Source organism: Paenibacillus sp. M-152, from assembly GCF_003856555.1.
Taxonomy (GTDB): domain Bacteria; phylum Bacillota; class Bacilli; order Paenibacillales; family Paenibacillaceae; genus Paenibacillus; species Paenibacillus polymyxa_C.
In genome coordinates, this window is sequence record NZ_CP034141.1 from 215,001 (window position 1) to 272,671 (window position 57,671).

Sequence of the window (57,671 nt, forward strand, 5' to 3'; positions counted from 1 at the left end):
CTACTCACTGAATTCATAGGTGAGTGAGAGGCAGACCAGGGGAACTGAAACATCTAAGTACCCTGAGGAAGAGAAAACAATAGTGATTCCGTCAGTAGCGGCGAGCGAACGCGGATTAGCCCAAACCAAGGAGCTTGCTCCTTGGGGTTGTGGGACGTCTCACATGGAGTTACAAAGGAACCGGTTAGATGAAGAGGTCTGGAAAGGCCCGCCAGAGAAGGTAAAAGCCCTGTAGTTCAAAACTTGTTCCCTCCGAGACGGATCCCGAGTAGTGCGGGGCACGTGAAACCCCGTATGAATCCGGCAGGACCATCTGCCAAGGCTAAATACTCCCTGGCGACCGATAGTGAAGCAGTACCGTGAGGGAAAGGTGAAAAGCACCCCGGAAGGGGAGTGAAATAGATCCTGAAACCGTGTGCTTACAAGAAGTCAGAGCCCGATCTATGGGTGATGGCGTGCCTTTTGTAGAATGAACCGGCGAGTTACGTTCCCGTGCAAGGTTAAGGTGAAGAGCTGAAGCCGCAGCGAAAGCGAGTCTGAATAGGGCGACTTGAGTACGTGGACGTAGACCCGAAACCGGGTGATCTACCCCTGTCCAGGGTGAAGGTGCGGTAACACGCACTGGAGGCCCGAACCCACGCATGTTGAAAAATGCGGGGATGAGGTGGGGGTAGCGGAGAAATTCCAATCGAACCCGGAGATAGCTGGTTCTCCCCGAAATAGCTTTAGGGCTAGCCTCGGAAAGAAGAATCGTGGAGGTAGAGCACTGATTGGGTGCGGGGCCCGCAAGGGTTACCAAGCTCAGTCAAACTCCGAATGCCATAGATTTAGTTCCGGGAGTCAGACAGTGAGTGCTAAGATCCATTGTCGAAAGGGAAACAGCCCAGACCATCAGCTAAGGTCCCCAAGTGTGTGTTAAGTGGGAAAGGATGTGGAGTTGCACAGACAACCAGGATGTTGGCTTAGAAGCAGCCACCATTGAAAGAGTGCGTAATAGCTCACTGGTCGAGTGACTCTGCGCCGAAAATGTAACGGGGCTAAACACACCACCGAAGCTATGGCTTGATGCTTGCATCAGGGGTAGGGGAGCGTTGAATGCGGGTTGAAGGTGTACCGGAAGGAGCGCTGGACTGCATTCAAGTGAGAATGCCGGTATGAGTAACGAAAAGATCTGTGAGAATCAGATCCGCCGAAAGCCTAAGGGTTCCTGAGGAAGGTTCGTCCGCTCAGGGTAAGTCGGGACCTAAGGCGAGGCCGATAGGCGTAGTCGAAGGACAACAGGTAGAAATTCCTGTACCACCGTAATCCGTGATGAGCGATGGGGTGACGCAGTAGGGTAGTGACGCGGACTGATGGATGTCCGTCTAAGCAGTGAGGCTGATGTGTAGGCAAATCCGCACATCGTAAGGCTGGGCTGTGATGGGGAGCGAAAATTATAGTAGCGAAGGTCATGATCTCAGACTGCCAAGAAAAGCCTCTAGCCAGGAGAAGGTGCCCGTACCGCAAACCGACACAGGTAGGCGAGAAGAGAATTCTAAGGCGCGCGGAAGAACTCTCGTTAAGGAACTCGGCAAAATGACCCCGTAACTTCGGGAGAAGGGGTGCCTCGGTAGGGTGAATAGCCCGAGGGGGCCGCAGTGAAAAGGCCCAAGCGACTGTTTAGCAAAAACACAGGTCTGTGCGAAGCCGCAAGGCGAAGTATACGGGCTGACGCCTGCCCGGTGCTGGAAGGTTAAGGGGAGTGGTAAGCTCTTCGGAGCGAAGCTATGAACCGAAGCCCCAGTAAACGGCGGCCGTAACTATAACGGTCCTAAGGTAGCGAAATTCCTTGTCAGGTAAATTCTGACCCGCACGAATGGCGTAACGACTTGGGCGCTGTCTCAACGAGAGATCCGGTGAAATTTTAATACCTGTGAAGATGCAGGTTACCCGCGACAAGACGGAAAGACCCCATGGAGCTTTACTGCAGCTTGATATTGAATTTGGGTACGATCTGTACAGGATAGGTGGGAGCCGTAGAATCTTGAGCGCCAGCTTGAGAGGAGGCATCCTTGGGATACCACCCTGATCGTATCTAGGTTCTAACTTGGTACCGTGATCCGGTGCGAGGACAGTGTCAGGTGGGCAGTTTGACTGGGGCGGTCGCCTCCTAAAGAGTAACGGAGGCGCCCCAAGGTTCCCTCAGAATGGTTGGAAATCATTCGAAGAGTGCAAAGGCAGAAGGGAGCTTGACTGCGAGACCTACAAGTCGAGCAGGGACGAAAGTCGGGCTTAGTGATCCGGTGGTACCGCATGGAAGGGCCATCGCTCAACGGATAAAAGCTACCCTGGGGATAACAGGCTTATCTCCCCCAAGAGTCCACATCGACGGGGAGGTTTGGCACCTCGATGTCGGCTCATCGCATCCTGGGGCTGAAGTAGGTCCCAAGGGTTGGGCTGTTCGCCCATTAAAGCGGTACGCGAGCTGGGTTCAGAACGTCGTGAGACAGTTCGGTCCCTATCTGTCGTGGGCGTAGGAAATTTGAGAGGAGCTGTCCTTAGTACGAGAGGACCGGGATGGACGTACCGCTGGTGTACCAGTTGTTCCGCCAGGAGCACCGCTGGGTAGCTATGTACGGAAGGGATAAGCGCTGAAAGCATCTAAGCGTGAAGCCCCCCTCAAGATGAGATTTCCCAGTATGTAAGACCCCTTGAAGACGACGAGGTAGATAGGTTGGGGGTGGAAGTGCAGTAATGCATGGAGCTGACCAATACTAATCGGTCGAGGGCTTATCCTAAAGATAAAGCGCAATGAAGTTTCGGATCCAGTTTTCAGGGTGTAACCTTGAAGTTAGAATTTGCGAGGCAAATTCATGTTTGGTGGCGATAGCGGAGGGGTTCCACACGTACCCATCCCGAACACGACTGTTAAGCCCTCCAGCGCCGATGGTACTTGGACCGCAGGGTCCTGGGAGAGTAGGACGTTGCCAAGCAACAAGTAAAAAGGACCATGATCTTATTGAGATCATGGTCCTTTTTTGCATGTAGTTGAAATTACTTATATTCTTACTTCTCTGTTGCTTACTCAAAGTAAAATATACTTTTGTAAGTAGATAGCTATCCTTAAAACCGTTTGTTTATAATGGTTGTCCTTCGTAGGAGTACAGTTGTTTGTACAGGGGAATACTACGGGTTAGGGCTGTTGATGAAGGCTTGACACCCCTATACCGCTTTGCTAAGATTGCAATAATATATTTTCAGAGAGCCTTGATTTGTCCATGTCGGACAGACAACAAGACCAATACAGACTAAACATTTTGAAGGAGGATCATCTTGGTGTGGGAAGATAAATTCGGTAAGGAAGGCCTTACCTTTGACGATGTTTTGTTGGTACCTCGTAAGTCGGTGGTACTGCCCAAAGAAGTAAGCGTAGCGACTCGTTTGAGTGATAACGTGAAGCTGAACATTCCTTTGATGAGTGCTGGTATGGATACTGTTACTGAGGCAGTGTTGGCAATTGCAATGGCTCGTGAGGGCGGTATCGGTGTTATTCATAAAAATATGTCGATTGAGCAGCAAGCGGTAGAGGTAGATCGGGTTAAACGCTCAGAGAGCGGTGTTATCACCAACCCGTTCTCATTAACTCCGGATCATTTGGTGTCCGATGCTGAGGCTGTTATGGGTAAATACCGTATTTCCGGTGTGCCTGTTGTAAACGAAGAAAACAAACTGGTGGGTATTATTACTAACCGTGATCTTCGCTTTATTCACAATTTTGATCTTAAAATTAGTGAAGTCATGACAAAGGAAGAATTGGTAACTGCACCAGTAGGCACGACTTTACAGGAAGCGGAAGTCATTTTGCAAAAGCATAAAATTGAAAAGCTTCCTCTGGTCGATGAAGGGAACTACCTCAAAGGTCTGATCACCATCAAAGATATTGAGAAAGCTATTCAGTTTCCGAACGCAGCGAAGGATGCACAAGGGCGTCTTCTGGTCGGTGCGGCTGTCGGCATTTCCAAGGATACGTTTGAACGGACTGAAGCACTTGTAAAAGCTGGTGTGGATTTGATTGTTGTGGATTCCGCTCATGGCCATCATATTAACATTATTGAAGCAGTCCGCGAGTTGCGTAAAACTTATCCTGATCTGACGATTGTAGCAGGTAATGTAGCTACGGGTGATGGAACGCGCGAATTGATTGAAGCAGGAGCATCGGTCGTTAAGGTTGGTATTGGCCCAGGCTCTATCTGTACAACACGCGTAATTGCAGGGATTGGAGTTCCGCAAATAACAGCTATTTATGATTGTGCAACAGTAGCACGTGAATATAATATTCCGATTATTGCAGATGGAGGTATTAAATACTCCGGTGAAATTACAAAGGCCATTGCGGCAGGGGCTTCTGCAGTAATGCTGGGAAGTCTTTTTGCAGGTACGGAAGAGAGCCCAGGCGAATCGGAAATTTATCAAGGACGTCGCTTCAAAGTATATCGTGGTATGGGCTCTATGGCTGCGATGAAGCAAGGTAGTAAAGATCGTTATTTCCAAGATGACGACAAGAAATTGGTACCGGAAGGCATTGAGGGACGCGTTGCTTATAAAGGACCACTATCCGACACTGTTCACCAGCTGTTGGGCGGTCTTCGCTCCGGTATGGGATATTGTGGTACTGCTAATATTGAAGAGCTTCGTAACGATACAAGCTTTATCCGTATTACAGGTGCAGGTCTGCGCGAAAGCCATCCGCATGATGTGCAGATTACGAAAGAAGCGCCAAACTACTCTCTATAAAATTCAGCTGTATTTGACTTGACGACAGGCAGAGCGCATTTCGCTCTGCCTGTCTTTTTTTAGAGATACCCCTGTGATAGAATAGACAAGTGTCCGCCTTCTCATGAGGTTATTGATGAATTAGGACGCATAGGTATTTTGGATGATTCCTACCAGTTAAGAAGATTCGAGCACAGAATGCTCATGACAAGCTATATCTTAGGAAACGAAATGACATTAAATTGTATAACACTAAAACATTAATTCTTTGGCCGAGTAAAGGCTGTAACCACCGTCTCGTTATATATAGCGGATCGGGTTAAGGTACGAGAGGAGTTTGTATTCATTTGAAAGCGAACAATTTTAAAAAGAATAATAAACGCAGCATGATTAAAAAGAGTGTGACTGCAGTCATGGTGCTTAATATGATGTATATGTCGTCCTTGCCTGTTGTAGGCAATTTCGATTCAAGCGTGGCTACTTTTGCTGCTGGAGCGGCAACAGAGGCAACGAATATCACGGGAACAGGTTCCATTACCCCCCCTAGTCTGGCACTTCGTTCGGCCATTTTGATTGAGCCTTCCACTGGGCAGGTTTTGCTCTCTATGAATCCAGATGAGCCGCTCCCGCCAGCCAGTATGACTAAAATGATGACAGAATACATTGTGGCTGAGCAGGTTAAGCAAGGCAAACTTAAGTGGACGGATAAGGTTACGGTTAACGAGAATGCTTCTAAGAGTATTGGATCACGTATTTTTTTGGCTCAAGGGGATCAACATACGGTAGAAGAGCTTTATATTGCCATGGCAGTAGGTTCTGCCAATGATGCCACAGTAGCTCTTGCTGAACGCGTATCTGGAACCGAGCAGGATTTTGTAAAACTAATGAATGAAACAGCTCAGAGAATGGGTATGAAAAATACGTATTTTATCAACTCGACTGGCTTGGACCGTAAGGATATGCCTACAGGATTTCAACCGGACACTGACCGGGAAACTGTGATGACTGCGAGAGATGCAGCTACTCTGGCAGGTTACATCATTAAGGACCATCCGGATTATACACGGTTTACCACAATTCAATCGTACAAATTCCGTCCAACCGACAAAGCACCGATTATTAACTATAACTGGATGCTAGAAGCGAACAAAAATATTACTAACTTTAGAAAGTTTGCTTATCCAGGTTTAGACGGAATGAAAACAGGTCATACGGCTAATGCTGGAAACTGTTTTACAGGTACGGCTGAACGTAATGGAATGCGTCTCATCAGTGTAGTTATGGGCGCTGACTCTGATGCACACCGTTTTACAGAGACGGCTAAAGTGCTGAACTATGGCTTTGATAACTTTGAAGTGAAGCAGGTTGTTGCTCCAAAGACGGTGGTTAAGGGCGTTGAGAATGTGCCTGTAACCAAAGGTACGGAAACAGAAGTGCCGATTGTCACAAAAGATGCAGTAAGTTTTATCGTACCTAAGGGTGCAAGCAATCCTAAGGTAACCTTTACAACGAACATAACACCAGCAAGCTCTCTCGTGGCACCTTTGAAACAAGGGGCTAAAGTCGGTACGATTACGTACACATACAAAACGGATGGCGTGGATAAAGGCCAGACGAAAACTGTTGATTTGGTTACAACCACGGCAGTAGAAGAAGGCGGCTGGTTCCGAATGCTTTTCCGGGCAATTGGTGATTTCTTCGGCGATTTGTTCCAGGGAATTAAGAATCTCTTCTAAAGATGAAATGCTAATCGACCTAACGTGTCCTGCATTACTTATTTTGTAACTTGAAATGATTGTGTATTTGGCGTTCGTACGGTAAAATCTTAAGTTAGAATCTAAACGTAACCCATACAGGAGGCAACGACATGGAAACGGGAACTTCGCGTGTAAAAAGAGGTATGGCAGAGATGCAAAAAGGCGGCGTAATCATGGATGTCATGAACGCTGAACAGGCTAAAATTGCAGAGGCAGCAGGCGCTACAGCCGTAATGGCTCTTGAACGAGTGCCTTCGGATATCCGTGCAGCTGGTGGGGTTGCTCGTATGGCTGACCCTACGATTGTGGAAGAGGTTATGAAGGTTGTTTCTATTCCTGTTATGGCTAAGGCTCGTATTGGTCACTTTGTTGAGGCAAAGGTACTCGAATCTCTCGGTGTTGACTATCTCGATGAGAGTGAAGTATTGACACCTGCAGATGAGGTGTTCCATATCGATAAGCGGGAGTTCACCGTTCCATTTGTTTGTGGAGCCAAAGATCTAGGGGAAGCATTGCGTCGTATCGGTGAAGGCGCATCTATGATCCGTACAAAGGGTGAACCGGGAACTGGAAATATTGTTGAGGCTGTTCGTCACATGCGGTTTATTAATGGTCAAATTCGCAAGGTGCAAAACCTGTCGAAGGACGAGCTGTATGCAGAAGCGAAAAACCTCGGAGTTGCTTATGAACTGCTGTTGGAAGTGCATGAGCTTGGTAAGCTACCAGTGGTCAACTTTGCAGCAGGCGGTGTAGCAACACCTGCGGATGCTGCGTTGATGATGCATTTAGGCGCTGATGGTGTTTTTGTAGGCTCTGGTATCTTCAAGTCGGACAGCCCTGAGAAATTTGCACGGGCAATTGTGGAAGCGACCACTCATTACACGGATTACAAGCTGATTGCAGAAGTGTCCAAGAATTTGGGAACTCCTATGAAAGGCATTGAAATTTCCAAACTGGCATCGCATGAGCGCATGCAGGATCGTGGTTGGTAAGAAAGAAGGGGCCGGCATGAAAATAGGAGTATTGTCGCTGCAAGGCGCTGTGGCTGAGCATATACGAAGCGTTGAACGTGCAGGTGCTGAAGGTATAGCAGTGAAGAAGATCGAACAGCTCGATGAGCTGTCCGGTCTTATCATTCCCGGTGGTGAGAGCACAACTATCGGCAAGCTAATGCGCAAGTATGATTTTATAGAGGCTATACGTCAATTTTCCAATCAAGGCAAGCCTGTATTTGGCACTTGCGCGGGATTGATTGTACTGGCCAAAACGATTCAAGGACAGGAAGAAGCACATTTGGGACTAATGGATATTACAGTATCGCGTAATGCTTTTGGTCGCCAACGAGAAAGCTTTGAAACAGACTTGAACATTAAAGGGATTGAGGAGCCGGTTCGTGCGGTGTTTATACGCGCGCCTTTAATACAATCTGTCGGAATGGGAGTAGATGTGCTGTCTGAGTATAACGGCGAGATTGTGGCAGCCCGTCAGGGTCATTTGCTGGCTTCATCCTTCCATCCGGAATTAACAGACGATTTCCGGTTACATCAGTATTTTGTGGATATGGTCCGCGGATAGCGGAAAGTCAGGTTTGTAGTGTAGGAGGGATCACCTGTGTTAGATATAAAGATTTTGCGTAATGAGCTTGGTCGGGTTGAGAAAGCTTTACAGAACAGAGGTAAATCTCTGGATCTGATTAATGGTTTTACAGATCTGGATGTAAGCCGTCGTGAGTTGCTTCAGGAAAGTGAAGGACTCAAAAATCGTCGGAATGTCGTATCTGGTGAAGTAGCCAAGTTGAAGAAGAATAAGGAAAATGCGGATGATCTTATTGCTGAAATGCGCCAGGTCTCCGATCGTATTAAAGAATTGGATGAGCAAGTGCGTGAACTGGAAGTTCAGATCGACGAACTGGTCATGTCGATTCCTAATATCCCCAATGAGACTGTGCCTGTAGGCGCTTCGGAAGAGGACAATGTGGAAATTCGTCGCTGGTCAGAGCCACGCGAGTTTTCTTTTACACCCAAAGCACATTGGGAGTTGGCTCAGGATCTAGATATTCTTGATTTTGAGGCTGCAGCTAAGGTGACGGGTTCTCGTTTTACGTTCTATAAGGGACTGGGAGCGCGTTTGGAACGTGCGCTAATTAACTTTATGATGGATCTGCACAGTAGTGAGCATGGTTATGAAGAAATGCTACCTCCATACATTGTAAATCGGGACAGTCTGTACGGAACGGGTCAGCTTCCAAAGTTTGAAGAAGATTTGTTTAAATTGCGTGATACTGAGTATTATCTCATTCCTACGGCCGAAGTTCCGGTAACGAACTACCACCGTGAAGAGATTATGAATGCAGATCAGCTTCCTAAATATTATGTGGCATACAGCTCTTGCTTTCGCTCAGAGGCAGGATCTGCAGGACGTGATACACGTGGCTTGATTCGTCAGCATCAGTTCAATAAGGTGGAAATGCTCAAGCTGGTCCACCCGGATACCTCTTATGAAGAATTAGAGAAAATGACGAATAACGCTGAGCGTGTTTTGCAGCTGCTCGGACTTCCATATCGGGTGCTGGCACTTTGCACAGGGGATATGGGGTTTACGTCTGCCAAAACGTACGATCTGGAAGTATGGTTGCCTGAGAGCGGCATGTACCGTGAGATTTCTTCCTGTTCCAACACAGAAGACTTCCAAGCACGTCGTGCAAACATCCGGTTTCGTCCAGATGCGAAGGCAAAGCCTGAATTTGTACATACGCTGAACGGTTCAGGATTGGCTGTAGGGCGGACTGTAGCTGCTATTTTGGAGAACTATCAGCAAGAGGACGGAAGCATTGTGATTCCCGAAGTGCTGCGTTCATATATGCGAGGCATTGAGGTTATAACTCCTAAATAGTAAGCCTTGCATTCTTAAAAATTCTGTGGTAAAATAATTTTGTTGCGCCTGAGTTGTTTGATAGAGGGAAGCAGCTTTATCCATTTACCACCTGGAGAGGTACCGAAGCGGTCATAACGGGGCGGTCTTGAAAACCGTTAGAGTGCAAGCTCACATGGGTTCGAATCCCATCCTCTCCGCCATATTCTAAATAAAACCAAGCCATTCAAATACGATAGCTGGTACATTAGGTTCTATATGCTAATGATCAGGAATCGTGAAGAATGGCTTTTTTGTTGTATAAAAAGCCTGTTTTTTTCACACGTTATCAGATGTGGAGGTGCTGGCATGAATCGAGAAATGACAGTAGATCAGCAAAAGCTGGTAGAGGCCTGGCAGGAACAACTGCCGATTCTTTTGAATTCAGGGGATAAAACACAGGTACAGGCAGATGAAGCCGATAACCGGGCTATACGAATCCATATCGAGGTAGAAGGCCGACAAATGTACTCCTTTGATTTTGCGTGTACGTATGTAGATTCCCGGGAAGTACAGGTTAGCTTAGTCGATGTAGAGCGTGACGGGCGGTCTGTGGATGAACGAACAGATATCATTCAACAGCTGGTGTCCGATTATACTCGGCACATTCACCAATGTGCCCAAACATTACAGTCATTAACGCACTCGTAGTCATGAAGGAATGAGGAGGAAGGCGACATGACAAAGGCCAAAAATGGAATGGATAAAAACCTGTCCAACATTGTCGATGATTTGGAGCAACGTCCAGTAAATAGTCATCAGGCACAGCAAGTGCAGCAGGATCGTAATGATCGTCGTCATCAGGATTCACTGAATCACGATAAAACGGAAGATCTGACCCATCTATAGTCCTATTTTAAATGGTAATAAACGGATTTGTTGATGTACCAATAATTTAGACTTAGAATGGAGGATGCGTAAATGGGCAAGCCTAGAGCTGTTCCTGTTCCCGAGGCCCAGGATTCTGGCGGAAGTAATGAAAAGCGTGAGCGTACTCATCAACAAGAGCCCCTATCCGGTTCCAAGAAGGTGAAACAGCGGAATCACGTCGATCACCACAACAGACAAGGTTCATAAGCAGTCAGACTTTTCTCCTAAAAATATTACAAAGTATAGTACACCCTGGTTAGAGAGCCAGGGTGTCTTTGTGCTTATTGTAAGAAAATTTTCCAATAAGTGTTTCGCCGTTTGTGAATATGAGTTAAAATAGAAGGTGTGTATTTTTTTATAGCATAAAAAAAGGGGTTAATTTGAGAGGAGAGAATCTACACAATGAGTAAAAAATTATCCGTCTTGGTCCTCACTATGGTGTTGCTTATGACGGTAGCGCTGGTAGGTTGTAGCAAGAAGTTAGAACCGAAGGAAGCTGTTACGACCGGTACAGCAAATGCTATGAAGCTGAATTCCTATGAATCCAAAAGTCAATTTACCGTTAAGGAACTGACAATTACCTCTGCCTCTGTTCCAGCTGAGCAAAGTGCAATGGTAACTAGCATGCTGAAAAATGCTGATATTACAATGGATGGTGTATACCAAAAAGAGCCTTTCCAATCTGAAATGACGCTGGGCATTCATTTGAAAGGTGATCTTTCTACCAGCTTTACGATTCCAATGGTAATGACTAAAGATAAATTGTACGTTAAAATTCCTAATATTCCATTTTACCCGCTTCCACAGGATGTTGTAGGTAAATTCCTACTCATTGATCCACAAGAACTGGCTAAACAATCAGGACAAGAGTTTAACCCTGCAACTATGGATCAGGAAAAATCGCAGAAATTTGCGAACGAAGTGATTGCTGCGATTATGAATGAGTATGATCAAGCTACGTATTTCTTTGATATTGATCCTAAAGATGCTAAATTGCCGCAAGGCGTTGAAGCTAAACAAGTGGTTCAATTTAAAATCACGAACGACAATGTGAAGCAAGCGACTAATACATTTATTACTAAGGCGCTTCCTAAGGTCCTAGATATTATGTCTAAAGACGAATATGCTAGCATGCTTCAAGTGAAGAAGGAAGAACTGGCTGAAGCGAAGAAAGAACTGCAATCCAACACCAGCGAAGTCAGCAAAAAGCTGGATGAGTTGAAGAACTATTTGACAGTGAAACAGTTTGACATTAACACTGCTCTGAACAAGGATAACGTTCCTGTGTATCAAGATCTGAATGCGAACGTGGAAGTGAATGATCCTTCTACGAAAGACAATGTGAAATTGTCTGTAACAGGCTACTCGCAATACAGCAAAATCAATGAAAAAGCAGCATTTAAAGTGGGTATTCCAACAGCTGATCAAGTCCTGACTATTGAACAGCTACAACAAAAAATGCAAACTGTATCTCCTTAATTAGGAGGTAACATGATTACAAACATCATTCCTTCGAATGTGATGTAAGAAAACCGCTCGGCGTAGGCCGGGCGGTTTTTTTTGTTTATGAATAAGTTATCCTCCGTGCGGTTATTGAGATTCGTCACACGTGATCCTCAGCTAGAATTCCGAACATCTGATGATCCTGCCATTCGCCCTGAATCTGTACCAGCTTGCGAGCAATACCTTCTGGCTGAAAGCCACACTTCTGTAATACGCGTTGTGAGCGATCATTATGGAGAAGGGTGCCTGCTTGGAGGCGATGTAGAGATAAGGCACGGAAGGCATACTGTATGATCAATTTTAAGGCAGCCGTCATATGCCCTTTTCCCTGCTCATGTTGATCCATCATATAGCCGACATCGGCGAATTGTCCAACTCCACGCACCAGATTGGAAATAGAGATATAACCTATCAGCCGTTCTTGTTTTAGGAGAAAGATACCAAACAAGTATCCTCGATCTTCTTCCGCTTGGCGCAATCTCTCACGGATGTAATCCTGCTGTTTCTCTAAAGTGAAAAATGAATCCTCATACAGCGGTTCATAGGGCGCATGAGAGTCCCTATTTCGAAGCCTAAGGGCGAGAAGAGCTTCTCCATCCTCCAAGCTTAGGGGACGTAAAAAGATACCTTGAGGCGTATTATACAAGCTCATAGGCATGGGATGATCTCCTTTCATGAGGAATTAGCAGTGAGATGAAGAACTTTAGACTTTTCCTCCTCAGGATGGAGATGAAGGAGGAGACAATTTGGCAGCCGCTCTTTTTTGCCGGAGCTGCCGAAAAAAGTTTGTTAGCATGGAGGCACATTCCTCCTGAAGTACACCACTGGTTACTTCTGTACAATGATTGAACCGAGGCTCCTGCAATAAATTCATTAGCGTGCCTGCGCAGCCCGCCTTGGGATCTGTGGTGCCGTATATGAGATGGGGGACACGTGATTGCACAATGGCTCCAGCGCACATCGGACACGGCTCCAAAGTGACATACAGCCTGCAATCCAGCAGGCGCCAAGCTCCCAAATGCTCACTGGCCTGCCGGATGGCAACCATCTCTGCGTGTGCAGTTGGGTCGGTGTCGGTCTCGCGCAAATTGTAGCCGCGACCGATGATTTCATTATCTTTTACAATGACAGCTCCGATGGGGACTTCACCCAACGCTTCTGCCTTGTACGCTTCCTGAATGGCTTCTCTCATCCAATAGGCGTGATCCATAATGGTCACTGGGAAAATGCTCCTTTCAAACGCGGAATTATCCAACGAACAAGTATTCCGTTGTTAACATGATGTGAATAAAATTGTGGATAACACCATACTTGTCCACAGGTTTATCCACAGTTTATAATAACATCTGTGTATTTGTGGACTATATGTGGATGATTATCTTAATACATTGTAGGTAAATGCTCGCCTATTGACAACATTGTTCACAGGATGTGTATTTATGTATATCCGGTAAATGTAAATGCTGGTATCCCAGGCACTATTACGGTATCATTGAGTTAGCAATTGCCAGTAATCGCCAGCATACGGCAAGAGGTGAGAAATCAGTGTGTCGATAAAAATCAGAATAACGATCATTTTGTCGGGGTCGGTCCTGTTTATCCTATTGTTAAACATCGCACTCAATTACTACACGACCCACGAAAATCTAAGAAGTGACAGTGAAACCAAAATGGTTCTGACGGCTAAAATCATCGGAGGAGCTATTGAACAAACCCGACATAGTTGGGAGGCTGTTGACAAGCAGCTCGGATATAATCTGTGGCTCTCTGCTACGTTGGCTGCCAATCAGCTTGATCCCGACATCCGAAATATCCAGCAGGAACAGCTACAACAGATAGCTACACTCCACAGGGATATTAATATCTCTTTGATGATCCGAGATGGACAGGGGTATAAGGTTGTCAAATCTTCGAATCCTAAAGAGCTAACGTCATCCGATCCATTAATGGGGTATTGGAAAAATGCAGTTGACCAATTATATGAGCATGGACAGGTGGCCATGGCGCATGGTCAGAATCTGGATCATTTTTGGACCAGTTCTTTTGATTACACAGATTCAGCCTCCTCACATATTAATAAATGGGGATTTTATTATGACCAAAAACGCAATTACTTAATTCGAGTATCCTTCCAGGATACTTCAGTCCAGGATTTTATACCTATCTTGAGTCCAGCTGAGATTGTGAAGCAGACTCAGCAAGTGGATTATCGCATTTTGGAGATAACAGGAATCAACCCTGCAACCTTTGGTGGCGCTACGATGGACAAGAACGGTAACGACCGAAAACACTATTACATGTACAACGAACCGATTCAATTCGGCACGTATCAACTAGCGAGAGTGCCTGAGGATCGTTTGGCCGTGTCAAGGGCGATCCTTTCGGGAGAGAGTATCGTACAAGATTGCTATATTAAAGGCGAACGAGTGCTTGTCAGTTACATACCTTTTTATCCGACAAACCGTGATGCCTATGTCATTCGTATTGTCATGAATTATGATACAATCGCTTCTGTTATATCTAAGCAATTGATTAGTTTAGTTGCTATTTCCATTGTTCTATTGGAGGTTGTGATCATTGGAAGCTATGTGCTCGCCAGCCTATTTGTCCGTCCGATTCAGTCGATTTTGGGAAAAGTGAACGAGATGGCTGACGGCCATTTTGATACACGGCTAGAAATTAAGGGCGGCCATGAGCTTGCACGGCTGGGTGAGCGCATCAATGCGATGGCCTACAATCTGGGGATGTATACGAGAAGACTTGAACAGATGTATGAAGAAAACCGTTCTGTAAAGGAGCATCTAGAATCGGTTATTAATCAGACGGCAGATGCGATTCATGTAACCGATCAGGAGGATCGTGTTATTCGGGTTAACCATGCCTTCGAAGCTTTGTACGGATGGACTAAGAAGGAATTGGTTGGCCGTAAGCTGGAGTTTGTACCTCCGCAGCAACAAGAGGAGTATGAATTTCAGAAGGAGAGCCTGCTTCAGGGAGAAAGCATCGTATCAAGTGAGACCCTACGAATGCGTAAGGATGGAAGTACAGTAGAGATTAGTATGAGTACGTCCCCTATTCTGGATGAACAAGGCGAAATCTTAGGCTTTATCTGTGTTTCGCGTGATATTACGGGGCGCAACCGGATGGAAGAACTGCTGCGTAGATCAGAGAAGCTGACAACCGTAGGGCAACTGGCGGCAGGCGTAGCGCATGAGATTCGTAACCCATTAACCACGCTACGTGGCTTCCTACAACTACAGCAGCAAAATCAAGTGTTGAATATGAAACACAACGATATTATGATGTCTGAGCTGGATCGCATCAATTTGATCGTTAGCGAGTTTTTAATACTGGCGAAGCCACAGGCAGTGCATTTTCAGAAAAAAGATGTTCGTTATATTGTGAGTGATGTTATTTCTTTACTGGATAGCCAGGCGCATCTGTTGGGTATTGTATTCAACCTTCAGGTCACGGACGAGCCTGCCTTGGTATATGCTGAAGAAAATCAGTTAAAACAGGTATTCATTAATTTACTTAAAAATAGCATGGAGGCTATGAGTAAAGGTGGCATCATCACAATTCATTTGTTCTTAGAGGGAGAAAGCGTTAAAATCTTCATACGGGACCAGGGAACGGGTATTCCCGCAGAAATGCTATCCAAGCTGGGAGAACCTTTTGTCACAAACAAAGAAACAGGTACAGGACTAGGGCTTATGGTCAGCCAGCGTATTATACAGAGCCATAAAGGCACACTGGATATTGAAAGCACAGAGGGAGAGGGAACAACCGCCCTCGTGCAGCTTCCGATCGCCAAGCCTGAGTAATGAGCTGGGGGCAGAAGGAAGTGTGTTCGTAGAAATGGAGGGTACACAGGTTGCGCATTAACAAATTTATCAGCGAAACTGGCTTTTGCTCGCGCCGGGAGGCGGACAAGCTGGTAGAGAGCGGCCGCGTGACGATTAACGGCGAAGTGGCCGTGCTGGGCAGTCAAGCGGAGGAAGGCGATGACGTCCGTGTGAACGGCAAGCCACTGCGCGATAAGTCCGATCACGTCTATATTGCATTGAACAAGCCAGTGGGCATTACAAGCACGACAGAGAGCCACATTAGAGGCAATATTGTCGATTTTGTGGGGCACCCGCAGCGGATATTTCCAATTGGACGCTTGGATAAGGATTCGGAAGGTCTCATTTTATTAACCAATGATGGGGACATTGTGAATAAGATCTTACGGGCAGAAGGCAAGCATGAAAAAGAGTATATCGTAACAGTGGATCGTCCAGTCACACCATCCTTTGTGCAGGGGATGTCCAGCGGTGTAAAGATACTCGGTCATCGAACGCTGTCCTGTGAAGTAACACGTGTATCTGAGTATGTATTCCGTATTATCCTGACAGAAGGGAAAAATCGTCAGATCCGACGTATGTGTGCTGCCTTCGGTTATGAAGTTAAGAAACTGCAGCGCCTACGAATTATGAATATTCGTTTAGGATCCCTTCAGAAAGGCGCCTGGCGTGATTTAACAGAGGCTGAAAAGCTGGAACTGGGCCAGATGCTTGATTATACACTTAGCTAATGCCAGAGGCCTTCTTATAGCCTACAGCGCTTGTCCCTCGTATATGACAGGGCTAGAGAACAGAAATCCCTAAAGTAAAAGGCACCAGCTGCATAAAAAATGCGGCGGTGCCTTTGTTCATATAACATATTCATGATGATCAACCTTCATTCGAGCTTGAGGTAGGACTAATAACTTGTGTACCGTTCTGATATTTGCGAAGAACGGAAATTTCGACACGACGGTTTTTGGCACGTCCTGCTCCAGTTTGATTGCCTGCCAATGGTCGATACTCGCCATATCCGATGGATACAAACTTGGTAGGATCAAGCTGAGGATTGAGCAACAAAATACGCAAGAAATTGAGCGAACGCTTGGCACTCAAATCAAAGTTGGACGGAAACTGACTATTGGAAATAGGTACATTGTCCGTATGACCTGATACGATAACGTCATAACCAGGAAACTGTTGGAGCATGCTGGAAATGGATTTGGCCAGCTTTCTCGCTTCTGGCTTTACTTCGGCCTGCCCGGATGAAAACAGGGCATTATCACTAATGGTGATCATCAGCTGGGATTGGTTCAGCTTGGTGTTCAGTAGGGTGGACAGGCCGTTATTTTGAATATACTGATCCATTTGCTTTTTAAGCTTCTTTAAATCTTCTTCTTCCCGCTGGGCGAGTTGCTTTTGCAGATCAGAGGTGGAAGTGGCTTTCGATTTTAAGGGTTGTGATACCTCTTCTTTATTTTTGCCCATATCCATGGATTGTGACGACGGATTCGCGGCTGAGTGATCCAGCACGCCAGTACCGCCACTAAAAGCTGAACTCAGGGATTGAGCCATAGTTTCAAATTTTTTGGCATCGAGCGAGCTCATACCGAATAAGACAATGAAAAGAGCCAACAGAAGGGTCATTAAGTCGGAATATGGCAACAGCCAGCTTTCGTCAGCATGCTCTTCATGCGGTTCATGTCTCTTTTTACTCACTGGAATCGCCATCCTTCTGGGTCATCGAAGCCCGTTCGGTTGGAGTTAGGAAGATTGCTAGCTTCTGGCTGATGGCAATCGTCGAGATACCAGATTGAATGGAAAGCAGACCTTCGACCATCATTAACTTAAGTTCCACTTCTTTCTTGGATAGCCGTTTCAGCTTGTTGGACATTGGATGCCATAGGACATAGCCTGTAAAAATACCGAGCAACGTTGCAATAAAAGCGGCTGCAATGGCATGGGACAGTTTTTCCATGTCACTAAGGTCGGCCAGAGCGGCGATCAGACCTACAACCGCACCAAGTACCCCGAGTGTTGGAGCGTACATACCGGCTTGGGAGAAAATCAGTGCGCCAGCGCGGTGTCTATCTTCGGTAGCGTTAATGTCTTCCATCAGAACATCGCGTACGAACTCCTGATCATTACCATCGATAATCATTCGCATACCGCCGCGCATAAAGGGATCGTCGATCTCTTCGACCTTGGATTCCAGCGCGAGCAGACCTTCACGACGGGTAATGGATGCCCATTCGGTAAATGTACCGATAAGCTCCTTGCGATCCAGCAATTTCTGCTGGGTGAAAATAATTTTAAACAGCTTTGGCACCCGTTTCATGTCATCCATCGGAAACGCCATGAATATACTTGCTGCTGTTCCGACGAAAATAATCATGTAAGCAGCGGGATTATTGACCAGATTGACGACTGGCGCGCCCTTCAGGATCATCCCGACGACCAGTGACAAAAGCCCGAGCACAAGTCCAATAATGGTTGTAATTTGCATGATACACCTCATCCATGAGAATAGATTTTGAATCCTTTCATGCCGCATGGGTCGTCCTTGCCCCAAGCGCGTCATTATGAGACGGATTATAGTATTTATCGACAAAACTCTCTTTTTTGTTAAGGGCCAATTTCCGGTATAATAAAGTGATTATGTATTGAATCGCTGAACCATTGGAGGAAATAGCATGGGAGTAAAGCATGGGCGCGAGTATGAACAAATTTTGAACGATTTGACAGAGGCTGTGGGACGCATCCCAGATAGCTATGAATTTTTTGAAATGGAAGCAGAAGATTGGGACAGGCTGAACCCGATGGGGCGTCAGGAAGTCAATGAAGCTTTGGCAGAAGACCTATTTTATGCACTGGGTACGGAGCCAATAATCACTGTAGGCAGCGGCGTTGTGATTTATGAGCCGGAGCAGCACCGGATCTATGTACTCATCGGAGATGAGGAGCTGACGTCGGTCCCTTTGATTTGAAGGCCGTCTTATGGATTTATCAACGGGGCCGTGGTAATATGTACACCAATATATCGTAGTTTTGGCCGCATGTAAGCGGCTAAAAGGCTTCCGTATAAACGGGGAGGAGTTCGTAACATGCCTTTTACACAAGAAGAGATTGAAGCACATCTGGAGAAACTGGAGGGCTGGGAACTGGAGGAAGGACGTTGGATCGTTCGGAAATATAATTTTTCCAGTTTTATGAAGGGAATTGCATTCGTGGATGAAGTTGCCGCTATATCTGAGGCATTCAATCACCATCCATTTATTACGATTGATTACAAGACCGTGACTCTGCGTTTGACCTCTTGGGACGATGGCGGTATTATGGCCGTAGATATTAAGGAAGCCCAACAATATAATGAAGCTTTTGAAAAAATGCGCAGCAGTCATTGATTTTATAATGATCTGTTGTATATATTAAGAGCGCCTTCGCTATACAACATCGCGGTTGTATAGCGAAGGCGCTCTTATTTATAGAACCCGGTTCTGTTGTTCAGGACGATATACCATACAATAGAACGGTTTTCTGCCATCTGGAGTCTGACGTTCATAGGTATCCGTCAGCTCAAATCCAGCTGCCTTGTAGGCTCGTATAGCCCGCTGATTCCAGGTGAGAACCTCTAGGTCAATTTCATTCTGTGGATGACGTCGTCTGGCTTCCTCGGCAATGGCCCGGACAAAGTCGGAGCCTGTGCCATGTCCGCATCTTTCGGGATGCATTCCAAGACCCAGCCGGGTCACACCGACCATAGGAAAATATTGAGCAAATCCCGTCAGCTCATTCTCTTCGTCCAGTACGGCAACATATTGCTCTTGGCGAAGCGTGGGACTTCCAAATTCGACTTCAAGTGCCTTCATTTGTTCCCAGGGAAGCCAGCCGTATATGTTGTAGGGAGGATCATAGCGCCACTCACAGATTTCAGCCGCTTGATGCTCGTCCATCGGTACGATCCGGTAGTTGGATATTGAGGCCGGCACTTTTTCATTCCTCCTTATGTAGGTACTTCAATCATTAACCACAGATTGTAGACAAGTTGTAGGAGAATGGCAAGCGTGTTTATTTCGTACCTAAGTCGGGTATACATTCAATAAGAAGGATTTACTGCTCATATGCTCCCCCAGCGGTGGCGGTAAAAACGACGATGTTCGCTAAAACTGAAACCTTTTGAGGTGTCAGTTCGTCAGTAATGATAATAATTACTGATGTAGTGGACATAAAAAACCGCAATTCGATTCCGGCCAGAATCAAATTGCGGCTAGGGTTAGCTTGCTGTGCGGTAGTTATTCTACGTTGTCGTCATCAGGAATATCTGAAGCTACAGAATGGTAAGCGTCTGTGCTCATAATTCTTTTTGCACCGACATAACGGTTAGCGTAATAATTTTCGTTCAGTGAGCTAACTACTACACCACGTGAAGTCGAGGAGTGGGCGAATTTCCCTTCACCTACGAAGATACCTACATGGGAAACGCCTCTTCCTGTGGTGTTGAAGAACACCAGGTCGCCTGGTCTCATTTCATCGCGGGATACAGAAGCTCCCATTTTGAATTGTGATCCAGATTGATGCGGCAGTTTAATTCCCAGTTTGTTGAATACATACATTGTGAAGCCGGAGCAATCGAATCCCTCGAGTGTAGTACCTCCGCTTCTATAGTTCGTTCCTTTGGCATCTTGGATGACCTGGTCCATCTTAGAGTCTGCAAATGCACTGCTGCCACCGAATGTAAAAGATGTAAAGGCAATGGCGAGACCCATGGCTGCGATCGTTAGCTTCTTCTTCAAAAAAAATATACCCCTTCCAATGCCTGCGAGGTTAGCTTAAGGATTCGGTAGAAGGTTCCCCTATGACCACTCTGTTGCGAGATCAATTCACCCAAACTGGTTCCCCCGCTTCCTAGGTGCCAGGAATTAGGCTTAACTTAAGATGTGCACCTTGGAGAGCAGTATTCACGACAACGATGTTTTTAAGATAAAGGTTACAATAAAGATTACAAAGTTGTTACTATCAGTTCACTGCGATTATTGTAACAAAGACAGCAGGCTTTGGCAAATGTTTCATCGCAAAAAGTTACAAAAAAAATCTGTTCCTAACGCCCTAGGAACAGATTCTGTTAACAGTATTCAGTTATGTGCCGTTTGCACGGGAAAGAAAAAAGTTTTTTCGACAGCTAAAAATGCAGGAGAAAGCATAAAGAGAGGGATTAGCCTCTGCTGGAGATATCGATGTGCCATAGACGATACTGCGAACTGATATGCCACAGCCTGACCAGACTGGTAACAAAATGATACGATTGCTGGAGAATTAGCGCCAACATACCAGTCCAAATCATCGCTACGGTGCCAAATAGACCGAAGACCAGCAGCACACAAGCACCAAGCAAGAGAGATACGCTTACAGCCGGAAGAAGCTGGCGAAAGAAGGCGAGCAGGGACGATAGTATGGCGTGACCACTGACCGTGCCCAGTTGCATATACAGGATGCACTGCCGAATGAACCAACCGTAAGCCACCCACCCAATGGCATAGGGCAACAAATGCAACAGGTAAGAGGAAGATTGCAGCGTTCCTGCTACAATAGGATAGAGTCTCGGTACCACCCAGAAGGCGGGAAGCAGCAGCAAACCCAACTCGATGATGTAATACAACAGAGATGACATACCGTGACGTTTCATCCCCTTGAAGAAGGACAGGCTTTGCGGTTCAGACGCATCGGTATACAGGCTTTGATATATGCCAGCTCTAATGAAGGGAGTGATTAGGACGCGCAATACGGTCGCCCCTAGTAGTATCCATAAATATACGTGTACTTCCCGGCTGTCCATCAAAGCGATCTGGCCCTCCATCCAAAACAAGGTCTTTCCCAGCTCGTTTTGGCTCTGATCAGGATAACGCAGCAGCAGCGGGACAACGGCCGACTGTACCAGCCGATAGAGAAATACTCCCCACAGCAGACGATACAAAAATAAAATGATAACGATATAAAAGCGTATGCGCACTAGCGCCCAGCCTTCTTTTAAAACAGTCCGCATCTATAGACACCTCACCATGACAGACTTCCAAGCAGTGTCTCCAACAGCTTGGTTACACTCACACTCCAACGGGTTTGTTGCTTTTCGTCCAATTCAGCCTTCAGGCTATTATTAATATGCTTGTTCTCCAGTGCAATAGTGTATAGAGGATCAACGGTCACATAGGACACGGGAGAGGTGCTTTTGAGTCGGAAAGATGTACTTTTGCCCGTACCGTCCCATGCCTTAAATATTGTGGTGCCATCCTTGAAGGTAAATTGAACAGGGATCTTGGGATAATCTGCTCCTTTTTTGCTGAGCGTCACGACTGCTTCATATCCATTCTCCAACTTGCGGTTCGTGATGCGATCGACAGAAAAGTCCGCCATCTGGCCGTCATATACATATTGTTCAAAATAGTGGCTCCATGAGCGTCCAGTCACCCTCTCCACGACACGCTGAAAATCCTGTGAGGTCGGATGCTTGAATCGGTAGGTCTGGACATAGGTTCGCATAACCCGGTCCATTTTTTTCGTACCCACCTGACGTTCAATACCTCGTAGTACCAGCTTGCCTCGTGAGTAGGCATTTTGTGCATACTCAGCCGACGATCCGTACTTCCAGGATTCGCGGTTTAGGGGCTGTGGAGAAGCTACCTGTCCGGATTGTAATGGCAAGTTGGGGATAAGCCCATATTCTTGCTCCATGAGCCGTTCTTCTGCATAGGAGGTGAAGCCTTCATCCAGCCAGGGCTCCTCAAATTCATTATTGGCTACCATTCCGTAGAAATATTGATGCCCAATCTCATGAACCAGCGTCCGTTCCAGATTATAGCCGGGATTCAGTTGGTCCGCAGCTGCGGCCGTGATGAGTGTCGGATATTCCATGCCGCCGGCTCCACTGCCTGTTTTGGGTGGAACAACGATAGATAGAGTGGAATATGGATAAGGCCCGTACCATTTGCTGTAGTACGAAAGGGCGGCCTTGGCTGCGCTCATATAACGTCCTTTGAGTTCCTTATGGGACGGGTCCAGATAGAGCTTGATTTTGACACCAGGAACTTCAGTAGAAGAAAAGGGTTCTTCTACGGCTACAAAGTTGGGTGAAGCGGACCAGGCAAAATCGTGTACATCATCGGCATAAAATTGATATATTTTCTGGCCGTTCTGTCGTACTGCACCACGGGTGGGAAATCCGGTCGCTGCTACGATGTGTGTTTCAGGCACCCGAATTCGTATGCTGTAAATTCCAAAATCGGCATAGAACTCGGAGTTGCCATGATACTGATGGAGGTTCCAGCCCTCGTCGGCGCGTCCACGTTGTCCTGCAGTCTCATAGACGCTGAGCTTTGGAAACCACTGTCCAGCCATTACAAAATCATCTGTCACACCCATACGAGCAAAAATGCCAGGCAGTTTGACTTCAAACTTCATATATAGTGTGATTTCTTCGCCACCTCGTACTGGCTTGGGCAGACGTACCTTCATGAGCGAACGGTCACTTGCGTTACCGTCATCTGGTTGTACATATTGAGTACGGTGCATGAGAGATAAACCATCTTCTGTCTTTAGTTCGGTCAGCGTCATGGAGCCAAAGCCGTCCTTGGGCATGGTGTCTCCGCGCAGCTTTCCCCCGGATTCTTTCATAAAGGTGGTTTCCATGGAAGAGAAGGCATTCGGGTATAGATGAAGATACAGATCATTCACAGTTTTCTTGCCCGGATGTCTCCAGGTCAGTGTCTCAGTGCCTCGCAAAACCCGTCCTTTTTCCAGAGATACATCAATGTGATACTCCACCACCCGTTTGCTGAGAATTTCCGAAGCGGGCTGTGGAGGGTTCTTGGGCAGGTCGGGCATGATGTTGGCCCCTAGAGGCTTGCCCATATCTGGCGCAAGCGCAGACTCAGACTCGGAGCCGTATAGTAGTTTGCCTGCAGACTGAGGGGCGGATTGCGATTGGGGTTGCCAGGCAAACCATAACGTCCCTGCGAGGAGTCCGAGGGCTAGTGTAGACAATAAAACGATTTTGGAGCGTGCTGGGGTCATACAATGGATACCTCCCGTTGACAAGCATCTACAGCATGTATATGTTTGCTTTCGGGAGATTATTAGTTAAAATATTTATAGTGTAGAATGAGTGTGAAGACGGAAATTGGAGGCCTAGTGACGCATGAGTGAAAATCAGCCGGACGGCAAAAAGCAGATTGCACTGAATATTGTCAGTGGCAAGAGTAAACATAAGGGCTTCGGCGCAGGCTCAATCGACCTGAACAGCATGTCCCCGGTCATCATTGACCGAGGAGAGGCGAAAATTGATATCGGTGCCATGCATGCCAAAAGTAAAGTGGAACGTGGAATCAAGTTCTCTACGAATAAAGAAGACGTACCGAACGGACGCCAGGTATGGCTGGTATGGGTAGCTGTGGACCGTACGCCTGAAGGACGTATGTACGGTGGCGCGACAGCCTGCGAGATGCTGATTGACGACGAAGCAAAACGCGGCTGGAAAATTCTTGCCGATCATGTTAACCGTATGGATTATGCACTCAAGCGCCGTTTCATGCTGGATGATCTGGGCAGCGAAGATAAAGCAGCGCTCAAAAGCCTGCTGATTTCGCATAATCAGGAATGGTGGGACGCTTCGCCAGAGGAATTGAAGCAGGCGCTAGAAGGGTAAGTAGAAAAAAGGACGATTAAACTTAAGGCAACTTCTTGGTTTGGTGAGTGGTTGCCTTTCGTGCGATAAGCATTCAAATTAAAGGTTACATAACTTTAGAAAATGTAAGGAGGGAATCTAAATGTCTGATCAGATTGAACTCATGGGTGAGTGGTGGCTACCGGATAATCCTGATAGCAAATTATATGGAACATTAAAATATGATCAAAAGAAGATAGAATTAATTATTATGGGTCAACTTAAAAAGACGGAAGGGTTTTCTTCAAAGGTAGATAACAGCGTCGAAGTGATTCAAGGGTTCACTACAAATGGGAAGAGAGTGAGCTTAATAGATTGTATACGTGTGGGGCATAAATTTAACATACCTGGGACATTTACTGAAAAATATTCCCCAGAGCTTTTATTTATAGGTACTCACTTCAATACAAAAGAAAATATTGCATTCACAAGTGTAAAGATTTCCTATCAAAACCTTGAGCAATGGTTATCTCCTTCTTCATACGCTGTGTCTTATAATGATGACGAAAAAAGTATGATAATAGAGTATTCTCTACCGAAATCTATAAAAGCTAATTTCAAAGATGTAGAAATATCTTTTGAATATAATGCAGAGTCGCGGGGAAATAGTTATAATAATTTTTCTATTCAACAAACTGCTTGGATTAAGTTTAGTAGAATAGGGCAAGGAATCAGTTATTTATACATGCACGAGTTAATTGATAATTTCTCGAACCTACTATCTATTTGTGCCACTAGATACATTAGTCCAGCAAAAATAATAGTATCTACAGAAGAAGATAAAAAGATAGAACTTATCTATATAAGTGAGAATAATGAAGTTCTTAATGAAGATTTAAAAAGTCATGATTTCATATTTAGATATGTAGATATTGAAAGTGACCTTCAAAGTTTCCTCGATACATGGACTAATAAATATGAATTGTTAGAACCTGTTATAGACTATTTTGTAGAATCTCATAAGAAAGAGGTATTTACTCCAATTTCCTTTTTAAAGCTAGTGCAATCATTAGAGACGTTTTCAAGGAGGATTAGGCCGAATTGGGTAGAAGATCAGACTAACTATAATACAAAAATTGAACAAATTTTGGAGGATATTTGTGAGGTTGAAAATAAGGACTGGCTTAGAGAGAAACTAAGATATAGCAATGAACCTACTTTAGCTACAAGGTTAAAACTCTTATTTAAAGAAATTAATTTCCTTTTGGGGCTAAATTCAAAAAAAATTTCTAGCTTCTCATTTAAAATAACGGAGACAAGGAACTACTATACACACTTTGATGTAAGTAAAAAAGATAAGAGCTTAGATATTCATGAAATGTTTTATTTCGGGAGATTATTCATTTTGATGTTAAGGGCTTTAATTCTTAAAGAATTAGGCTTCAACCAAGTATTTATTGAAGAACATGTGGATCAGAAACATGGTTTAGATATTATAAAACAGGAGCTTAAGTTCTAATCGAAAACAAACGTAAGAATACTTTTTGAAAACCCCTGTGAAACTAGCAGCCAATATTTAATATCGCTTAAATATTGGCTGACATATACCTAATTGAATTCAGAAATTACTCTTTGTAATATTTGAGGATAGATCGTTATCTCGGCGAGGACGGTCTATTTTTTTCTGTGAATTTCCTGAGAGTGAAAAGTAAAACAGAAACTTCGAGAAGGTTTTTAATCCAGATTATTTTTTACCTCATCAAAAAGGTGAAGAGCATCTTTAAAACCTTGTAAGTATATGCTATTCTCAAGAATGGCTTGTAGTGAAATCTGTGTATCTTCATAAAGAAATATAACATGCTGAAGATTGTCTGGAACGGAATCACGAATTTGTTTGAAATATTGATCACATGAAGTAGATAAGTCTATGTAGTCTGATTTTGTTTTTAGAAGATTGGAGTATAATACTTCTAATCGTGTGCGAATAAGGGGTTCAATTATAACATCTAAGGAATACATCATAATGTACATAACTCCTTTTCATTAACTTTATAGAGTTATTATAAGACCTTACAGAGTTAATGTAAAGTTGTTTTTTAACCTTAAAAAGTTAATGAGTATACTTATGGAGCATAAATTAAACATATCAGATATAGGAGGGAAAATAATTTGCTGAAGTGTAACATTCGGGCGCTTATGGCTGAACACCGAATAGATGATATCACGGAGCTGATGAGTTTATCGGGACTTAGCAGAAATTCAATCAATAAATTATATCGCGAGACAAATATAGAAACAACCAAATTGGAAACATTATTTAAGCTTTGTGATACCTTCAATTGTAAGCTTTCAGACCTCATAGAATATGTACCGGACAAATAAAATGACAGAGCAATCAGTAAAATATTTGAAGATAAAAGCTGTATTTACGTTATAAAATGAGCTATACTGAGGTAAGAATAGTAAAGGAGTCGTGCGTCAACACGACCCCAGCATACAACAACTGCATAAAGAGCAGTCGGCCGGGTAAGATAAGGTCGAATATAGACCGTATTCCTTAGTCAGAGCGGTCTATTTCTTTTTCACGTAGGTAAGCAATGCCAGAATGAACATGCCAAACATGATCATCAAGGAAATCGCGTCTTTAACCTCCATGGGCATCACCTCCCTTCGGGGAGACTAGCCGACCGCCCTTTTAGCCGTATGTTGTACTAGCAAAGTATACCATAAAACAATCGCTTTTAAGAGTGAAAATACTTAAATGCGTAATTACGATAATAAATGACCCGACTAAGATGAACATCATCGCCTTGACATCATGGAAAGGCATTCACTATAATTCAAATAGAAATCGGTTTCACTCCGGTTTTATTTAATGAATTCGTGGAACCGGTTCCTAAAAGGATATAGTTTTTTTCCTATCGCTGTTTATGAATGTAATCTCTAAATAAGGTGGCATCGTTATGTTTAAATGGTTGAAAAAGAAGGCGGCTCCCCGTATTGAAGAATTCGACATGGTAGCGCCAATTAAAGGAAAAGTGGTTTCTCTAGAAGAGGTTCCAGATCCTGCGTTCTCTACAAAAGCTATGGGGGATGGCATCGCTATTCATCCATCTGAGGGTAGGGTCACCGCTCCTTTCGCGGGAAAAGTTGCCCATGTCATGGAGAAAAGCAAACACGCTCTGATTATTGAACATGAATCTGGCGTACAAGTTTTGATACATGTCGGGATTAATACCGTCTCTCTCAAAGGGCAGGGGTTTAACCCTCATGTCAAAGTAGGAGATAGCATTAAAGCTGGACAATTATTGATGGAGTTTGATCTGGATGCGATTCAACAGGGTGGATTACCTGTAATTACTCCAGTAATCGTTCCAGACGGGCAAGATATGATCAGTCATGTGGAGATATTAGAAAGCTCATCTGCTACTTCAGATGTACCTGTATTAAGGGTTCATTTAAAAGCCTAGCTTTCATTCAGAAAAGACTAACCAGGAATTCCTGGTTAGTCTTTTCTTTAGATGATTCACTGACTGGTCAAGGGACTGGTATGAACATGTGAACAAAAGCTAGGATTCACATATTTCAGATATCCGCTGATTACAATTGCCTTCGTATAGCCCTCCATGAAAACAAATCACTTTTTTAATATCATATGGCAGCAGGTTTTTAAGAGATTCTTTGGCGATATTGAAATCACAGCAGTATTGCGGGTCTGGAGCCAGTAATTTGCCGCTTACTACACGTAGAGCATCTCCTGCAATCAGGGTTTGACTGGATTTATGATAGAAACTTAGGTGTCCTGGTGTATGTCCAGCAGTATCTATAACTAAGACCCCCCCACAGAAGGGCAATTCCTCTCCAGCAACGATGGTGGAGTTTACAATAGCCTTTGGGGGATTTTCAAGTGTACGCCGGAATGCATGTCTCCACTCTACCGGAACGGATTCAGGCATGGAGCTTACAGCTTGATCTATTGCTTCTGGGGTTAGCTTTATAAGCTGTTTTTCTCCCTGTATATAAGGCTTTTCGATAGAACTGGCTAATACTTGAACTAGGGAGGAAGAAGCCTGGATTATATCTGCTAAACTGCCAATATGGTCAAGATCCTGGTGTGTTATTAATATGGAGGTAAGTTTATGGATTGCTAATCCGGTACCTAGAATAGCTTCATTTAAAAGGGAGAGTTGCCCGGGGTAAGCTGTATCAACTAAAATCATATTGTCTTCGTCCCACATTAAGGTGGGGTGAATGCTCTCTATACTTCCCATGATATTAGCAGAAACCTGGAGCATGTGTATTCCTTTGTCTAATTGCATCGAATCCCTCCCATAAGAGTTGATGTAATACAAAGGAATCTTATCATGAAATCCAAGTATGTAAACATAAATTATAACATAAAAATAATTATTTGCAAATATGTATAATGCTACATTTGTGTGACGGTTAGGAGCGATGACGTGAAGAAAATTTATTTTGTTAGACATGCCCAAGCAACTGGACAGGAACCAGATGCCCAACTCACCGATGAAGGTAACCTACAAGCTGAGCAGTTGGCTGATTTTATGGAGAATGTAGGTGTGGAATATATTGTGTCCAGTCCATGGAAACGGGCCGTGCGAACCATTCAGCCCTTGGCTGAGCGTAGACATTTGCAGGTATATACTAATCTACGTCATTCACAGAGTGTGGAATATGGGTGGAAATAAGTAAGGCGCGTTCACTATAAGTGCAGAATGGTTTCGAAAGGGGAGACGCATATTGAATGCAAACCGTTATTTAAAATTAGAAAAGGCATTGTTTCAGGCTTGGTCTTTGGAGTCTAGCTCTAAATGGACAGCTAATAATCCTGCAGCCGGACAATGTGGAGTCACAGCGCTTGTCGTTCAGGACAGGCTTGGTGGTGATATTTTGAAGACCTGGCTGGATAGCGGCTGGCATTATTACAACCGAATCGGTGAGGACATTATAGATTTTACAAAGTCGCAATTTTTAAGCCTTCCACAGTATCAGCATGTACACTCCAACCGAGAAGAAGCATTCTCAGACACCAATGCAGAGCAGTATGCAGCCTTAAGCCGGAGACTAGGGGAATCTCTTAACGAAAAGGTATAAGGGTATTTAAAATGTATCCATAGCCAAATAGTTTTTAGGGAGTAAGGAGGGAGTGCAATTAATAAATATTTAGCAGTTGCGGTGATCCTTCTTGCGATTGTGTGTGGCTTGCTACTGAATCCTTCTAAACAAAACCCAATACCATTGGATCAACAGGAATCAACCCCACAAAGTAAAAAGTATTCAGGCGAGAAGTATGTATCGAAATATAGTTATAAAAAAGTTAATGATCCAAAGACTGTATTGATGACATCCAATATTCTTCATGCTACATCGCTGGAGGAGGAGAGCAGTGCTCAGTTTAGAGGAGCGCTAATTACTTTATTCGGACAGCCTCAAAGGACATCGAAAGATTTGGAAGAAGCTTATGGGTACATAATTAAAGCAACAAATTCGACTGGACAGAGTTGGATATTGACTGCATACGAAGGACCAGGCGGTCCTGCTATAGGGGGAGATACTGAGAAAGACTCTATAACAGAAGTTGCGCAGGATCTGTTGAATCTGATTGCAGCTACAAAGCCCGCAGATTTCGAAGATGTGGGTTATTATGAGGATACTGGATCTACTATTCATTATGGATGTAAGGAACAAGTCTGTTTTTATCAGGAAAGCACTACAGAGCAGCATGCGACGGATGAGTAGAATGACGGAGTAAACAGTAAAATTTAGAAGTAGATCGGTACCTTGTCGAGGGCGGTCTACTTCTTTTTTCATATAGGTAAGCAATGTTGCTTTAGGGTAAAATCTAATTTAGCCAATGGCTGGGAAAGCTTAGAGAAGGGGGCAGTTTGGTTTTGCTATTGCCTTTAGCCGAATTTAACTGCGCTTGTGTAAGAAAGATACTTCCTTCCAGATTAGCCCCACTTAAGTCAGCATCTCTAAAATCTGCACCGATAAGGTCAGTCATGCTCAAATCAGCCTCACGTAGGTCAGCAGCAATCAGTAGAACGCCTCTCAGGTTGGCACCTCTCAGATTAACGCCTCTTAAATTGGCCCCGATAAGGTCTCTATTCTTGATTTTTTTACTGAGTTTATGGTTCTCCATGTTTTTCTTGAATTTTTCTCGCACTAACTCACTTGTTTGTACAAGTAAATCATTAACTAACGCCCTATGGGTGGGTACATGAAGATCTATAAGGGATTTTGGAGCTTGATCCGTAAGCTGCTCGGTTTTTTCCATCGCTTTATGTAACTCGGTATAAATGGAGTGAGTTTCTTTTAAGCTAAGGGCTTCGTTTAGGTAATACAGCATTTCATGAAGCTGTTGCATGATGGGAAATAGATTGAACATTTCATCAGCTATTGCCGGGTTGTCTCGCCAGCTTTTTCCGTTGTATACAACTTGGGATATTTTTTGACCTGCCCCAAAGCAATCATATACTGTACAGCCTCGCAAGCCGTTATTTCTTAGGTTCTTATGAATGTCGCAGCGATAATCCGCATTTAGGTGTTGACAGGGAGTTCCTCCATCCTTGTTAAAGGCAAAATCAGCAGATTTGGCATAAGGCAAGGCGACACAGCATAAACCAAAACATTTTTCACAATCGGCGGTATACAATAAACACACATCCTTTTATTAGCACCTACTACATGTAATAGTACCAAAAAAAGATGAAGGAGTGTATTGCTAAGTAAAATAGTCGGTTACTCTTTTGCCAAATTTAATTGCCATGAAACACCGTACTTGTCTTCGACCCAGCCAAATTGTTGGCTTACGGGCGAGGCTTCAAGGGGCATTAAAACTCGGCCTTCCTGAGATAGCTGACCAAACACACGATGGATTTCTTCTTCCGAATCACAAGTGACGAATAGCGATAGGGCTGGGGTAAAAGGGTGTTTGTCCTGATGGTTATAGTCTATGGCCATAAAGGTTTGCCCTTTGAGGTTGAATACGGCATGTAACACGGTCCCATCTTCCTGATGAAAAATACTCATGATACCAGACGGCTTAAATACAGAGGTATAATATTGCATGGCTTCCTCTGCTTGACCGGGAAACATGAAGAAAGTTGTGATTTTTGAACTAGAATCCTGCATCAGATCAGCTCCCTTGAGTGGATTATAGATGATAACATTTTTTCTCTTTTATAATAGAAATATTCACGATTAGAGAAGTACTTCATAAAGAAAGATAGGCATAACTGAGAAAGGGGAAAACTGGATGATAGGCGCGACAGCAAGGATTATTGATATGTTGGGCTCAGGCAATAAAGTGGATGCCAGCATCATTTCTGCCTATACGGATGTAGTTGCCCAATATGGAACCGTGAAGGATGCCTGGGAGTTATATAGGCTTTTTGTAGAAGATCCTCATCATTATATTAGGGGGCTGCTTCTTCAGCCGATCATGAGATGCGGAGATGTTGCTTTGGCGCAGGATATGTACGAGCGTTATGTTCGAAATCAGACATCCTCGGAACATATACCTGATGGTGTGCTGCATGTGTTAGGTTATTTGGGTTATGTGGAAGCTGCGGCTGATCTCGTCGCATGGGTGAACGGGCCATATGGGGCAGCATCTGTGGATGCTTGTTTGGGGCTCGTACATCTTCCATGCGAATCGTTCCGTGAACGACTGGCGACTGAATTGGAACAAGCAGTGGATCAGCATCTGTTTGATGAATTCTTACCCCTACTAAGCTTTAAATGTACTACTGAAGATATGATTCCACGATTGGTGCATTGGGGAGAGCGACATGCTTCCGTAGACTGTAATGCAGGAATTATTGCTGGAATTGCTTTGTTTGGAGAAGAGCAGAAGGATACAATTCGGTCTATTTTGTGGAATCCGCTTTGGGAGGCTCATGGAACAGCTACGGGAAGTTGTGTGTGGTCTTATATTGCTATGCAGCATGTAGGGTTGACCTTTAGAGAGCTTATTCAGGATATAAAAAGCTACGATGCATCCAAAGCAGGTGTACAGGACTTGGAGTACCGTTTGGAAGTGTTGTATGAAATGTTGGAACTGAAGCTCAGCTATAGAGTTCAACCGATCCGGTTCGCTCGCCGTAACGAGGAATCATTTGCTCAAATCTATAGCGATTTGTTTAGCTGGTCCACGGAGCATAAGGATGACTCTATTATAGGCTGGATGAACGACAATTTAGGGTATAAGCACCGGCTGCTGAAACAGTATGATGAGCTCAGGAAACGAGTCGAGATTAGAATGGTGCATGAAATTGAGCTGGAGCATGTCCAGACGGGGAGTTAATCCGGTCAAGATATAAGAATTTTTGATATAAAAGGACGAAATGACGGAGTTTGGCGGCGATATGGGGATTCGCCCAGTCCACGGGCTGATGTCCCGCATAGGATACATCAGCCTAGAACACAAGGAGTGAAACACATGTCTTTACTGCCACAAGTTCCTTTCGGAACGCAACCGGGTACTCCGGGTCCATTCACACCGTCAGGTCCTTCAATTCCACAATTTCCTGATATGCAGGATTCGTTCCCGTCTCCGGTAGGTCCGCCACCAGGCCCAGGCCCCTTTTCGCCACAGCCGTTCTCCCCGCCACCGCAAGGGCCGTTCGGTCCGCAAGGTGGGCAGCAAGCTCAAGCACCAACTTCCCCACCACCGCAATTTACGCCACCGAAACCGCTAGTTTCGGCCTATGCGGTTGACCCAGGAGCCATTTTCGGTTGTTTGTACCGCAACACGTTTGTATGGCTGACGAACGGAGAGCGCTTCTGGATGTACCCTGTCTTTGTAGGCAGAACATCCGTAGCAGGTTTTCGGTGGAGTGGCCGCTTTTGGTTTTACTATGGTGTAGACACCAACCGTATTGAGTCATTTAGCTGTTTTTGGTAATAGCGCAGCTTTAGGAAAGAACGGGGCTTAACTGTGTAATGGCTGATGGCACTGGCAAGAGAGCTAAAATGGGCGAATAAGATAATTGAAGTAAAGATAAAAAAGACTGGGAGAGCGCATCATGGCGTTTTCCAGTCTTTTTTTGCTATTACTCCATCCACCATCGCTTAAAATTGCCCCACCAGGATTTTTTTTCGGCCTGTCGTTCCGCTTGGTCAGTAGGTGTCGATGCCTGTGGGTTATTCTGCCCCGATAGGGTCTCTTTCGGCTCGGTACCGCTAACGAATACCTCCAGCCGCTTGTCGGGACTGTCCGGCGCAGCCAGCTTGCCGCTAGCCGGATCAATATAGGCGCTGACTACGCCGTCAGGGATCGGGAATATTTTGGGCGGCACATTCTCCAGCGCTTTTTCCGTATATTGTGCGAAAATTGGTGCCGCCCGCCGGGCATCCTGCGTGCTGATGGCCTTGCCCTTGTCATATCCGACCCAAACAGCGGTGGATAGCTCCGGGGTGAAGCCGACCATCCACGCGTCCGTATTGGTCGTGCCGCTTTTGCCGGCAACCGGGCGCTTGATCAACTTCGCGACCCGATTGCCGGTGCCGCCTTCTTCGAACACGCCTTCCATGAGGCGTGTGAGGACATAGGCAGAGGCGGGCTTTACCACCTGAACGGGTGCGGCTTGCGGCGCTTCGTACAGCGATCGACCAGCCGCATCGGTGATGCGCAGCACCGCCACCGGAGCTACCTTTTGCCCGCCACTGCTGATGACTGAGAAGGCCGAGGCCATCTCAAACGGGCTGACGGGTGACACGCCCAACGCCAGCGAAGGCACGGGCTTGAGCTCGCTCGTAATGCCCATTTTGCTGGCGAGGTCCATGACCTTATCCGCTCCTACCTGCAGAATGGTGCTGACGGCATAAATATTATCAGATGCCGCAATGGCGCGCCGCAGATCTATTTCACCCAAATATTTATCTCCAAAATTTTTGGGCTTATAAGTTTTGCGGTTGTTGTCGTAGTGGAACAACGTCGGTCGGCTTTCGAATTTGGACGTACTCGTCAATTGGCCGGAATCCAGCGCGCTGAGATACATAATCGGCTTGAAAGACGAGCCTGGCTGCCGGGTTGTGGCCAGTGCATGGTTGTATTGATTCCCGACATAGTTCGTTCCGCCGACCATGGCCTTGACATGTCCATTGCGCGGGTCCATGGAGATTAGTGCAGTTTCCAGTCCGTTGCTGTTCTTCATGCCCTCATTGACAGCCGCCTCGGCTGCCTGCTGCATGTGCATGTCCAGCGTCGTATAAATGCTCAGCCCGCCATGCTCAAGCACCGCTTCGCTAATCCCAAATTGATGAGTTGCTAGCTGGCGAACATAATCGCGAAACCAGGGAGCAGCTTCCACTGTCCGACGCTGGCTCTCGGGCCGCAGGGCCAGTATTTCCTCATAGGCCTTGCTGGCTTCAGCCGGTGTAATTTTACCGATGAGTGCCATGGAGTCCAGTACAATTTTCTGCCGATCCTTTGCGTTTTTCATATGATTATATGGTGAATAGTAGGTCGGACCTTTCGGAATACCTGCCAATAGGGCGCTTTCGGCCAAATCCAGATCCTTTGCGGATTTACCGAAATACATTTGCGAGGCCGCCTCAATGCCATAGGCGCCATGACCATAGTAAATTTCATTTAAATACATTTGCAGCAGCTCATCCTTGGAATACTTCATTTCAAGCTGTGCAGTATAGATGGCTTCCTTGGCCTTGCGCGTCCACGTTTTCTCGTGAGATAAGTACAGATTGCGCGCAAGCTGCTGAGTCAGCGTGCTGGCCCCCTGTGACATATCCCAGCGGGTCAAATTAACGATTACTGCCCGGCCCAGACCTTTGAAATCAAAGCCAAAATGATCGTAAAACTTCCGGTCTTCCACAGCCAGTGTAGCTGCTATTAAATCGGGCGAAATGTGATCAAGCTGGACAGGAATAGATTCCTTTCCTCCGGCAGAGAAGGTAGCAATGACTTGCCCCTGACTATCGAGCAGACGGGAATTCCGGTCTGTATCGGCGAGCGGAAGGCTGGTTGTGTACAAATAGGCGAGCAGAATGCAGGCGGCGATGACCGTCAGAATCGTGAGAGACATCAGCCCTTGAAAGCATCGAAGCCAAAGCGGTTTACGCTTGGAGGATCGCCCGGTAGTATCGGTCATCATGCCACCTCCTTCCATAGTTCATGTTCTCAGTATAGTCAATCCGAAAGCGTCTATTCATCAGATGCATATACGTATCTATTTTAAACAAGATTAAGCCCTAAAAATGCTTTTACAGTCCATTCGGGTATCGCTTATAATGCAAAAAGTGTGAAATTCAAGTGTGTTTGGTACAATAAATATAGCAAACTCGGGGTTTGCGTGTTGCAGTTATAAGGAAAGTCCATGTTTATGCTACCGGATTGCCGGACACATACTTTGATCAGAAAGAAGGTTGGAATGATGGATTTGTGGTTTACGGAGAAGCAGACTCCCTCTTTCGGCATTACAGCAAAAATCAAACAAACCTACGTCTCTGAGAAAACAGATTTTCAGGATCTGGCAATGATCGAGACGGAGGAATTCGGCAATATGCTTGTTCTGGACGGCATGGTGATGACAACGGTTAAGGATGAATTTGTATATCACGAAATGGTAGCACATCCGGCTTTGAATACACATCCGAATCCGAAAAAGGTTTTGGTTGTGGGCGGCGGGGATGGCGGCGTTATCCGTGAGGTCATCAAGCATCCTGAAGTGGAAAAGGCTGTATTGGTGGAGATTGACGGTAAAGTCATTGAATATTCTAAAAAATATTTACCTGAAATTGCTGGGAAGTTGGACGAGTCCAATGTGGAAGTACTGGTCAATGACGGCTACATGCATATTATCGAACACAAAAATGAATACGATGTGATTATGGTCGATTCGACGGAGCCGGTTGGTCCGGCAGCGCCGCTGTTCGAACGTGGGTTTTACCAAGGTATTTTTGAGGCGCTGAAGGAAGACGGCATTTTCGTGGCGCAGACGGATAATCCTTGGTTCAAGGCTGACCTGATTCAGAAGGTCAACAAAGATGTAAAAGAGATTTTCCCGATTGTGCGTGTGTACGGTGCAAACATTCCAACCTATCCGAGCGGTCTTTGGACATTCACATTGGGCAGCAAGAAATATGACCCGCTCGAAGTGGACGAGAACCAAATTCCAGAGATGGATACCCGATATTACAGTCCACGTCTGCACAAAGCGGCATTTGTACTACCTAAATTTGTGGAAGATTTAACAAAGTAAACATTTTAAGAAGCGTCTTAGTGATCTTTATCGCCAGTATAGAGCGAAAAGAGCGCTATAGACGCTTTTTTTTGTGTTAAATCAGATTGTAGTAGGCATGAAAATATAGTGGACACTGAATTTCCTTTTAAGATAAAAGAAGGAAATTTAAGGGTATATGTAGAACATACAAAAAACCGGACATTTAACAGATTTGTAATCGACAGGGGAGGTTTGGTTATGGAAATACATAAATTGGCGATATACCAAAGAGGGGGGAACTTTTTTGATCAGACGCTCTTTTTATTACCTGTGGGGGTCTCAGACGATTTCCAACGCAGCAGATATCATCTACATGTTGAGTGTGGTGGTGTTGGTATTCAGTTCAAGTAATTCCTTAATGACGACTATTTTAATCCCGTTGTTTCGTTTGTCAGCTCAAGTGATTAGTGGGCTTGTTGCACCGATCGTGCTCGGTCGATTTCGGCTGACGCAGGTTCTGCTATTTTCCCAGTTTGGGCAGTTTATCATTTTTACGTTGCTGCTGCTTTATTTGTGGATCGTACCTGAGCAGAGGTCGTTTCTGTTTATTTTTGTGATGGTTTTTGGCATGTCTTTTTTGGATGGATGGACCAATCCTGCGCGTAATGCGCTTGTACCCCGTTTGGCCACTGGTGAGGGACTCATGCGGGCAAACGGTATGGTAGCGGTCAGTGATCAGGTGGTCAAGTGTGCAGGCTGGGCGTTGAGCGGAATGATTGTCGCTTGGCTGGGTTCCCTGAATACTCTTGCAATTGCCTCCTGTTGTTATCTCGTGGCTGTAACTGTCACGTCCTTCATTCGTGATCCGCTGGATCAAAAGGAATCAAACCCCGAATCTCCAGAGTCCTTAACAGATGCAGTAGAACCCGCAAAGGAAAAAGGCTCCCATTGGAAAGAGCTTGGGGAAGGATGGAAAATCATTTGGCATAACCGTCGTATTCGTTCTCTAATGATTGTCGACAGCGTGGACAGTATTGGGGGAGTCTCTTGGCTCGGCGTATTTATTTTGGCGTACGTCAGTCAAGTGCTGCATCGGGATGCGAGCTGGTGGGGCTTCATGAATGCGTCCTTTTTCTCCGGCACCATTTTGGGTGGATTAATTGTCGTTGGCTTGGTCAAGAGATTGCAAAAGAACAGCTTTTTGTACATGCTCGGAGCGTTGCTAGTGTATGTACTGATTACCATTGTATTTGCGCTGAATACCATTCCCGTGGCTGCGCTTGTTCTTTTTGCTGTGTCAGGCTTACCTGTTCAAATGGCAGGCATTATTCGCCGCACCTTGCTGCAAACCAGTGCACCGCCAGCCCAGCTGCCCAAAGTAATGGCAGGAATTGATGTGCTTACCAATCTCGCTTTTGGTCTGGCTTTATTATTTATGGGCTGGTATGCTGACCGATTTGGTATGGTGCAGGTGTATTTGCTGGCTGCGGCAATGACTACCATTGCTGTTCTGATCGGCTGGTGGTATCGACGTGACTTTCAGGAAAATGAACCTGTTGATCATCCGACCGCTACGGGAGCAGGGATTTAAGATTGGCGTTCTCGTTAGGCATGATATCATTCATTGGATGACTACATAATTAAATGCAGGTTTAAAATCGACTGTGACGATTGGGGAGAAAGTCTGCCATTTTCGTTCAATTTACAGGAACACCACTGGAATACGTTGACGGTGGTGTTCCTTTTAAAATTATATAGTACGTCTGCTGATCGAGATGCGCCATTCCTAATGTCAGACCCGTTTGCTCGTAAGATATGTTTTGACGGAAGGAGGAGTATAATTAGTGAATTTATGTAGGATTCCTTGTGGAGTCGTATCCGTAATTACCATCGAACGATATTTTTCCTGCATAAATTGTTCCGCGGCCATACGATCAAACAAGGAAATAAGAGGATCGTAATAATGGTTAATATTTAAAAGCCCACATGGCTTTTCATGCAAGCCTAATTGCGCCCATGTGAAAATTTCAAAATATTCCTCCATCGTACCTGGACCACCTGGTAAAGCAATGAAACCGTCCGCAATCTCTGCCATTTTAGATTTGCGTTCGTGCATGGAATCAACAATGATTAATTTGCTCAGGCCATTATGTGCAATTTCACGGCTTTGCAAAAAGTAAGGGAGCACACCAATGACGCGACCTCCTGCATGAAGTGCTGCGTCAGCCACTGCACCCATTAGACCCACATTTGCTCCTCCATAAACCAGGCTTATTTCCTGTTCGGCAAGTGCCTTGCCCAGAGCAACAGCATGCTCTCGATAAACCTCAGACGCTCCATTACTGGAACCGCAAAAAACAGCGATACTTTTCATATGAGATTCTCCTTATGTATATCTTTTTGCAAGTTTTTGCTGGTGTGTTTGAAATATATCCTCCAAGGTGATGTCATACTTGTTGGCGATCACGATGAGATTACCCAGTACGTCTCCAAGTTCTTCGGTTAAATGTTCCTTGTTCTCCTCGAATGAACCGTCGATCTCATCCGGCCGGTCTCTGCCAATTTCCAGGGCGCGAATAGCTCTCGCAACCTCCCCCGTTTCCTCTGCCAGGAAACCGATTCGGACAAAGATATCCAAGTCTGACCAGTTTCTATCCTGATAATATTGCTTTACCCACTTTTGAAATTCATTAATGTCCATATTCAGCCTCCCAACTGCAACTCCATGCATAAATGTTGGCCACTCACAAAACCATAAGGTTTAGATGGAATAGAAACATTTGTTCGTGTTTTTATTATATAATATAAGGTGGGATTTATCAAAGAAAAATAAAAAAGCCAATTGCTTAAAAAGCAATTGGCTTTTTTAAGACGTTGAGCTTATTGATGTGACCGTATCTGCTCAGCCTTTTTAAGCCGTAGTGAACTGGCTGTTATAGAGCGAGGCATAGTGGCCACCGCTTGCGAGTAGTCCTTCATGAGTACCACTTTCGACGACATCGCCGTTTTTCATGTATAGAATCAGATCTGCTTCGCGGATGGTTGATAGCCTGTGGGCGATGACAAAGCTGGTGCGTCCGTCGATCATTTTCATAAAAGCCTTTTGGATCCGGGCTTCTGTAAGGGTGTCTATACTGCTGGTTGCTTCATCCAGAATGAGCATAGGTGGATCGACGAGGATCACCCTTGCGATAGTGAGCAGCTGCCTTTGCCCTTGGGACAGGCTATCGCCCGATCCACTGATGACCGTATCGTAACCATGAGGCAGGCGCTTGATAAAGCTATGCGCATTGGCAGCTGTCGCAGCCGCAATGACTTCTTCGTCCGTGGCCTCTGGCTTTCCGTAAGCGATATTGTCCCGGATCGTTCCGCTGAACAGCCATGTATCTTGAAGCACCATACCAAAGTTAGTACGTAGGCTGTCCCGGCTCATATCGTTTATATTCACTCCGTCGATGGAGATCGAACCGCTGTCCACATCGTAAAAGCGCATGAGCAGGTTAACGAGTGTTGTTTTGCCTGCTCCGGTCTGTCCGACAATAGCTACGCGAGTGCCTGGCTTGACCTCCAAACTAAAGTTCGTAATGAGTGTTCGTTCCGGATTATAGGAAAATTTCACATGTTCAAACAGAATTGTACCTTTACTGCGCTCCGGCTGCACGGCGTTCGACTTTTCCGGTTGCTCCGGAGGTGAATCCAAAATAGCAAATATACGCTGAGCAGAAGCTGTAGCGGCCTGAAACTGAGTCAGCACACCTGTAATTTCATTAAAGGGCTTGGCGAACAAATTGGTGTAAATGAGAAAACTCGATAAACCGCCTACCGAAATCCCGCCCAAAATGATCGAAATACAGCCAATCATAGCGGTGACGGAGAAAGTCATGTTGTTGACCAATCGAGTGGAAGGGTTGGACAAAGATCCATAAAACTGCGATTTCACTCCGGCTTGATATAATTGTTCGTTTCTGGCGGAAAATTCCTCAAGCGAGCGGTTTTCATAGTGAAAGGCAGTAACTACCCGCTGTCCGCCGATCATTTCCTCCACATAACCGTTCAAGCTTCCCAAAATTTTGGCCTGTTCACGGAACATGCGTTGCGATTTTGTAGTAATAAACCGTGCAACGACATATGTGATTGGGGCAGACACCAATACCACCAACGTCATCACTGGGCTGATATACAGCATAAGTACAATCGAACCAATAATGGTAATCAACCCGGTGATCAAGGTGGAAAAGCCCTGCAATAATCCATCCGATACGGCATCCATATCGTTCACAAAACGGCTAATGCTATCTCCTTGCGGATGATTGTCATGAAAGCTTAACGGAAGGATATTAAAATGATCGAATAACTCGCGCCGCATATCATTTACAGTCTGAAAAGCAATGCGGTTCGTCAAATATGTGAGCAACCAGCTAAATAGACTGCCTACAACATATACAACGCCTAGTCCATATAGAATCTGTGCGATACCTCTAAAGTCTACCGCTCCCTGATTTACCATATGGTCGATAGCCCGGCCAATCATATAGGGTCCGACCAGACTGGCAAGCACGCTGAGAATCGCACTGATGATGACCCAAAATGTTGTTGTTTTATATTGACCGACATAGGTTAACAATCTTCTCCAGGTTTCCTTGCCACTCATTGGTCCACCTCCTGCGTTGAGAGCTGAGAGCGATTAATTTCCTGATATACCTCCGAGCTGCTCATCAACTGATCATGTGTGCCGATTCCGACAATCCGGCCTTCATCAAATACAATGATTTTATCGGCATGCTGTACACTGCTTACTCGTTGCGAGACCAGCAGGACAGTCATGCGGGTGCTATTTTCCCGTAGCGATTTCCGGAGGGCGGCGTCAGTTGCAAAATCAAGTGCGCTTGAGGAATCGTCCAAAATCAGAATTTCCGGATTGCCTACAATAGCTCTGGCAATGGTAAGTCGCTGCTTCTGGCCGCCTGATAGATTAAGTCCTCCTCGGGTGATCGGGGCATCGAATTTTTTCGGCAAGTTGGAAATAAACTCATCCGCTTGCGCGATGGCTGCGGCCCGGGCGACCTCCTCATCGGTGGCATGTTCATGTCCCCAACGGATATTATCCGCTATCGTCCCAGTGAACAGCAGTGCTTTCTGTGGAACAATCCCGATTTTCTGCCGCAATTGCTCCAGCTTATAATGCCGTACGTCGATGCCATCGACCTGTACACAACCTTCTACTGCATCATAGAAGCGGGGAATCAGATTCACGAAGGTAGATTTTCCCGAGCCTGTTCCTCCTATGATTCCAACCGTTTCACCGGGATAAATGTCTACAACTACATCGCTAAGTGCCAGTTGTCCTGTCTTATTGTAGCCAAAGGAGACATGATCAAAGGAGATAGCTGGTACAGAGCCGGTCTTACTCGTTCTTTCCTGGTCTAATGATACAGGATTGGCAGTATCGGAAATCGAAGCTTCGGTGTCCAGAACCTCCTGAATTCTCGCTGCTGAAGTGGCCGCCTTGGTGAACAGAATAATGAGATTCGTCACCACAATCAGGGCCAGTAAAATCTGCGTAATGTAATTAATAAATGCAATAATCTCTCCTTGTGTAAGAGATCCATATTGGATATGGATACCGCCGATCCACAGAATGGCGATAATAGCTCCGTTGACCACCAGTAAGGTGGCTGGGCTAAGTAGAGCAGAAATCCGGCCGACACGAATAGCGGTTTGGGTGAGATCATCTGAGGCGGCATTGAACTTTACTCGTTCAGCTCCTCTTTTGGCAAATGCACGTATAACCCGTACACCTGTGAGATTCTCGCTTAGCACCAGAGCGATTTTATCGAGCTTTTTCTGGTATAGCCGGTACAGCGGAGAAGCCTTCGTAATGACCACATACAGGATCAAAGCCAGAACGGGTGTAGCCGCCAACAGCACCAAAGCAAGGCGGAAGTCCAGAATCATGGACATGATGATCGCTCCGATACAAATAAAAGGAGCACGAATAACCAGACGAATCAACATCGCTACAGCCGTTTGCAGCTGATTGACATCATTCGTAATTCGGTTGATGAGAGAGGGCGTACCAAATTTATCAAGATCTGCATAAGAAAACGATGAAATATGCTTAAACATAGTATTGCGCAGTGTGGTTCCGAATCCTTGGGAAGCACGGGCTGCGTAAAACTGACACACGAGAGAACTGCCAAAGCCCAGTATAGTCATGAGCAACATCAAAAGACCCATTTGCCAAACATAATGGGTGTCTCCCTTACCGACGCCATGATTAATCATTAAAGCCACCATAGTAGGCAGCAACAATTCCAGAATGGCCTCAATTAGTTTAAACAGAGGCCCAAGAATCGTTTCCTTTTTATAAGGTTTCAAAAAAACAGCAAATTTCAGCAAATAAACCATCACCTAACCTAAATATTGTATAAACTTTCCTATTATAATTGCATATCTGAATATGATTATGGCATATCCCCAACCATATGAATAATATTTAATATATATTAGAGATATAGGTTTTACATATATCAGGACCGGAGGTTCATGATGGAATTGAGACATCTCAAGTATTTTTTAGCGATTGCAGATGCTGGACAGATTACAGCGGCAGCCAAAAAACTGCAAATCGCACAGCCTCCCTTAAGTCAACAGCTTATGCAGCTGGAGGAAGAGCTTGGTGTAAAGCTTGTGCATCGAGGCTCACGAAGCATTCAATTGACAGAGGCCGGAATCATTTTACGGAACAGGGCCAAGCAGATTTTGGAGCTGACGGATGCTACGACAAGGGAAATAAACGATTTTGCCATGGGGATGAAGGGGACGCTCACCATTGGGACGGTTTCTTCCTCTGGGGCGACCCTAATGAAAGACAGGCTTTCCGAATTTCATAAAACCTATGCGGGTGTAAAATTTGAAATACATGAGGGGAATACCTTCAGGATTCTCGATCTTTTGAACAAAGGAATTGTAGAGGTCGGTATCGTCAGAACCCCTTTTAATACCGCCGGTTTAGGGTGTAGATATGCGTCCACTGAGCCAATGATAGCAGTGATGACGGAAGAATATGATTGGAATCCCGAAAAGAAGACCATTTCATTGGCTGAGTTGAAGAACAGACCACTCATTATATATCGCCGTTTTGAGCAATTGATTCACGATACCTGTATGAAGCATGGCTTTGAGCCCAATATCTTTTGCAAAAATGACGATGCCCGCACTACGCTTCATTGGGCCAATGAAGGGCTGGGTATTGGCATGATTTCGCGCTCCGCTTTATCTTTAGGCAGCAATAATCATTTAATCGCTAAGGAAATTAGTTGTGAAGAATTGCACACTCGTGTGGCGGCTGTCTGGTTGAAGGATAAATACATGTCTTCATTGGCTTCCCGGTTCATTGAAAGTTTTAGCCAGGCATCCAGTGCTGCTGACCTACAGTAGTTGAATTTTTTAAGTGTGAAAGCATCTTTTTGTAAAAACTCATTTGAATTGCAATCGGGAACTGGATATAGTAGTACAGTAGGATAGCGATAGAATGGAGTTTGAACACATGCCACACAATGCAAAGGTTCGAATCCGTCTTCATAGTCATCATGACGGAGAAGATGTGGTACAGGAGCTTCCTGGAGAAGCAATCGTTCGCGGGAAGCATCTATATATAAGGTACGAAGAGCCGCAAGAGAGTCCTGAGGGCGGTACGACACGGAACACAGTCAAGATCGGACCAGATGAGCTAAAGCTGATTCGTCACGGTGAGGTACAATCGGAGCAGTCGTTCGCGCTGGGACGCAGGTTGCCTGGATTTTACCGCTCGCCTTATTTAAACCTGAACATGTCTGCGCATACGCAGAAGCTCGATATTCGGATGGATGGATTCACCGGACATGTGAGCTGGACCTATGATCTGTACGTATTTGAGGATTTCTCGGGGCATTTTGCCATTAGTTTGCATATACAGGAGGAGCAACAATCATGACAAGCAATCCACTGGAACTTATTAATCAAAAGGTGACCTCAGCAATCGAGGCAGCGGTGCTGGCTACCGGAATCGTGAGCCGTGAAGAGCTGCCGACGATTACGCTGGAGGTGCCTAAGGACAAGTCACATGGTGACTTAGCTACCAACGTAGCAATGCAGCTCACTCGCATTGCGAAGAAGAATCCGCGTCAAATCGCTGAAGATTTGATCGCAAATATGGACTTAGCTTCCGCTTCTATTGAAAGTGCAGAAATCGCCGGACCGGGCTTTATTAACTTTCGCCTGAACAAGAGCTACCTCTATGCAGTGATTGGACAAGTACAGGAGCAAGGAGTAGATTACGGACGTGTACAGGTAGGTGCAGGCAAAAAGGTACAGATCGAATTTGTCAGTGCCAATCCGACGGGGAGTCTTCACTTGGGTCATGCACGTGGTGCAGCCGTAGGGGATGCGCTCTGTAACGTGCTTGATTTTGCAGGATATCAAGTCACTCGTGAATATTACATTAATGATGCGGGGAACCAGATTTACAATATGAGCCGTTCCATTGAAGCGCGTTATTTGCAGGAGCTGGGACAGCCTGCAGAGATGCCGGAGGACGGATACCATGGTGAGGACATCATCGGGTTTGCGAAGGAACTGGTGGCTGAGAAGGGCGATTCTCTGTTGTCCATGGAACCGGGAGATCGTGCCGCTTATTTCCGTGAATACGGTTTGGAAAAGGAACTGAATAAGATCAAGCGTGATCTGGAGCGGTTCCGTGTACCTTTTGATTCCTGGTTTAGTGAAACATCACTGTATGATAACGGTGAAGTGCTTAAAGCGCTGAATGAGCTGCGTGACCGTGAGGAAATTTATGATAAGGACGGAGCTACTTGGCTGAACACGACCAAGTATGGCGACGATAAAGACCGTGTATTGATCAAAAATGACGGCACTTATACGTACCTGACTCCGGATATCGCCTATCACCGCGACAAATATGCTCGTGGGTATGACACGATCATCAACATCTGGGGAGCGGATCACCACGGCTATATTCCACGAATGAAAGCGGCAATGGAAGCACTGGGCAATGACCCGGATAAGCTTAAAGTACTGATTGCCCAAATGGTCAGCTTGTTCCAAAACGGGGAAAAAGTAAAAATGTCCAAGCGTACTGGCAAGGCCGTAACGATGGAGGATCTGATGGAAGAAGTGGGCGTAGACGCGATCCGTTACTTCTTCACCATGCGTAGTATGGACTCACATCTGGATTTTGATATGGATTTGGCGATTTCCACTTCCAATGAGAATCCGGTATTCTACGTGCAATATGCACACGCACGTGCATGCAGCGTATATCGTCAAGCCGAAGAGCAGGGTATTGCTGTACTGCCATTGGCAGAAGTTGACTTGTCGAAGCTGACGGCTGAGCATGAATACGATCTGTTACGCAAAATTGGCGAGTTGCCAGAGGAAGTATCGGTGGCAGCTGCAAACTTTGCGCCGCATCGCATGATTCGCTATGTCTACGAGCTGGCATCCATGTTCCACAGCTACTATAAGGCAGAGCGTGTCATCACGGAGGATGCCGCTCAAACGCAAGCTCGCTTGGCCTTGTTTGGCGCGGTCCGCACGACCATTGCTAATGTACTGAAGCTGGTGGGTGTGTCTGCACCGGAACGTATGTAAGTAAAAAACTGCAACATAATGACCCTGTAGTCATATGTATATTAGTAAAAAGGAACCGTTCGTGCTGCCCTCTATAGGGAGGCCCGTTCGGTTCCTTTTTTAGGTTTGAGTACTTTTTAGGTTCGAGTGCTTAATAGCGTTCCAGTACCAGATTCGTTTTCAGAGAATCGGCAGGAATCAGCCATCCTTTGGATTGTAGCAGGTTAATCAGCTTGGCACGGTTGCTTGCGGCAGTATTGTAATCCGAAGTTTTGAAGGAGATTTCGATGATATTGTCGGTACCCGATCCGTTTGCGCTACGAATAGGCCATACTTCAAGGTCAGTATCCAAGCCCTGAAAGCTGCCCTCATATTTGCTGACCTGTACAGGACCGCGTACTCTGGAGTTTGCCAAGGTATGTTTGCCCCAGTTGCTGCTTTTCCAGTTTTGCAGCTTGCCCGGAAGATTGTCCTGTAATTGTTTTAACGCCTGATCCGGGGAAGGCAGAGCTAATCCTTTGGAGGCGTTTGTTTTCTTGTCATTGGAAAAGCTTAATGTCTGCTTGCTGTATCCCCAATCCACCTCAGCCTCATAATTATCATCAGAGGCACTGAAACCTTCTTTATTCGCTTGGGTGAGTGCTGCATCGATATTCCCGTTTGTGATCGCATAGCGCTTTTTGTAGGTTAACTCATAGTTTTTTTTATCCTCTTTTTTGCGAAATCTAACGTTCCAGCCCTCGTCATTCAATTGCAAGGAGTCTGTATCAAAAAACTCGACGCTTAATCGTTGCGCATCTTCGCTAATTCCGAACTCATTTACGATGCCGCTTTTTAAAGAGCCATCCGCATTGAGGACCTGAGCTGTATCCAGCAGCAGCTTAACCTCATAGCTTGGCGTGGCATTGGCAGCCGCTTGTACGGGCTCTGCACCTTTCCATCCTGTTGCGAGCAGTACTGCACTCAGAGTTACTACTGACATGAATTTAGTGATACGCAGGCTTGTTTTCATTTTATCCTCTCCTGTTCGTCCGAATAGGTTACACGCTTCACTTTACGGGTATTTTGTCAGTCGTATGTCAAGACAAGAGGGTACTCCGGTTAAAAAATGCCATAATTTTTATATGACAGCTAAGATTTAATCTTGGTTCCATCATAAATATTCAGTGAATCTGTGGATCAGCGCAGAGCGATGACGATCTCTGTTGCTGACCATATAAATGTGCCTTTCAACAGGCTGTCCCGGAATAGGCCTTACAACCAGTAAACCCCGTTCAACCTCTGATTGAACAGCAATACGAGAGACAAAGGAGATGTGTTCTCCCAGCATAACCGCCTGCTTGATGGCCTCCAGTGAATCCAATTCCAGATAGGATGGAAGCCGGCGCCTCCCGCGCTCTAGCCATTTGTCAGTCGCGTGGCGTGTGCTGGAATCCTTTCCATGCAATACAAAAGAGGAAGAAGCGATACGCTCGGATGTCAAATCGGTTTCGCTAGCGAGCGGATGAGTGGGTGAGCAGATGAGCACCAGTTCATCTTCCCCCAAGGATTCTGAGAGCAGCGTGGGGGATTGAAACGGCTCTGCCGAAATAATGCCAAGGTCAATTTCGTGGCGAGCAAGCATGTCCTTGATCACGGGCGCTGTTTTCACGGATAAGGCGATGTGAATGCCCGGATGCTCGCGGGCAAACCGATGCAGCACGGCAGGAAGCAGATAGGTAGCAGGTACATAGCTTGCGCCAATACGTATGCTGCCTCGTTGGAGTGTATCGAACTCACGGACAACCCGCTCGGCCTCAGCCGCAAGTGCATTAATCTTGGTGGCATAGTGCAGTAGGGCATTTCCGGCATCCGTCAGGATGATTTTGCCCATACGTGTGTCAAACAGCTTTACTCCGAATTCACGCTCCAGATTTTTCATATGAAAAGTAACAGTAGGTTGCTTTAGGCCGAGAAGCTCGGCTACGGTGGTAATTTTATGGTGCTTGTTCAGCAGCTCTACAATATGTAACTTTAGAAGACTTAAGTTCACTTAGAATGCCTCGCTTTCAGATTGGTCAAACAATCGTGCTTATTCTTTGGGCAGCAGCATCAATCGCCTCTATATAGATTAAATCTATGAGTGTTAACACAATTCATTGAAATAATTAATTTTGTTTTAACTTTCCAATAACACAGGTTGCGAATTCAAGTTTTACACTGGGGTCAGTCATAAGAACAGGCAGGTAATACGATGAATCAGGATCTATATATTCGCGGAGTAAGTAAAACCTTCAGCCAAACCACCGCGTTGCATGAGACGAATCTGATCGTACGACAGGGCAAATTCACCACATTGCTCGGACCGTCCGGCTGTGGGAAGACGACGCTCTTGCGCTTGATTGCTGGTCTGGAGACACCGGATATCGGCACAATCACGATGGGAGAGGAAATTCTCTTTTCAGCTGAACGCAAAAAGGATGTTCCCACACATCTCCGCCACTTTGGTATGGTCTTTCAAGATTTCGCGCTGTGGCCGCATATGACGGTGTTTGAAAATGTGGCCTTCGGCTTGCGAGCGAGCAAACGGGGGAAAAGGGCTGTTAACGCTCAAGGCAAGGAACTGCGGGCAGTGGTGCTGGAAGCGCTCGATAAGGTGAGGTTGTCAGGGCTGGAGGATCGTTACCCTCATCAACTATCCGGTGGTCAGCAGCAGCGGGTTGCTTTTGCAAGAGCAGTTGCTATCCGGCCTCGACTGGTTTTGTTCGACGAGCCGCTTAGTGCGCTGGATGCCGTACTACGGGAGGAGATGCGCATTGAGATGATATCGCTTGTGCGCGATTTGGGGCTAACCGCCCTATACGTCACCCATGATCAGATCGAGGCCATGTCCATGTCTGATGAAGTGGTGGTTATGAAAAGTGGACATATTTTGCAGACCGGAACACCAGAGGTGATCTATAGTCGCCCAGCTCATCCAGAGGTGGCAAGGTTTATCGGTAAATCCAACTGGATCGAGTTGGAACGGACACTATTCCGACCTGAACATGTCCGTTGGGAACAGGAGCAAGCGGATCAGCACACTTTTACAGTAGAGATCCTGCATGTCAGCTATGTTGGCGATCGCTATGAAATCCGTCTATTAGCCGAAAACGGTGAGCAATGGACTGCGTATCACTCCACCCGCTTGCCCATAGGCGAACAAATGCATATTTGGGTATCACCGCAATACATCCACCAACTTGAAACATAGGGAAAAGGGGTTATATAAGATGATGAATAGGCGTGTTTTTCGTACAGGATGGAAAAAAGGGGCTATGCTTGCTTTAACATTGACTTTTGGACTGGCTGTGGCAGGCTGCGGAACGGCTACGACATCCAAGGATGGGGCACAAGCAGATGGAACAGCAAAACCAGCGGGAGCAGCGGCGTCCACCGATCAGAAGCTGGTTGTTTACAGCGCAGGCCCGGATGGACTGGCGAAAAAGCTGGTAGCGGGGTATGAGGCGCAGAGCGGGGTTAAGGTAGAGTTATTCCAGGGAACGACAGGTAAGATTTTAGCCCGCATGGAAGCGGAGAAGGCGAATCCGGTAGCGGACGTGGTTGTGCTGGCATCGCTTCCGTCTGTACAAGGCTTGAAAAAGGAAGGACTCACGCTCCCCTATCCGAATGCCAAAAATGCCGACAAGCTAAACCCAGACTGGTCCGATAAGGAGGGTAACTATTTCAGTACTAGTGCTTCTGCTCTAGGCATTGCATATAACACGAAGTTAGTGAAGACACCACCTACTTCATGGGCCGATTTGGCGAAGCCTGAGTACAAGGATCAGGTTAACATTCCCGATCCATCGCTGTCTGGCTCAGCGTTGGATTTTATGACAGGCTATCTGAGTGCCAAGGGCGATGGAGGCTGGACGTTGTTTGAGCAGTACAAGGCAAACGGTGTGGCCATGGCCGGTGCCAATCAGGAAGCGCTAGATCCAGTGATTACGGGGGCTAAAGGTGTAGTCGTCGCTGCGGTCGATTACATGACCTACAAGGCTAAAGCCAAAGGGGAGCCGATTGACATCGTCTATCCGACAGAGGGAACGGTTATTAGTCCGCGTCCTGCCGCAATCCTCAAGTCCACACAGCATGAGCAAAATGCCAAAGCGTTCATTGACTATCTGTTGTCGGACGAGGCGCAAAAACTAGTAGCAGATGCTTCCCTACTCCCTGGACGCACGGATATCAAAGCTGACAAGCGTGCCAACCTGGACGAGATCCCGTTGCTGAAAACCAATTGGGAATGGATGGGTGAGCACGGATCAGACGTGACGGAAAAGTTCACGCAAATGTTCAAATAAGCCGATGGGAGGTTTGTCTGTTAAACACATCAGGGGATGGTCCCTGATACTTGCTCTGATCGCGCTTCTTTTCCTAATTTTGCTGCCATTGCTGCAAATCTTCATCCAAAGTGTGTATGTTGAAGGAAAATTTCAATGGGCAGCGCCTTTTCGAACGTTAGCTGCTTCTCAATTTGCAGGAGTGCTATTCAGCTCAATTTGGCTAGGCATCTGCGTAATTGCAGGAACGACTGCCCTTGCACTTCCGTTAGCCTGGATCATGTCCAACACCCGACTTGCACACTGGCGCTGGTTGGATGTCGTGCTGCTGATTCCGTTTATGACTCCGCCCTATATCGGGTCCATGGGATGGATTCTGTTTATGCAAAAAAACGGGTATCTGGAACAGTTGTTCCCGGACCTGCATTTCTTAACGGCTTCCTTCTTCAGCCTTGGTGGCATGGTGATGATCATGAGCCTGCATCTATTTCCATTCCTGTACTTGCTGCTGCGCGGGGCGCTGGTGAGGATTGGCGGCAGCCTGGAAGAGGCAGGTGCGGTCATGGGCGGGGGATTTCTGTACAGGTTCCGTCGAATCATTTTACCGTTGCTGTTATCGGCATACGGAATGGGTGCGCTGCTCATTTTCGTTAAAACGATTGCTGAGTTTGGCACACCTGCTACCTTTGGTCGCCGTATCGGGTATGAGGTCATGACTTCTGAAATTCACAAATATATTTCCAGCTGGCCCATTGATTTTGGCAAAGCAACATCAATGGCTTCGGTGTTGTTAACGGCCTGCCTGCTTATGTGGTACGTGCAATCGGTGATCAATCGAAAGTTCACATACAGGCTGGTAGGGGGTAAAGGTTCGCGACCTTCTCGTCTTCGTGTATCCAGCTGGACTACAGCACTGAGTGTCGCATTCATCCTATTGCTGCTCATCGCAGCTATTGGTATCCCTTATTTTTCAATTATCGCGGCTTCCTCCATGAAGCTGCGGGGAATCGGACTGGCATGGAACAACCTTACACTCGACTATTACAAGGAACTGCTGTCGTGGGGCTCAGAAAGCATGGAAGCGCTACTGAATAGTGTATTTCTCTCTTTGGGTGCATCGACGATTGCTGTGGTGCTGGGCACCTGGTTTGCGCTGGTTATCGGTTGCTCACGCACGAAAATCCAACGGACAGTTGATGCATTCAGCTTGCTTCCGAATACAGTGCCGGGAATTGTTATGGTGGTGGGTCTGATTTTGTGGTGGAACTCGCCGTGGATGCCGATTCCGTTGTATAACACATACGGTATGGTCATTCTGACGTATGTTATTTTGTTTGTCCCTTATACAGTTCAGTATGTCAAAAGCGCTTTTACACAGGTGGATCATACTCTTTTTCAGGCGGGACAAGTATTTGGCGGGCGACCGTCTTACATATTCCGCCGGATTGTATTGCCGCTAATTGTACCGGGAATGCTCGCTGGTTGGATGATGACCTTTACCATTGCTTCACGGGAGCTGGTAGGATCATTGCTGATTTTACCGCCGTCCGTCCAGACGTCTGCAACCTATATATTTGCCCAGTTTGAGCAGGGACAGGTGTCGCTTGGCATGGCGATGGCTGTTATATCGGTTGGGTTGACCACACTGCTACTAATCTTAATGGAAAGCTTAAACTCGCGAAGAAAGTGGAAATGATGATGACCAAGCTTAGGATTTGGGGCGGAGCGGGCGAACATGGCCGCTCCTGTTATGTTTTTGAAGGAAAGCAGCATCATATCATGCTGGATTGTGGCGTAAAAAAGGAAGGAATCGGGCAATATCCGATTTTTCCGCCACAGAAGGTGAAGGAGCTAACTACTGTTTTGCTGTCTCATGCACATGAGGATCATTCCATGGCGCTCCCCTTACTGTACAAGTATGGATACCGGGGAGAGGTTTGGACGACCAAGGCCACCGCTGAGCAGCTGGGCTCCTATTTTCGCTCCTGGCAGACTTATGTTGAATCGAGAGGTGGTGAATTGCCTTACAGTGAACAGGATATCCAATCCATTACCTATCGCTATCTAGAAGATGGAGCGCCTTCAGGAGTGTGGTGTGAAGCTTGTCCGGGTGTGAGAATGATGTGGGGACGCAGTGGACATTTGGCTGGTGCAGTGTGGTATATCATAGAAATGGAAGGGAAGCGGTTGTTCTTTTCTGGAGACTATAGCCGTGAGTCTGAGCTGCTTGCTGCCGATGCACCGGACTTGTGTATGGGGGAGGGGATAAATGACCTTCCTGAATGCAAGCCACAGTCCTATCTAGTGGACATATCTATCATGGACAATGCCTATGGCATGGATATAGACCCGCAGCCTGTTAAGCTGGAGCGGCTGAGGGTCGAGATGGAGCAGATATTATGGTCTGGCGGTCATGTGTTGTTGCCAGTGCCTGCCTTTGGCAGAGGACAGGAGTTGATCGTATGGGCCAGTGAGCAATTCCCCGAACAAGCAATAATTGTAGAGCCTGACCTGTGGCACGGATTGAAACAGTTAAATCGCTGGAGAGAGTGGCTTCGGCCGGGAGCTTCCACGCGAATAAAACATGTGTTAAACAGTGACAGGGTGTTCGTGCCTCGTGATGCTGCGGAACGAATAAGTCTGCTAGAACGGAACACGGCCACTATTATTGTAACAAGGGACGGCATGATGGATTCCCCGCAGGCACGTTGGTATTATCAATATCTGTCGGATAACCGCCATATGCTGAATGATATGGACAGCGGAGAAAACATTAGGAACAGTGTGATATTGACCGGTCATGCTTCCAATGGTTCTTTTGGAAAGCATCTGTTGGAACGTGCGGACTCCAATGACATCTGTATAGCTCGGCATTTGACTTACAAGGTGCATCAGGGATTATCGGATGTGAGGCAAATGTTGAAGGATCTGCCTAGCAAACAGGCTGTACTCGTTCATGCACCAAAACCGCAGACCGACCTTGTACGAGATGTGTTGATAAGAGAAGAAAATAATGCACATGGAGGTCCTGCCAGAGAAGTTCATTCTGTGGAGCCAGGTTCAACGATAGAGGTCTAGCATCATCAGATCGTGGTTCACTTTGTGCCCTCCTGCATCAATCGGAAGGCATCCACTTCTCCAAGCTTGGTGGAGATGGAACTGCGTCCGGCGCTTTTACGAAGGCGTAGCGGTGTGGCGGTGCGTTTAAGCAGTGCTTTAACTTCTCCAGGCTCCAGCTCCGGTTTCAGTGAAAGGAGAAGTGCGATGCTCCCGGTCACATGGGAAGTAGCCATAGAGGTGCCGCTCATTTCATGATGCTTTCCATGAATCCAGGAGGATCTGATCTTCTCACCAGGTGCATACACGTCTACGAATTGCCCCCGATTGCTGAAAGGAGCGATACGTCTGTATTTGTCGGTAGCTCCGACTGAAATCGTCTGGGAATAGCGGGCTGGATAGTCAATACTTCGACGCTTGCCCTCATTTCCCGAGGATGCTACGATTACAATGCCGTTATGATATGCTTTATTCACCATATCAAGTAGTGCCTTGCTACGCGACTTCATACCAAAGCTCATATTAATAATATCGACACGATTTAATACACACCAGTCGATACCGAGAATGATGTCAGAGACATAGGCGGCTCCATTATGATCAAATGCTTTTACAGGATGAATTAAAGCCCGTGGTGCTACGCCAACCATACCTTCATCATAATTAGATGCCGCGATGGTTCCAGCAATATGAGTACCGTGGCCATTGTCGTCATAGGGTAGCATGGTCCGGTTCAACAAATTGATACCTCTGGCGAGGGAATGGCGAAGATCAGGATGATGAAAATCCGCTCCTGTGTCGATCACACCGATTCTGACCCGATTCCCTGTCGAGGAAGGCCAAGCCTTGTATGCACGTACCTGTTTAACTCCCCATGGCATGGAAAGGTTTTTCTCTGCTTTCGGCATATAAGCCGTTTCTGCGTGAACCTTTATGCGGGTATCTTCTTCAACAGTAACACCGTGGTGATATTTGCCCAGCCTGTCTCCCCCTGAAAGCGGAGCGATGAGAGCACGGATTAGCCTAGCCGGTTGTACTTGCCGTAATCCCACAAGCTCAGGTTTCAGCTTCCTGAGATAGGACAAACATTCCCGGTATTGGTGAGGCTTATCGAACGTGATAATCTGTTTGTTCCGTCCACTGCCGGACGGCTCCGAAATACCCTCATGCAAACGCTGCAAAAAATCCGGATAGTCCATTTGAGACGGTCCCCCTCCGATGAGCCATGCTGAGGTATTGTATGAGCAAGCGTCAGCTACGGCATGGGAAACTTGCCCCTTTTTTATGGAAATAGGCCTGCTTGTCGTGTCAAAGTAGCTGTGGACACATACGATACATGGAGGGCATAAGCTCTTGTGCAACAACTTTGGGAGGCCTCTCCCGGAGCGGGTACAGTCGGAGGCGGGGGGAACCCCGTCTTTTTACGTGTGCCGTCTTGTGCAGAGGGATATTCTTGGAAATTATGACGATACCCATGTTTAACTTGCAATTTGCTTCCAAATAGGTTTTACTTAGTTTTGATAATGGATATGTTAGTATTGCATGTATCGTGTATGCTCTGAAACATGTTCTTGTGAATTACGTGTGAGAGGAAGTGTCCCTAGGTGAGTACACCACTCAACTTGAAGATTGACCCGGAGAAAGTCCACGAGACTCCAATGGTGGATTTGGCATTTATGGTATTGAAAGCAGCCAATACTCCATATTATTACCGTGACCTGATGAATGAAGTCGCCAAATTGCGCGGCTTGTCCGACGAAGAAATTAATGACGTTATTGCTCAGCTATATACTGAAATCAACATTGACGGGCGTTTTGCCTGTGTCGGTACGAATTTGTGGGGCTTGAAACGTTGGTATCCGGTAGATAAATCCGAAGATGCCCTGACAGGCGCCAAGCGTCCTCGTATTATTAACGATGAAGACGATGACGATGAAGATGACTATCATGAGGAAGAAGAAACATACAACTCCGATGACGACTTCGATGCAGATAGCGAAGACGAGGATGGCGAAGACGAGCTGTTCGACGGAGAAGATGACGATGATAGTGACGATGACGTAGTTATTGACGATGAAGACCTCAGTGATGAGGAAGATACAGATGATGAAAATGATGATGAGTCGATCGAAGACGACGACGATTCACTTCGTTAGGAACAGGTTGAAAGGGGAGATACGCTCTCCCCTTTTTCATGACCGTTTTCTTGAAACCCCTGCTGATTTATAGCTTTCAGATAGATTTATTCCAATCTGGTTCAATGGACAAATTAACACAGATAACTTCCTTGACAGCGGATTGGACACGGGGTAAACTATTGCTTGGGCTTATGATTGATTCACTTATATGTTTGCTTTTTGTATAAAAGTGCCCCGTACTACGGGAGTGCTTTTTTGTTTTTTATAGGGGTGTTTTCACTCATGAAAGAGGGCTAAGGGCGGCGGATTGGAAAATATAACCGCTGCCTTCTTCATGGATGATAATCCGTGCAAACGGGTTACGATAACATCATAATGTCGCCTGAATTTTTGCATCTTATCTAGGAGGGTTTTGAACAGTGACGAAGTATATTTTTGTGACAGGCGGGGTTGTGTCTTCCTTGGGCAAAGGGATTACGGCAGCTTCACTGGGGAGGCTTTTGAAGAACAGGGGACTGAAGGTAACGATTCAAAAATTTGATCCTTACCTGAATGTCGATCCGGGTACTATGAGCCCTTACCAGCACGGTGAAGTGTTTGTAACGGATGATGGTGCGGAAACGGATCTTGACTTGGGACACTATGAGCGCTTTATTGATATTAATCTGTCCAAGAACAGCAATGTCACAACAGGCAAGGTATATTCCAGCGTAATCAGCAAAGAGCGTCGCGGAGAATATTTGGGCGGTACAGTACAGGTTATCCCTCATATTACGAACGAAATCAAGGAGCGCGTGTACCGTGCAGGCCGTGAAGCGGGTTCGGATGTCATTATTACGGAAATCGGCGGTACTGTAGGCGATATTGAAAGCTTGCCATTTTTGGAAGCCATTCGTCAGCTCAAAAGTGAAGTTGGGCGCGAGAATGTGATGTACATTCACGTAACGCTCATTCCTTATATTAAAGCTGCTGGTGAGGTTAAAACCAAACCAACTCAGCACAGTGTAAAAGAACTGCGCAGTATCGGCATTCAACCGAATGTTATTGTTTGCCGTACAGAGCATGAATTGTCCTCCGACATGAAGGCTAAAATTGCATTGTTCTGCGATATTGATGCGAATGCAGTGGTAGAATGCCGCGATGCTTCGACTCTCTACGAGGTTCCGTTGAACCTGCGTGAAGAAGGTTTGGACGAAATCGTAGTTAACCACCTGAAGCTGACAACACCTGTACCAGATATGACCGAATGGGAAGGGTTAGTTGATCGAATCAGCAAGTTGGACAAAACGGTTGAAATTGCCATTGTTGGTAAATATGTTGCGTTACATGATGCGTACTTAAGTGTTGTCGAGTCACTTTCCCACGCTGGATTTGATGCAAATGCGGACGTGAAAATCCGTTGGGTGAACGCTGAAGAAGTAACGGACGAGAACGTAGCTGACATGCTGGGCGGCATTGGCGGTATTCTCGTACCGGGTGGCTTCGGCGATCGCGGAATTGAAGGTAAAATCAGCACCATTCGTTATGCACGGGAGCAAAAAATTCCGTTTTTCGGTATTTGCCTGGGTATGCAGGTATCTGTTATTGAGGTTGCTCGTTCCCTGGCTGGTCTTGAAGGAGCCAACAGCTCGGAAATTAACCCGGCTACCGATTATCCTGTCATTGACTTGCTTCCTGACCAAAAAGACATCGAAGATTTGGGCGGTACCATGCGTCTTGGCTTGTATCCATGTAAACTGGTGGAAGGTTCCCTGGCATCGGCTTGCTACAACGACGAGCTGGTATACGAGAGACATCGTCATCGGTACGAATTCAATAACGAATATCGTGAAGTTATTGAAAAAGCAGGCCTTCGTATTTCTGGTACTTCACCGGATGGACGTTTGGTGGAAATTGTGGAGCTTCCTGAGCATCCATGGTTCCTGGCGGTACAATTCCATCCAGAATTTACTTCCCGTCCGAATCGTCCACAGCCTTTGTTCCGTGAATTTGTAAAGGCGGCATTGCAGCTTCAAGGTTAATGCTTCAGCTTGAAAGACCTCCTTTGGGAGGTCTTTTTTTATCCCA

General features: G+C 46.0%; 54 protein-coding genes, 1 tRNA gene, 2 rRNA genes and 1 riboswitch (1 of these 58 only partly in view). Of the genes, 36 read left to right on the plus strand and 21 right to left on the minus strand.

The genetic code is table 11. The annotated features are described in order from the left end of the window. The 12 genes from EGM68_RS00905 to EGM68_RS00955 all read left to right on the plus strand — a co-directional run. A 23S ribosomal RNA gene (locus EGM68_RS00905) occupies positions 1-2,777 on the plus strand; it begins 151 nt to the left of the window's first position. A gap of 78 nt (positions 2,778-2,855) precedes the next feature. After that, positions 2,856-2,972 (plus strand): 5S ribosomal RNA (rrf, locus tag EGM68_RS00910). 343 nt (positions 2,973-3,315) lie between these two features. Next, complete coding sequence (gene guaB, locus EGM68_RS00915) at positions 3,316-4,773, plus strand: IMP dehydrogenase (RefSeq protein ID WP_013368721.1); 1,458 nt, start codon at positions 3,316-3,318, stop codon at positions 4,771-4,773. A 326-nt stretch (positions 4,774-5,099) separates the two neighbouring features. Then, a complete protein-coding gene (locus EGM68_RS00920) occupies positions 5,100-6,488 on the plus strand; it encodes a D-alanyl-D-alanine carboxypeptidase family protein (protein WP_129548512.1) in 1,389 nt (462 codons plus the stop codon). 131 nt (positions 6,489-6,619) lie between these two features. Further along, entirely contained in the window at positions 6,620-7,501 is an 882-nt protein-coding gene (pdxS, locus tag EGM68_RS00925) for a pyridoxal 5'-phosphate synthase lyase subunit PdxS (RefSeq protein WP_013368723.1), read from the plus strand. A gap of 16 nt (positions 7,502-7,517) precedes the next feature. Next, positions 7,518-8,084 (plus strand): pyridoxal 5'-phosphate synthase glutaminase subunit PdxT, encoded by a 567-nt coding sequence (gene pdxT, locus EGM68_RS00930; protein ID WP_013368724.1) that lies wholly within the window; start codon positions 7,518-7,520, stop codon positions 8,082-8,084. Between the two features lie 36 nt (positions 8,085-8,120). Continuing rightward, on the plus strand, positions 8,121-9,401 hold the full coding sequence (gene serS / locus EGM68_RS00935) for a serine--tRNA ligase (RefSeq protein ID WP_058712451.1): 1,281 nt from the start codon (positions 8,121-8,123) through the stop codon (positions 9,399-9,401). A gap of 93 nt (positions 9,402-9,494) precedes the next feature. Beyond that, positions 9,495-9,583: transfer RNA gene (locus tag EGM68_RS00940), tRNA-Ser, on the plus strand. 145 nt (positions 9,584-9,728) lie between these two features. Further along, positions 9,729-10,070: a hypothetical protein gene (locus tag EGM68_RS00945; protein ID WP_013368726.1), complete on the plus strand. Its 342-nt coding sequence runs from the start codon at positions 9,729-9,731 to the stop codon at positions 10,068-10,070. A 27-nt stretch (positions 10,071-10,097) separates the two neighbouring features. Further along, on the plus strand, positions 10,098-10,268 hold the full coding sequence (locus tag EGM68_RS25615; RefSeq protein WP_014599348.1) for a hypothetical protein: 171 nt from the start codon (positions 10,098-10,100) through the stop codon (positions 10,266-10,268). Between the two features lie 72 nt (positions 10,269-10,340). Then, complete coding sequence (locus EGM68_RS00950; RefSeq protein ID WP_058831469.1) at positions 10,341-10,496, plus strand: small acid-soluble spore protein P; 156 nt, start codon at positions 10,341-10,343, stop codon at positions 10,494-10,496. A gap of 195 nt (positions 10,497-10,691) precedes the next feature. Continuing rightward, the gene (locus EGM68_RS00955; protein WP_014599350.1) at positions 10,692-11,768 is read left to right on the plus strand and encodes a hypothetical protein; all 1,077 of its coding nucleotides are present in this window, start codon (positions 10,692-10,694) and stop codon (positions 11,766-11,768) included. A gap of 124 nt (positions 11,769-11,892) precedes the next feature. Here EGM68_RS00955 and EGM68_RS00960 read toward each other — a convergent pair whose 3' ends face one another. Both EGM68_RS00960 and tadA read right to left on the minus strand, forming a co-directional pair. Next, positions 11,893-12,450, minus strand: a complete 558-nt coding sequence (locus EGM68_RS00960) for a GNAT family N-acetyltransferase (protein ID WP_025677175.1) — start codon at positions 12,448-12,450, stop codon at positions 11,893-11,895. A gap of 60 nt (positions 12,451-12,510) precedes the next feature. Next, positions 12,511-13,011, minus strand: a complete 501-nt coding sequence (tadA, locus tag EGM68_RS00965) for a tRNA adenosine(34) deaminase TadA (RefSeq protein WP_014599352.1) — start codon at positions 13,009-13,011, stop codon at positions 12,511-12,513. A 328-nt stretch (positions 13,012-13,339) separates the two neighbouring features. On the opposite strand from tadA, the gene EGM68_RS00970 reads away from it, so the two are divergent. Beyond that, complete coding sequence (locus EGM68_RS00970) at positions 13,340-15,616, plus strand: PAS domain S-box protein (protein WP_014599353.1); 2,277 nt, start codon at positions 13,340-13,342, stop codon at positions 15,614-15,616. Between the two features lie 50 nt (positions 15,617-15,666). Then, positions 15,667-16,368 (plus strand): 23S rRNA pseudouridine(2604) synthase RluF, encoded by a 702-nt coding sequence (rluF, locus tag EGM68_RS00975; RefSeq protein ID WP_129548513.1) that lies wholly within the window; start codon positions 15,667-15,669, stop codon positions 16,366-16,368. A gap of 139 nt (positions 16,369-16,507) precedes the next feature. On the opposite strand, the gene motB is transcribed toward rluF, so the two are convergent. Further along, on the minus strand, positions 16,508-17,335 hold the full coding sequence (motB, locus tag EGM68_RS00980; RefSeq protein ID WP_013368735.1) for a flagellar motor protein MotB: 828 nt from the start codon (positions 17,333-17,335) through the stop codon (positions 16,508-16,510). Then, complete coding sequence (gene motA / locus EGM68_RS00985; protein WP_013368736.1) at positions 17,328-18,122, minus strand: flagellar motor stator protein MotA; 795 nt, start codon at positions 18,120-18,122, stop codon at positions 17,328-17,330. The genes motB and motA overlap by 8 nt, the downstream gene beginning before the upstream one ends. A gap of 187 nt (positions 18,123-18,309) precedes the next feature. Between motA and EGM68_RS00990 the strand changes: the two genes are divergently transcribed. After that, a complete protein-coding gene (locus EGM68_RS00990; RefSeq protein ID WP_013368737.1) occupies positions 18,310-18,603 on the plus strand; it encodes a hypothetical protein in 294 nt (97 codons plus the stop codon). 117 nt (positions 18,604-18,720) lie between these two features. Beyond that, positions 18,721-19,020, plus strand: a complete 300-nt coding sequence (locus EGM68_RS00995) for a 4a-hydroxytetrahydrobiopterin dehydratase (RefSeq protein ID WP_007428083.1) — start codon at positions 18,721-18,723, stop codon at positions 19,018-19,020. 78 nt (positions 19,021-19,098) lie between these two features. Here EGM68_RS00995 and EGM68_RS01000 read toward each other — a convergent pair whose 3' ends face one another. The 4 genes from EGM68_RS01000 to EGM68_RS01015 form a co-directional block, all read right to left on the minus strand. Then, positions 19,099-19,605 (minus strand): GNAT family N-acetyltransferase, encoded by a 507-nt coding sequence (locus EGM68_RS01000; RefSeq protein WP_025677180.1) that lies wholly within the window; start codon positions 19,603-19,605, stop codon positions 19,099-19,101. A gap of 303 nt (positions 19,606-19,908) precedes the next feature. Further along, on the minus strand, positions 19,909-20,409 hold the full coding sequence (locus EGM68_RS01005; protein ID WP_013368740.1) for a C40 family peptidase: 501 nt from the start codon (positions 20,407-20,409) through the stop codon (positions 19,909-19,911). A 5-nt stretch (positions 20,410-20,414) separates the two neighbouring features. Then, positions 20,415-20,552, minus strand: a riboswitch (cyclic di-AMP (ydaO/yuaA leader). A 276-nt stretch (positions 20,553-20,828) separates the two neighbouring features. After that, on the minus strand, positions 20,829-21,656 hold the full coding sequence (locus EGM68_RS01010) for a hypothetical protein (RefSeq protein ID WP_013368741.1): 828 nt from the start codon (positions 21,654-21,656) through the stop codon (positions 20,829-20,831). 11 nt (positions 21,657-21,667) lie between these two features. After that, entirely contained in the window at positions 21,668-23,680 is a 2,013-nt protein-coding gene (locus EGM68_RS01015; protein ID WP_126666912.1) for a M1 family metallopeptidase, read from the minus strand. A gap of 124 nt (positions 23,681-23,804) precedes the next feature. On the opposite strand from EGM68_RS01015, the gene EGM68_RS01020 reads away from it, so the two are divergent. Together EGM68_RS01020 and EGM68_RS01025 are read left to right on the plus strand one after the other, a co-directional pair. Further along, positions 23,805-24,311 carry a YwhD family protein gene (locus EGM68_RS01020; protein WP_040102431.1) on the plus strand — a complete coding sequence of 169 codons (507 nt, stop codon included), beginning with the start codon at positions 23,805-23,807 and terminating at the stop codon, positions 24,309-24,311. Between the two features lie 121 nt (positions 24,312-24,432). Further along, complete coding sequence (locus EGM68_RS01025; protein ID WP_102163407.1) at positions 24,433-25,788, plus strand: ApeA N-terminal domain 1-containing protein; 1,356 nt, start codon at positions 24,433-24,435, stop codon at positions 25,786-25,788. 215 nt (positions 25,789-26,003) lie between these two features. Here EGM68_RS01025 and EGM68_RS01030 read toward each other — a convergent pair whose 3' ends face one another. Then, entirely contained in the window at positions 26,004-26,291 is a 288-nt protein-coding gene (locus tag EGM68_RS01030) for a hypothetical protein (RefSeq protein WP_058711759.1), read from the minus strand. A 147-nt stretch (positions 26,292-26,438) separates the two neighbouring features. Between EGM68_RS01030 and EGM68_RS01035 the strand changes: the two genes are divergently transcribed. Beyond that, entirely contained in the window at positions 26,439-26,651 is a 213-nt protein-coding gene (locus tag EGM68_RS01035) for a helix-turn-helix domain-containing protein (RefSeq protein WP_058711758.1), read from the plus strand. A 189-nt stretch (positions 26,652-26,840) separates the two neighbouring features. On the opposite strand, the gene EGM68_RS25925 is transcribed toward EGM68_RS01035, so the two are convergent. Then, on the minus strand, positions 26,841-26,930 hold the full coding sequence (locus EGM68_RS25925; protein ID WP_373441577.1) for a putative holin-like toxin: 90 nt from the start codon (positions 26,928-26,930) through the stop codon (positions 26,841-26,843). 302 nt (positions 26,931-27,232) lie between these two features. On the opposite strand from EGM68_RS25925, the gene EGM68_RS01045 reads away from it, so the two are divergent. Then, positions 27,233-27,739: a PTS sugar transporter subunit IIA gene (locus EGM68_RS01045; protein WP_040102430.1), complete on the plus strand. Its 507-nt coding sequence runs from the start codon at positions 27,233-27,235 to the stop codon at positions 27,737-27,739. 99 nt (positions 27,740-27,838) lie between these two features. Here the strand turns inward: EGM68_RS01045 and EGM68_RS01050 are convergent, their stop codons facing one another. Next, on the minus strand, positions 27,839-28,588 hold the full coding sequence (locus tag EGM68_RS01050; RefSeq protein WP_126666911.1) for an MBL fold metallo-hydrolase: 750 nt from the start codon (positions 28,586-28,588) through the stop codon (positions 27,839-27,841). A gap of 141 nt (positions 28,589-28,729) precedes the next feature. Between EGM68_RS01050 and EGM68_RS01055 the strand changes: the two genes are divergently transcribed. The 3 genes from EGM68_RS01055 to EGM68_RS01065 all read left to right on the plus strand — a co-directional run bounded on the left by EGM68_RS01055 (position 28,730) and on the right by EGM68_RS01065 (position 30,029). Continuing rightward, positions 28,730-28,978 carry a histidine phosphatase family protein gene (locus EGM68_RS01055; RefSeq protein ID WP_240664117.1) on the plus strand — a complete coding sequence of 83 codons (249 nt, stop codon included), beginning with the start codon at positions 28,730-28,732 and terminating at the stop codon, positions 28,976-28,978. Positions 28,979-29,030: 52 nt separating this feature from the next. After that, the gene (locus EGM68_RS01060; RefSeq protein ID WP_126666910.1) at positions 29,031-29,384 is read left to right on the plus strand and encodes a YunG family protein; all 354 of its coding nucleotides are present in this window, start codon (positions 29,031-29,033) and stop codon (positions 29,382-29,384) included. Between the two features lie 246 nt (positions 29,385-29,630). Next, positions 29,631-30,029, plus strand: coding sequence for a hypothetical protein (locus tag EGM68_RS01065; RefSeq protein ID WP_240664118.1), 399 nt, complete (start codon positions 29,631-29,633; stop codon positions 30,027-30,029). Positions 30,030-30,132: 103 nt separating this feature from the next. Here EGM68_RS01065 and EGM68_RS01070 read toward each other — a convergent pair whose 3' ends face one another. Continuing rightward, positions 30,133-30,945: a pentapeptide repeat-containing protein gene (locus EGM68_RS01070; RefSeq protein WP_058831463.1), complete on the minus strand. Its 813-nt coding sequence runs from the start codon at positions 30,943-30,945 to the stop codon at positions 30,133-30,135. 86 nt (positions 30,946-31,031) lie between these two features. Further along, entirely contained in the window at positions 31,032-31,424 is a 393-nt protein-coding gene (locus tag EGM68_RS01075) for a VOC family protein (RefSeq protein ID WP_013368750.1), read from the minus strand. Between the two features lie 124 nt (positions 31,425-31,548). Between EGM68_RS01075 and EGM68_RS01080 the strand changes: the two genes are divergently transcribed. Together EGM68_RS01080 and EGM68_RS25620 are read left to right on the plus strand one after the other, a co-directional pair. Next, positions 31,549-32,598, plus strand: coding sequence for a hypothetical protein (locus EGM68_RS01080; protein ID WP_058831462.1), 1,050 nt, complete (start codon positions 31,549-31,551; stop codon positions 32,596-32,598). Between the two features lie 135 nt (positions 32,599-32,733). After that, positions 32,734-33,198 carry a hypothetical protein gene (locus EGM68_RS25620; RefSeq protein ID WP_040102424.1) on the plus strand — a complete coding sequence of 155 codons (465 nt, stop codon included), beginning with the start codon at positions 32,734-32,736 and terminating at the stop codon, positions 33,196-33,198. 148 nt (positions 33,199-33,346) lie between these two features. Here EGM68_RS25620 and EGM68_RS01095 read toward each other — a convergent pair whose 3' ends face one another. Then, positions 33,347-35,404 carry a transglycosylase domain-containing protein gene (locus EGM68_RS01095; RefSeq protein ID WP_058831461.1) on the minus strand — a complete coding sequence of 686 codons (2,058 nt, stop codon included), beginning with the start codon at positions 35,402-35,404 and terminating at the stop codon, positions 33,347-33,349. A gap of 282 nt (positions 35,405-35,686) precedes the next feature. Between EGM68_RS01095 and speE the strand changes: the two genes are divergently transcribed. After that, the gene (gene speE / locus EGM68_RS01100; protein WP_043885838.1) at positions 35,687-36,514 is read left to right on the plus strand and encodes a polyamine aminopropyltransferase; all 828 of its coding nucleotides are present in this window, start codon (positions 35,687-35,689) and stop codon (positions 36,512-36,514) included. A 265-nt stretch (positions 36,515-36,779) separates the two neighbouring features. Next, complete coding sequence (locus tag EGM68_RS01105) at positions 36,780-38,066, plus strand: MFS transporter (RefSeq protein WP_090737452.1); 1,287 nt, start codon at positions 36,780-36,782, stop codon at positions 38,064-38,066. 201 nt (positions 38,067-38,267) lie between these two features. Here EGM68_RS01105 and EGM68_RS01110 read toward each other — a convergent pair whose 3' ends face one another. The 4 genes from EGM68_RS01110 to EGM68_RS01125 all read right to left on the minus strand — a co-directional run bounded on the left by EGM68_RS01110 (position 38,268) and on the right by EGM68_RS01125 (position 42,874). After that, positions 38,268-38,849 (minus strand): LOG family protein, encoded by a 582-nt coding sequence (locus EGM68_RS01110; RefSeq protein ID WP_090737450.1) that lies wholly within the window; start codon positions 38,847-38,849, stop codon positions 38,268-38,270. A gap of 12 nt (positions 38,850-38,861) precedes the next feature. After that, positions 38,862-39,176, minus strand: coding sequence for a MazG nucleotide pyrophosphohydrolase domain-containing protein (locus EGM68_RS01115; protein ID WP_049825437.1), 315 nt, complete (start codon positions 39,174-39,176; stop codon positions 38,862-38,864). A 210-nt stretch (positions 39,177-39,386) separates the two neighbouring features. Further along, on the minus strand, positions 39,387-41,126 hold the full coding sequence (locus tag EGM68_RS01120) for an ABC transporter ATP-binding protein (RefSeq protein WP_090737448.1): 1,740 nt from the start codon (positions 41,124-41,126) through the stop codon (positions 39,387-39,389). After that, positions 41,123-42,874 carry an ABC transporter ATP-binding protein gene (locus EGM68_RS01125; RefSeq protein WP_090737446.1) on the minus strand — a complete coding sequence of 584 codons (1,752 nt, stop codon included), beginning with the start codon at positions 42,872-42,874 and terminating at the stop codon, positions 41,123-41,125. Before EGM68_RS01125 ends, EGM68_RS01120 begins: the two co-directional genes overlap by 4 nt. Before the next feature lie 150 nt (positions 42,875-43,024). Between EGM68_RS01125 and EGM68_RS01130 the strand changes: the two genes are divergently transcribed. The 3 genes from EGM68_RS01130 to argS all read left to right on the plus strand — a co-directional run bounded on the left by EGM68_RS01130 (position 43,025) and on the right by argS (position 46,126). Further along, positions 43,025-43,915 carry a LysR family transcriptional regulator gene (locus EGM68_RS01130; protein ID WP_090737444.1) on the plus strand — a complete coding sequence of 297 codons (891 nt, stop codon included), beginning with the start codon at positions 43,025-43,027 and terminating at the stop codon, positions 43,913-43,915. Between the two features lie 94 nt (positions 43,916-44,009). Beyond that, the gene (locus EGM68_RS01135; RefSeq protein ID WP_013368761.1) at positions 44,010-44,450 is read left to right on the plus strand and encodes a YwiB family protein; all 441 of its coding nucleotides are present in this window, start codon (positions 44,010-44,012) and stop codon (positions 44,448-44,450) included. After that, positions 44,447-46,126, plus strand: coding sequence for an arginine--tRNA ligase (gene argS / locus EGM68_RS01140; RefSeq protein WP_129548514.1), 1,680 nt, complete (start codon positions 44,447-44,449; stop codon positions 46,124-46,126). The genes EGM68_RS01135 and argS overlap by 4 nt, the downstream gene beginning before the upstream one ends. A gap of 130 nt (positions 46,127-46,256) precedes the next feature. On the opposite strand, the gene EGM68_RS01145 is transcribed toward argS, so the two are convergent. Together EGM68_RS01145 and EGM68_RS01150 are read right to left on the minus strand one after the other, a co-directional pair. Beyond that, positions 46,257-47,117: a hypothetical protein gene (locus tag EGM68_RS01145; protein ID WP_058831457.1), complete on the minus strand. Its 861-nt coding sequence runs from the start codon at positions 47,115-47,117 to the stop codon at positions 46,257-46,259. Between the two features lie 141 nt (positions 47,118-47,258). Then, positions 47,259-48,137: a LysR family transcriptional regulator gene (locus EGM68_RS01150; RefSeq protein ID WP_058711745.1), complete on the minus strand. Its 879-nt coding sequence runs from the start codon at positions 48,135-48,137 to the stop codon at positions 47,259-47,261. Between the two features lie 201 nt (positions 48,138-48,338). Between EGM68_RS01150 and EGM68_RS01155 the strand changes: the two genes are divergently transcribed. Genes EGM68_RS01155 through EGM68_RS01170 form a run of 4 tightly spaced genes read left to right on the plus strand, consistent with a single transcriptional unit; the run spans position 48,339 to position 53,487 of the window. Next, positions 48,339-49,337: an ABC transporter ATP-binding protein gene (locus EGM68_RS01155; protein WP_058831456.1), complete on the plus strand. Its 999-nt coding sequence runs from the start codon at positions 48,339-48,341 to the stop codon at positions 49,335-49,337. 19 nt (positions 49,338-49,356) lie between these two features. Continuing rightward, positions 49,357-50,430 (plus strand): ABC transporter substrate-binding protein, encoded by a 1,074-nt coding sequence (locus tag EGM68_RS01160; protein ID WP_129548515.1) that lies wholly within the window; start codon positions 49,357-49,359, stop codon positions 50,428-50,430. 4 nt (positions 50,431-50,434) lie between these two features. Next, positions 50,435-52,105, plus strand: a complete 1,671-nt coding sequence (locus tag EGM68_RS01165) for an ABC transporter permease (RefSeq protein WP_058831454.1) — start codon at positions 50,435-50,437, stop codon at positions 52,103-52,105. Beyond that, the gene (locus tag EGM68_RS01170; protein ID WP_058831453.1) at positions 52,102-53,487 is read left to right on the plus strand and encodes an MBL fold metallo-hydrolase; all 1,386 of its coding nucleotides are present in this window, start codon (positions 52,102-52,104) and stop codon (positions 53,485-53,487) included. Before EGM68_RS01165 ends, EGM68_RS01170 begins: the two co-directional genes overlap by 4 nt. A gap of 17 nt (positions 53,488-53,504) precedes the next feature. Here EGM68_RS01170 and EGM68_RS01175 read toward each other — a convergent pair whose 3' ends face one another. Then, the gene (locus EGM68_RS01175; RefSeq protein WP_129548516.1) at positions 53,505-54,665 is read right to left on the minus strand and encodes a S8 family peptidase; all 1,161 of its coding nucleotides are present in this window, start codon (positions 54,663-54,665) and stop codon (positions 53,505-53,507) included. Between the two features lie 405 nt (positions 54,666-55,070). Between EGM68_RS01175 and rpoE the strand changes: the two genes are divergently transcribed. Together rpoE and EGM68_RS01185 are read left to right on the plus strand one after the other, a co-directional pair. Then, entirely contained in the window at positions 55,071-55,622 is a 552-nt protein-coding gene (gene rpoE, locus EGM68_RS01180) for a DNA-directed RNA polymerase subunit delta (RefSeq protein ID WP_013368770.1), read from the plus strand. Between the two features lie 401 nt (positions 55,623-56,023). Next, on the plus strand, positions 56,024-57,625 hold the full coding sequence (locus EGM68_RS01185) for a CTP synthase (protein WP_129548517.1): 1,602 nt from the start codon (positions 56,024-56,026) through the stop codon (positions 57,623-57,625). The last annotated feature ends 46 nt before the right edge of the window (positions 57,626-57,671 follow it).

Coding starts and splice junctions, on each gene's coding strand:
- EGM68_RS01050 (WP_126666911.1), bottom strand. CDS start 28,588: ATGCAATTAGACAAAGGAATACACATGCTCCAGGTTTCTGCTAATATC.
- EGM68_RS01110 (WP_090737450.1), bottom strand. CDS start 38,849: ATGAAAAGTATCGCTGTTTTTTGCGGTTCCAGTAATGGAGCGTCTGAG.
- EGM68_RS01155 (WP_058831456.1), top strand. CDS start 48,339: ATGAATCAGGATCTATATATTCGCGGAGTAAGTAAAACCTTCAGCCAA.
- EGM68_RS01165 (WP_058831454.1), top strand. CDS start 50,435: ATGGGAGGTTTGTCTGTTAAACACATCAGGGGATGGTCCCTGATACTT.
- pdxT (WP_013368724.1), top strand. CDS start 7,518: ATGAAAATAGGAGTATTGTCGCTGCAAGGCGCTGTGGCTGAGCATATA.
- EGM68_RS01045 (WP_040102430.1), top strand. CDS start 27,233: ATGTTTAAATGGTTGAAAAAGAAGGCGGCTCCCCGTATTGAAGAATTC.
- EGM68_RS01020 (WP_040102431.1), top strand. CDS start 23,805: ATGAGTGAAAATCAGCCGGACGGCAAAAAGCAGATTGCACTGAATATT.
- EGM68_RS01130 (WP_090737444.1), top strand. CDS start 43,025: ATGGAATTGAGACATCTCAAGTATTTTTTAGCGATTGCAGATGCTGGA.
- EGM68_RS01120 (WP_090737448.1), bottom strand. CDS start 41,126: ATGAGTGGCAAGGAAACCTGGAGAAGATTGTTAACCTATGTCGGTCAA.
- pdxS (WP_013368723.1), top strand. CDS start 6,620: ATGGAAACGGGAACTTCGCGTGTAAAAAGAGGTATGGCAGAGATGCAA.
- EGM68_RS01160 (WP_129548515.1), top strand. CDS start 49,357: ATGATGAATAGGCGTGTTTTTCGTACAGGATGGAAAAAAGGGGCTATG.
- EGM68_RS01145 (WP_058831457.1), bottom strand. CDS start 47,117: ATGAAAACAAGCCTGCGTATCACTAAATTCATGTCAGTAGTAACTCTG.
- EGM68_RS00950 (WP_058831469.1), top strand. CDS start 10,341: ATGGGCAAGCCTAGAGCTGTTCCTGTTCCCGAGGCCCAGGATTCTGGC.
- EGM68_RS01175 (WP_129548516.1), bottom strand. CDS start 54,665: ATGGACTATCCGGATTTTTTGCAGCGTTTGCATGAGGGTATTTCGGAG.
- EGM68_RS01075 (WP_013368750.1), bottom strand. CDS start 31,424: ATGCAGGATTCTAGTTCAAAAATCACAACTTTCTTCATGTTTCCCGGT.
- EGM68_RS00945 (WP_013368726.1), top strand. CDS start 9,729: ATGAATCGAGAAATGACAGTAGATCAGCAAAAGCTGGTAGAGGCCTGG.
- EGM68_RS01135 (WP_013368761.1), top strand. CDS start 44,010: ATGGAGTTTGAACACATGCCACACAATGCAAAGGTTCGAATCCGTCTT.
- EGM68_RS00990 (WP_013368737.1), top strand. CDS start 18,310: ATGGGAGTAAAGCATGGGCGCGAGTATGAACAAATTTTGAACGATTTG.
- EGM68_RS01015 (WP_126666912.1), bottom strand. CDS start 23,680: ATGACCCCAGCACGCTCCAAAATCGTTTTATTGTCTACACTAGCCCTC.
- EGM68_RS01095 (WP_058831461.1), bottom strand. CDS start 35,404: ATGACCGATACTACCGGGCGATCCTCCAAGCGTAAACCGCTTTGGCTT.
- EGM68_RS25615 (WP_014599348.1), top strand. CDS start 10,098: ATGACAAAGGCCAAAAATGGAATGGATAAAAACCTGTCCAACATTGTC.
- argS (WP_129548514.1), top strand. CDS start 44,447: ATGACAAGCAATCCACTGGAACTTATTAATCAAAAGGTGACCTCAGCA.
- speE (WP_043885838.1), top strand. CDS start 35,687: ATGGATTTGTGGTTTACGGAGAAGCAGACTCCCTCTTTCGGCATTACA.
- EGM68_RS01080 (WP_058831462.1), top strand. CDS start 31,549: ATGATAGGCGCGACAGCAAGGATTATTGATATGTTGGGCTCAGGCAAT.
- motA (WP_013368736.1), bottom strand. CDS start 18,122: ATGCAAATTACAACCATTATTGGACTTGTGCTCGGGCTTTTGTCACTG.
- EGM68_RS00955 (WP_014599350.1), top strand. CDS start 10,692: ATGAGTAAAAAATTATCCGTCTTGGTCCTCACTATGGTGTTGCTTATG.
- EGM68_RS01170 (WP_058831453.1), top strand. CDS start 52,102: ATGATGATGACCAAGCTTAGGATTTGGGGCGGAGCGGGCGAACATGGC.
- EGM68_RS00995 (WP_007428083.1), top strand. CDS start 18,721: ATGCCTTTTACACAAGAAGAGATTGAAGCACATCTGGAGAAACTGGAG.
- EGM68_RS01030 (WP_058711759.1), bottom strand. CDS start 26,291: ATGATGTATTCCTTAGATGTTATAATTGAACCCCTTATTCGCACACGA.
- EGM68_RS25620 (WP_040102424.1), top strand. CDS start 32,734: ATGTCTTTACTGCCACAAGTTCCTTTCGGAACGCAACCGGGTACTCCG.
- EGM68_RS25925 (WP_373441577.1), bottom strand. CDS start 26,930: ATGCCCATGGAGGTTAAAGACGCGATTTCCTTGATGATCATGTTTGGC.
- EGM68_RS01115 (WP_049825437.1), bottom strand. CDS start 39,176: ATGGACATTAATGAATTTCAAAAGTGGGTAAAGCAATATTATCAGGAT.
- EGM68_RS00960 (WP_025677175.1), bottom strand. CDS start 12,450: ATGCCTATGAGCTTGTATAATACGCCTCAAGGTATCTTTTTACGTCCC.
- EGM68_RS01065 (WP_240664118.1), top strand. CDS start 29,631: ATGACATCCAATATTCTTCATGCTACATCGCTGGAGGAGGAGAGCAGT.
- EGM68_RS01025 (WP_102163407.1), top strand. CDS start 24,433: ATGTCTGATCAGATTGAACTCATGGGTGAGTGGTGGCTACCGGATAAT.
- EGM68_RS01010 (WP_013368741.1), bottom strand. CDS start 21,656: ATGCGGACTGTTTTAAAAGAAGGCTGGGCGCTAGTGCGCATACGCTTT.